Source organism: Streptomyces sp. NPDC002701 (assembly GCF_042889045.1).
Taxonomy (GTDB): domain Bacteria; phylum Actinomycetota; class Actinomycetes; order Streptomycetales; family Streptomycetaceae; genus Streptomyces.
Map to the genome: position 1 here is coordinate 1 of NZ_JBIAQL010000006.1, position 57,671 is coordinate 57,671.

Here is a 57,671-nt window from a genome sequence, read left to right on the forward strand (position 1 = left end):
TGCGGAGGCGACGGTGGTGCCACTGCGCGTGGACACCGCCGCTCTGCGCACCCGTACCGACGAAGTCCCCGCGCTGCTGCGCGCCCTGGCACCCGTTCGGCGTACCGCCGCGGTTGCGGGACCGGCCGCCGGGGCGGAGCAGCAGGAGTCCCCGGCGCGTCGGCTGGCCGCTCTTCCGGCGGCTGAACGGCATCGCACGGTGCTGCAGTTGGTGCGTTCGCAGGTGGCGTCGGTCCTTGGACACGGTTCGGCGGAGGCGATCGGTGCGGACCGTGCCTTCCAGGAGCTGGGGTTCGACTCGCTGGCCGCCACCGAACTGCGGAACCAGCTCAACACCCTGACCGGGCTGCGCCTGCCCGCCACGCTGGTCTTCGACCACCCCAACGCCCTCGCCGTCACCGAGATCATCGAGGAGGAGCTGACCGCTGCCTACCCGGCGGCCGGGACGGACGGCACCGGGGCCGACGGTGAGGACGGCATCCGCCGCGCCCTCTCGACGATCCCGACCCGGCGCCTGCGGGACGCCGGCCTGATGGAAGCCCTGCTGGAACTCGCCGGCGAGACCGGTGGCATGGCGGGCACCGACCGGGACGCCCTGCTGGCGATGCTGGACAGCGACAGCGACAGCGACAGCGACAGCGAAAGCGGCCACGGCAGCGACAGCGACAGTGACGGCGAGGACGGTCACGGCGACGCCGCGCACGACAACGTGCACGACGCCGCAACCGCGCAAGCCGGCGAGCACGCACCCGGTGCCGACACCGTCGCCGTCACCGGTGACGACGCCCTGCGCGACGCCCGGGCCGAGACCGCCCGCCTGCGCCGCGACAACCGCAGGCTCACCGCGGCCCGGCACGAGCCGATCGCCATCGTCGGCATGGCCTGCCGCTACCCGGGCGGGGTCGCCTCGCCCGAGGACCTGTGGCGGCTGGTCACCACCGGCGAGGACGCGATCCTCCCCTTCCCGGAGGACCGCGGATGGGACCTGTCGATCCTCCGCGACCCCGAGGGCAAGCACCCCGACGGTCTGTACGCCAGGGAGGGCGGCTTCCTCGAAGGAGCGGCCGACTTCGACCCCGGCTTCTTCGGTATCTCGCCCCGCGAGGCCCTCGGTATGGACCCGCAGCAGCGCCTGGCCCTCGAGATGTCATGGGAGGCGCTGGAGCGGGCCGGGATCGACCCGACCTCGCTCAAGGGCAGCAGGACCGGCGTCTTCGCCGGGGTGATGTACCACGACTACCCGGGCAGCGACGGCAACGGCAGCGTCGTCACCGGGCGGGTCGCCTACAAGCTCGGCCTGGAGGGCCCGGCGGTCTCCGTCGACACCGCCTGCTCCTCCTCCCTCGTCGCGCTGCACCTCGCGGTGCAGGCACTGCGGCAGGGCGAGTGCTCGCTCGCCGTGACCGGCGGCGTCACCGTGCTGTCGACGCCCGCCGTGTTCGCCGAGTTCGGCCGACAGGGCGGACTGGCCCCCGACGGCCGCTGCAAGTCGTTCGCCGCCGCGGCCGACGGCACCGGCTTCTCCGAGGGCGCGGGCTTCCTCGTCGTCGAGCGGCTGTCCGACGCCGTGCGCAACGGGCACGAGGTGCTGGCCGTGGTCCGCGGTTCCGCCGTCAACCAGGACGGCGCGAGCAACGGCCTCACCGCGCCCAACGGGCCCTCCCAGCGCCGGGTCATCCGGCAGGCCCTCGCCAACGCCCGGCTCGCCGCCGACCAGGTCGACGCGGTCGAGGCGCACGGCACCGGCACCACGCTGGGCGACCCGATCGAGGCGCAGGCGCTCCTCGCCACGTACGGACAGGACCGTGACCCCGGCCGGCCGCTGCTGCTCGGCTCGGTCAAGTCGAACATCGGTCACACCCAGGCCGCGGCCGGTGTCGCCGGAGTCATCAAGATGGTGATGGCCCTGCGCAACGGGCTGCTGCCCGCCACGCTCAACGTCGACGCGCCCAGCGACCAGGTCGACTGGACCACCGGCTCGGTGGAACTGCTCACCGAGGCCCGGGAGTGGACCGGCGCCGACCGGCCCCGGCGCGCGGGCATCTCCTCCTTCGGGATCAGCGGCACCAACGCGCACGTCATCGTCGAGCAGGCGCCCGCCACGGCCCTGCGCCGAGCCCCGGCCGCGCTGCCCGCCGCCCCGGCCTCCGCCTCTACCCCCGCCCCGGCCTCCGCCCCTGTCGTCCCGTGGCTGCTGTCCGCCCGTGACCAGGACGCCCTGCGCGCCCAGGCCGAGCGGCTGCTCCGGCACCTGACGGCGGAACACCCGGCAGGGGCCGGGACGTCGCTCCCGGCCGGGGCGCCGCGTCCGTTGGACGTCGCGTACTCCCTGGCGACCGCCCGCACCGCCTTCGAACACCGGGTGGCCGTCACCGGAGCGGACCGGGACGGCCTGCTGGCCGCGCTCGGTGCCGTCGCGCGCGGCGAGGAGCCCGCGACGACGGCCGGCGAAGGACTGCTCGCCGTGCTCTTCCCGGGGCAGGGATCCCAGCGGCTCGGCATGGGCCGTGACCTGTACGAGCGGTTCCCGGTCTTCGCCGAGGCGCTCGACGCGGTCTGCGCCGCACTGGACGAACACCTGGAACGGCCGTTGCGCGAGGTGATGTGGGGCGACGACGAAGCCGCGCTCGACGCCACCGCGTACGCCCAGGCCGCCCTGTTCGCCCTCGGAGTGGCGCTCCACCGGCTGACCGCGTCCTGGGGCATCACCCCCGACTTCGTGGCCGGCCACTCCATCGGCGAGGTCGTCGCGGCGCACGTGGCCGGGGTGTTCTCGCTGGCGGACGCCTGCGCCCTGGTCGCCGCGCGCGGCCGGCTCATGCAGGCCCTGCCGGAGGGCGGTGCCATGGCCGCCGTACAGGCCACCGAGGAGGAGGTGCTGGCGCACCTCACCGACGGGGTGACCGTCGCGGCCGTCAACGGACCCACCTCCGTGGTGGTGTCCGGCACGGCGGAGGACGTCGAGCGGGTCACCGCCGCCCTGCGTGAACGGGGCCGGCGGACGACCGCGCTGCGGGTGTCGCACGCCTTCCACTCACCGCTGATGGAACCCATGCTGGACGAGTTCCGGGCGGTCGTCGCCGGACTCTCCCCGCAGACACCGGCCGTCCCGGTGGTCTCCAACCTGACCGGGACGGTCGCAGGCACCGATGAGCTGTGCTCCGCCGAGTACTGGGTACGCCATGTCCGCGAGGCGGTCCGCTTCGCCGACGGTGTCCGGACCCTGCACGAGGCGGGCGTCACCCGCTTCCTGGAACTCGGCCCCGACGGTGTCGCCTCGGCGATGGCCCGCGAGTCCGTCCCCGAGGCGGCCGTCACGGTCGCCGCCCAGCGCCGTACCGCACCCGCTGAGTCCGCCCTGGTGGACGCTCTGGCCCGGCTCCACGGGCACGGCGCGCGGATCGACTGGACCGCGTTCTTCGCCGGTCTCGGTGCCCGGCGGGTCGACCTGCCCACGTACGCGTTCCAGCGCCGCCGCTTCTGGCCCACGGAGATGCCGACGATGGGTGCCGGGGCGGAGGCCGCCGGTCTCGCGTCCGTCGACCACCCGCTGCTCGGCGCCGCGGTGGAACTCGCCGGCACCGACGGGCATCTGTTCACCGGACGGCTGTCCCAGGGCACGCACCGTTGGATCGCCGACCACCAGGTCATGGGCGCCGTCCTGGTGCCCGGTACCGCCCTGCTGGAACTCGCGCTCCACGCCGGTACCGTCCTCGGCTGCGACCGGGTGGAGGAACTGACGCTGGCCGCGCCGCTCGTGCTGCCGGAGCGGGGCACGGTCCAGGTGCAGGTCGGCGTCGGCGCTCCCGACGCATCGGGCCGCCGCACCGTCGGCATCCACTCCCGCCCCGCCGACGACCCCGGCGCGCCCTGGACCTCGCACGCCGACGGCACCCTGGTGTCCGGTCCTGCGGAAAGCCCCGCCACGGACTTCGACGCCACCGGCTTCGACGCCACCGGCTTCGACGCCACGGTGTGGCCGCCGGAGAAGGCCGAACCGCTCGACGTCACCGGGCTGTACGAGCGTTTCGAGGACGCCGGATTCGTCTACGGCCCGGTGTTCCAGGGGCTGCGGGCCGCCTGGAGCAGGGACGGCGAGGTGTTCGCCGAGGCCGCCCTGCCCGAAGGCACCGGCGCTGACGCGTTCACCCTGCACCCGGCCCTGTTCGACGCGGGACTGCACGCCACCGCGCTGGCCGGCGCCGCCGGGGAGCGGGCCGCCGGGGAGGACGCGGGCCCCGGCGGCGTCCCGTTCTCGTGGAACGGGGTGTCCGTGCACGCCGTGGGCGCCTCCGCCGTCCGGCTGCGGTTGTCCCGCGCCGACGACGGCACCCTCGCGATCGCCGTCGCCGACACCACCGGCGCCCCGGTGGCCGCGGTCGGCTCCCTGGTGACCCGCCCGATCGCCGCCGGACAACTCGGCGGCGCGGGCGGCGCGGGACGCGACTCCCTGTTCACCCTGGACTGGGTGTCCATGGGCGACGACTCCGGCCGGACCGAAGGGGCGACCGGCCCCGTGGCCGTGGTCGGCCCCGACGCCGCTCTCCTCGGAGACATCGACGTCGAGCGGGTGACCGCTCTCTCCGGCCTCGGCGACCGCGCCGATGACGCGACCGGAGACGCGACCGGTGACGGCGTGCCGTCCGTGGTCCTGCTGCCGGTCGGCACCACCCCGGTGGCGGAGCCCGGTACGGAGGACCGGCCGGGCGCGCCCGCCGACGCGGCGGACGCCGCCCGCACGGCGACCGCCCGGGTCCTGGAGACGATCCACGCATGGCTGGCGGACGAACGGTTCACCGCCTCCCGCCTGATGGTCGTCACCCGTGGTGCGACCGACGGCGCCGACCCGGCCGCGGCCGCGGTCTGGGGGCTCGTACGCGCCGCCCAGGCGGAGCACCCCGGCCGGTTCGCCCTCCTCGACCTGGAGTCCGATGCCGCCGCGGCCGGAGCCCTCGACGAGCCGGCCGTCCTGCGGGCCGCGGCGACCGCCGACGAGCCGCAGCTCGCGCTGCGCGACGGCCGGCTGCTGGTGCCGCGGCTGATGCGGGTGTCCGCGTCCGCCGCGGACGAACCGGCCGGCTGGGACCCGGCGGGCACCGTCCTGGTCACCGGCGGCACCGGCGGCCTCGGCGCCGCCGTCGCCCGCCACCTCGTCACCAAGCACGGCGTCCGCGACCTGCTCCTGGTCAGCCGGCGCGGTCCGGCCGCCGAGGGCGCCGGGGAACTCGCCGCCGCCCTGGAAGAGGCAGGCGCCCGGGTCACCGTCGCGGCCTGCGACGTCGGCGACCGGACGGCCATCGACGCCCTGCTGGCGGACATCCCCGCCGACCGTCCGCTGCGCGCGGTGATCCACGCGGCGGGCGTCCTGGACGACGGGGTCGTCGACTCCCTCACCCCGGAGCGGCTGGCCGCGGTGCTGCGGCCCAAGGCGGACGCCGCCTGGCACCTGCACGAGGCGACCGCGGACCTCGGACTCGACGCCTTCGTCCTGTTCTCCTCGGTGGCCGGCACGCTCGGCAGCGCCGGACAGGCCAACTACGCGGCGGGGAACGCCTTCCTCGACGCGCTGGCCCGGCACCGCCGCGACCGCGGACTGCCCGCGGTGTCGATGGGCTGGGGCCCCTGGACCCGGGGGAGCGGCATGACCGGCGAGCTGACCGAGGCGGACATCACGCGGATGACCCGCGCGGGCATGCCGCCGATGACACCCGAGCAGGGCCTGGCCCTGTTCGACACGGTCTTCGGTTCCACCGCCCGGGCGGAATCGGCCCCGGCCGTCCTCCCGGTACGGCTGGACCTGGGCGCCCTGCGCTCCCTGGGCGAGGTGCCGCCGCTGTTCCGGTCGCTGATCCGGGTCCCGGCACGCCGCACCGCCACCGCCGGTGGTGCCGCGGCGGCGGCCGACCTCACACGCCGGCTCACCGGGCTCACCCCGGCCGAGGGGCAGGAGGTCCTGCTGGAACTGGTACGGGGTCAGATCGCGACCGTGCTGGGCCACGCGGGGCTGGCCGACGTCGAACCGACCCGCGCCTTCCAGGACCTGGGCTTCGACTCGCTGACCTCGGTGGAACTGCGCAACCGGCTCGGTGCCCTCACCGGCGTCCGGCTGCCGGCCACCCTGCTGTTCGACTACCCGACGCCCAGCGAACTCGTCGCCCACCTGTACGGCAAGGTCGCCCCGGCCCCGGCCGACGGACCGGAGGCGGTCCTGGCGGAACTGGACAGGCTGGAGCGCAGCCTCACCGGCATCGAGGCCGGCTCCGACGGCTTCGGCGCGCTCTTCGACCAGGTGGCCGGCCGGCTGGAGGTGCTCCGCAGCAAGTGGCAGTCGCTGCGGACCGAGGCGGGTACCGGGGCCGGGCAGAAGACGGAGGAGGAGTCCTTCGACTTCGGCTCCGCCTCCGACGAGGACATGTTCGACATGCTCGACAACGAACTCGGCCTCTCCTGACCACACGGACGACCACACGGAGCGACGCTCCACCCGGCCGACCCACACAGCGGGCCCGGTGCCACCGGCACCGGGCCCGCCCGTTTGCGCGCCCCCGGCGACCGCTGCCGGGGGCGGTCCGCCGCAGGACCCGCACGCATGTCCCGGTGGGCGGTGGGTGTGCCCCCGGGGCGCCGGTGCACCGTGCCCATTCAGCCGCACCCCACGCCCGGAACGGGCACGGCCACGGCGCAGGCAAAGCCCGCACACAGGAGCCCCGTCAGGGGCGCGGGGAACTGCGCGCCCAGCCACATCCGACGGACAGGGGCCCACAACCCACAGCCACACCCCGTAGCCCGCGGCCCGCAGCCCGGCGCTCAGGTACGGCAAAGGCCCGCGGACGCGAAGGGTGGGCGTCCGCGGGCCTTGCATCACCCGCGCGTGGGGGGAGTCCGCGCGGGTGTCAGAGGGGTCGGCGGAAGCCGCGCAGGGCGACGACCATGCCGACCACGGCGATCACCGCGCTGATCGCCACGGACGGGATCGCGTGGTTCAGGCCGGGCACATCCAGCGCGAGCGCCCGACTCGCATCGATGGCGTACGTCAACGGATTGACGCTCGCCACCGCCGCCAGCCAGCCGGGCAGGTCGGCGACAGGAACGTACGCGCTGGAGGCGAACATCAGCGGGAAGATCACGATGAGGGCGAGATTCTGCAGCGGCTCGGCCCGCCGCAGCCAGGCACCCGCCGCGATGAACGCCCACCCCAGCGAGAAGCTGATGAAGACCGTCAGCCCGGCGGAGAGCGCCAGTTCGGCCGCGCCGCCGTTGGGGGAGTACCCGAGGACGGTGATGGCCAGCACCATGATGATCAGCACCTGCACGGTGGCGCGCACCAGGCCGACCAGGCTGCGCGCCGCCAGCAGCGCCCCCGGATGCACCGGCAGGGACCGCAGCCGGGCGACCATGCCGTTCTTCTGGTCCTCCACGAGTCCCACCCCGGACTGCATGGCCGACTGGGCGGCGTTGTCCACCAGGATGGCCGGCAGCACGTAGTCGAGGTAGGTGACGCCCTCCGGGAAGTGCGGCGGCATGCCCATCTTGCTGAACACCTGCGTCAGGACGAACAGGATGACCACCGGCTGGATCAGGCCGAAGAGCACGATGCCCGGGTCGGTCACCATGGCCCGCAGCGACCGCCCGGTGAGGATGCGTATCTGGGCGGGGAACGAACTCCCTCCGAAGACGGGCGCCTCACCGGCCGCGGCCCGGAGCACGGCCGGCCGGGGGGCCGGGGTCAGCTGAGTGGTCAAGGGGTCCTCCACGGAAGACGCCGGGCGGCGGTCCCGCCCGACGGATGGTCGCGATGCTGGTCCAGCCCCGGGCACCGCCCCGGTCGGCCGGGGTCGCCGGGCGCCGGGTGTCTCACGCCGGGGCGCGGGCCGCGGACTGGTCGGCCAGCGCCAAGTACACGTCGTCGAGGGTGGGTTCGCCGAAGGTCAGCTCGGTGGCCTCGACACCCACCTGGTCCAGGGTCCGGACGACCTCCGCGATCTCCCGGGTGGCGTCGATCGGGACGACGACGGTCCGCGGGTCCTCCTCACCGTTCACGGGAGCGAAGCCCGCGCCTCGCAGGGCCGCACCCGCCGTGCTCCGGTCCTCGCCGGTGTCCAGCGTCAGGGTGACCGTTCGGCGGCCGACGGTCGCCTTCAGTTCCGCGGCCGTCCCCGCGGCGACGACCCGGCCCGCGGACAGCACCGCGATCGAGTCCGCGAGACGGTCGGCCTCCTCCAGGTACTGCGTGGTGAGCAGCACCGTGGTGCCCTGCTCGACCAGTCCCTCGACGATCTCCCACAGGTTGAGCCGGCTCGACGGGTCGAGCCCGGTGGTCGGCTCGTCCAGGAAGAGCACCTCGGGCGCGCCGACCAGCGACACGGCGAGATCCAGCCGGCGCCGCAGACCGCCGGAGTAGCCGCTCGCGCGCCGCTCGGCGACGTCGGTCAGCCGGAACAGCTCCAGCAGCTCGTCGGCGCGGGTCCGGGCAGCCCGGCGTCCGGCGCCCAGCAGCCGGGCGATCAGGACGATGTTGTCCCGCCCGCTGAGCTGCCCGTCCACGGAGGCGAACTGCCCGGTGAGCCCGATGCGTCTGCGGATCTCGACGGGCTCGCGGGCCACGTCGTACCCGGCGACCCCGGCCCGCCCCGAGGTGAGCGGCAGCGCCGTGGTGAGGATGTTGACCAGGGTGGTCTTCCCGGCTCCGTTGTGGCCGAGGAGTCCCAGGACGGTGCCCCTGGGCACACCGACGCTCACCGAGTCCAGGGCGCGCACGGCACCGAACGACTTGGTGACGTCGTCGGCCTCGATCATCAGGTCGCCGGAAGGGGCGGCCGGGCCCGGCTGGGCGACGGGGGGCGTGAGGGGCCCGCTCATGAGATGTGCTCCCGCTCGTGAGTCTGTGCGTCTGCGGAGGATGGACGACCGGCCGCCGGCCGGCCGGGTGGGGATCCGTTGCCCGGGGCGGACGACGGCGGACCGGACAACGGGCCCTGCCCGGCACCGGTTCGTACGTCACCGGTGTTCGACGGCCCGAACGCCGCGCCGGACCGGGCACGCCCGCTGCCGGATCGGGCAGGCGGTACGGCGGATCGGGCAACGGGCGCACCGGGCGACCGGGCCGACACGTGCCCGAGAGGGCTGTGGCGCTGTGCGCCGCCGGGCTCATCGACACCCTCCGTGCCCGCGCCCGCGCGGACGCCGGCTTTCGCGAAGGCCGCGGATTCACCCCGGGCACGGTGTCCGCCGGAAACGGTCACCGGACGCCACCGGCGGCGTCGGAGCCGTCCGCCCCACCGGAAGCACCGGCAGGATCAGGAGCACCGGCAGGACCAGCGGCACCGAACGCACCGTCCATGAGACGGAACAACTCCTCGTCGGAGGCGGAATCCAGGTCCAGCGGACCCATGCCGGTGCCGGTGTCGGAGCCCGTGCCCGCGCCGTGCTCCGAGGCGCCGTTGCGGGACGGGGCCCAGCGGCCGGTCAGGGCCCGCAGCCGGGCCCCCGTGTCCGAGTCGAGCGGCGCGCCCGAGACGAGCAGTGCCTCCAGCTCGTCCACCACGGACGCGGCGTCCCTCCGGCGCGGGGGGCCGGAGCGCCGGAGCGTGTCGCAGACCAGGCGGGCCACAGCAGCCGGAGAGGGATGGTCGAAGACCAGGGTCGGAGGCAGCCGTACGCCGGTGGCGGCGGTCAGCCGGTTGCGCAGTTCCACGGCGGTCACGGAGGTGACGCCGAGTTCGCCGAAGGCCGCGTCGGTGCCGTTGTCCGCGAGGAGTTCCCCGCCCACCACGGCCGTCAGCTCGGCCCGCACCAGCTCGGTGACCAGGGCCTCGGCCTCGGCCTCGGACAGCCCGCTCAGCCGCCGGGCCAGCTCCGGTCCGGCCGCGGTGCCCGCCGGGTCCGTCACCGACGGCAGCCCCACGGCGACCGCGGCGGAGGGCATCGACGCCAGCCAGTACGCCTCGTGCTGGAACGCGTAGGTGGGCAGGGCCACCGTGCGTGCCTGCGGCAGGACCGCCCGCCAGTCCACCGGTACACCGAGCGCGTGCAGGCGTACGGCCGCGGTGAGCGCGGCCCGCACCTCGTTCTCCCCGTCGCCGCCGCCGCCGTCGCCGCCGTCGCCGCTGCTCCCGCCGCTCTCGCCGCCGCGCAGCACCGGCTCCACGGCGGGCCCGGAGCCCGCCTCCCGCTCGCCCAGGCACTCCTCGACCATCGGCGTGAGCACGGCCTGCGGGCCCAGCTCGACGTAGACGGCGGTCCGTTCGTCGGCCAGCCGGCCGACCGCGTCGGCGAACCGCACCGCGTCGCGGACGTGGCGTACCCAGTGCTCCGGGTCGCGGGCCTCCGCCACGGTGAGCGGCCGGCCGGTGACGCAGGAGATCAGCGGCAGTTGTGGGGCGTCGAAGGACAACCGGGCGACCGTCTCGCGGAACCCGGCGAGCATCGGCTCCATGAGCGGTGAGTGGAAGGCGTGACTCACCACCAGCCGGCGGGTCTTGTGCCCGGCGGCGGACAGCTCGACGGTCAGCTCCGACAGCGGCCCCTCGGCGCCCGACAGCACCACGGAACGCGGTCCGTTGACGGCGGCGACGGAGACCCCGTCGACGAGCAGCGGCAGGACCTCGTCCTCCGAGCAGCGCACCGCGACCATGGCGCCGCCCGGCGGCAGCGCCTGCATCAGCCGCCCGCGCGCCGCGACCAGGGTGCAGGCGTCGGGCAGCGACAGCACGCCCGCCACGTGCGCGGCGGCGATCTCGCCCACCGAGTGCCCGACCAGCCGTGCGGGGACGATGCCCCAGGACTCCAGCAGCCGGAACAGGGCCACCTCGAACGCGAACAGCGCGGGCTGGGCGTACCCGGTGCCGTCGAGCAGCTCCGCCTCCGCGCTGTCCGGGGCGGCCCACATGACCTCGGTCAGTGGCCGTTCGAGCAGCGGGTCGAGGACCGAGCACACCTCGCGCAGGGCGGTGTCGAAGACGGGGAAGGCGGCGGCGAGTCCGCGGCCCATGCCGAGGCGCTGGCTGCCCTGGCCGGTGAGGACGAACGCCGGTTCCGGGGTGCCGCCGAGGGGCCCGCGGCCGGCGCTGCCCGGAGCCTCCCCGCGGGCGAACGCCTCGGCGGCTCCGCGCAGGCCGTCCCGGTCGTCGCCGGTCAGCACGGCCGTACGCGGGTGCAGTGTGCGAGTGGTGAGCAGGGAGTACGCGATGTCCCGGGCGGGGACTTCCGGATGCGCCGCGGCGTACGCGGCCAGCCGCCGGGCCTGTCCGCGCAGCGCGTCCCCGTCCTTCGCCGACACCAGCCAGGGCACGGCGGCCGGGAGGGCGGAGGCATCCGCCTCGGTCCCGGCCTCCGCCCCGGCCCCGGCCTCCGCTTCGGCCCTGGCCTCCGTGTCCGTCCTGGCCTCCGTCTCCGCGTCCGTCCCGGCGCCCGGCTGTGCCGCGGTGTCCGGGCCCGGCAGCGGGGCCTCCTCCAGTACCAGGTGGGCGTTGGTGCCGCTGATGCCGAAGGACGAGATCCCCGCGCGGCGCGGCCGCCCGTCCTCGCGGGGCCAGGCACGGGGCTCCGACAGCAGTCGTACGGTGCCTGCGGACCAGTCCACCCGCGAGGTCGGGGTGTCCGCGTGCAGGGTGCGCGGGAGGAGGCCGTGCTGCAGGGCCAGCACCATCTTGATCACGGCGGCGGCGCCCGCGGCGGCCTGGGTGTGTCCCAGGTTCGACTTGACGGAGCCCAGCCACAGCGGCCGGCTCTCCGGCCGGTCCCGCCCGTAGGTGGCCAGCAGCGCCTCGGCCTCGATGGGGTCGCCCAGGGCGGTACCGGTGCCGTGCGCCTCGACCGCGTCCACCTCGTCGGCCCGTACCCCGGCGTCGGCCAGGGCCTGGCGGACGACGCGGCGCTGGGCGGGCCCGTTGGGCGCGGTGAGGCCGTTGCTCGCGCCGTCCTGGTTGACGGCGGAGCCGCGGATCACGGCGAGGACGGGGTGGCCGTTGCGCCGCGCGTCCGACAGCCGTTCGAGCAGCAGCAGTCCCGCGCCCTCGGACCAGGCGGCACCGTCGGCGCCCTCGCCGAAGGACTTGCAGCGGCCGTCGGGCGACAGGCCCCGCAGCCGGGAGAAACCGGTGAACGCGGCCGGGGTGGACATCACGGCGACCCCGCCGGCCAGCGCCAGGTCGGACTCCCCGGAACGCAGCGACCGGCACGCCAGGTGCAGGGCGACCAGCGAGGAGGAGCAGGCCGTGTCCACGGTGAGCGCCGGACCGTTCAGGCCGAGCGTGTAGGCGATACGGCCGGAGAGCGCGCCGCCCGCGGTCCCCACCGGCAGCAGGCTCTCCAGTTCGCCGGCCGGGTCGGCCGCACCGGACGCGTAGTCGTGGTACATCGCGCCGGTGAACACGCCGGTACGGCTGCCGTGCAGCGTCGCCGCGTCGATCCGGGCGCGCTCGACGGCCTCCCAGGCGGTCTCCAGGAGGAGCCGCTGCTGCGGGTCGGTGGCGAGGGCCTCCCGGGCCGACATCCCGAAGAACCCGGCGTCGAAGTGGGCCGCGTCGCGCAGGAAGCCGCCCTCGCGGGCCACGGAGGTGCCGGGGGCGTCGGGATCGTCGTCGCCGAAGAGGGCGTCCAGGTCCCAGCCCCGGTCGTCGGGGAAGGCGGACACGGCGTCGGTGCCCTCGCGCAGCAGGTCCCACAGGGCCTCGGGGGAGGTGGCTCCGCCGGGCAGCCGGCAGGCCATGGAGACGACGGCGACGGGTTCGCCGTCACCGGCCGCCGCACCGGACGGACCCGCCCCCGAGGACTCCTCCAGGGCCTCCTCGCAGGGCTGGTTCAGTCCGGCCAGCTCGCGGGCCAGAGCGGCCGGGGTGGGGAAGTCGAAGGCGAGGCCCGCGGGCAGCGGCAGGCCGGTGACCTCGGCGAGCGCGTTGCGCAGCCGCACCGAGGCGACCGAGTCCAGACCGTGGGCACGGAACGTGGTGTCCGGACCGATCGGCACCGGAGCCGCGTCGCGGTCACGAACAGTACCGGCGTCCGTGCCGATGCCGATGCCGACGGCGGCGTCAGCGCCGACATCCGTGCCGACGCCGACGCCAGCGCCGACATCCGAGTCGGAGGCCGTGCCGGTGTCCTTGCCGGGAGTGTCGGCCAGCACCTCGGCGACCGCGGCGGTCACCAGGTCCAGTGCGGCCCGCAGGGTGGGGCGTACCGCGTCGGACGGTACGGGCACGGGGTGCGCGGCGGCCTCGGTCAGGAGTCGCTCCAGGGCCAGCCGGTTGATCTTCCCGGCGGGGGTGCGGGGCAGCTCGGGCAGGACCACCAGCTCCAGCGGGATCTTGTACTCCGCGGTGCCGAGACCGCGCAGGAACGCGGTGGCCTCGTCGAGGCCGACCGTGCCCCGCGGACGGCCCTGTCCGCCGTCACCGGCGTCCGGGGCACCCTCGTTCGCCGGGCCCTCGGTGACCACCAGCACCGGGTACTCGCCGAGCCGCGGGTCCGGCTTGGCGACGACGGCGAGCGGGCCGATGCCGGGCAGGTCCGCCAGGAGCGCCTGGACCTCCACCGCGTTGAACTTGCGGCCGCCCACGTTGATCAGTTCGGCGGACCGGCCGTGGAAGAGGATCAGCCCGTCCTCGTCGATCGCGGCGAGGTCACCGGTGTGCAGCCAGCCGTCCTCCGCCACCACCCGCCCGGTCAGCTCCGGCTCGCCGAGATAGCCGCGGAACATGCTGGGACTGCGGTAGTACAGCTCGCCGGGTTCACCGGGCGCGCACGGACGCCCGTCCTCGCCCAGGACGCGCATCGCGGCGTCCCGTGTGGGCCGTCCGACACTGCGGGAGGCCACCTCCGGCGGGTCCCCGGCCAGGCTACTGGTGCCGCAGCCGACCTCCGACATGCCCCATACCACCACCAGCGTGGTCTCCAGGGCCTCCCGTACGTCACGTACCAGCGCCGGCGGCAGAGCGGCCCCGGCCGTGAGGATGCGCTCCGGGCGGAAGCCCGCGCCGTCGGCGGCATCACGTACCCGGGAGACCATGTCGTGCAGCTGCGCGGGCACCGCGATCACCACGGACGGGCGCTCCCGCCGGGACAGCTCCAGGAACCGGTCGACGTCCCAGGCGTCCAGCAGCACCTGGCGGCCGGAGCGGAACAGCGCCGCGTACGAGGACTGCAGGCCGAAGCAGTGGGTGAGCGGGCACGCGGTCAGCACCGTACCGGCGAACGCGTCGGCCGAATCCTCGGTCGCCGCACGGGAGTTGGTGAGCAGGCCGTCGTGGGAGTGCAGACAGATCTTGGGCCGTGCGGAGGTGGTTCCGGAGGACGGCAGCAGCAGGAACGGCCACTCGGGGCGCACCCGCACGGCGTGAGGCCGCCGCCCCGCCGACCGATCGAGGAGACCGGTGACGGTCTGGGCGCCGGGGGCGGCGGTGTCACCGGTGACCAGCACCGCGCGCAGTGCGGGCAGCGCCTCCCGCAGTGCCGTGACGGCCAGCGGGCCGTCGCCGTCCTGGGTACGCGGCGGCAGGGCGACGGCGACCGGGCCGACCCGTTCCAGCAGGGCCCGTACGTCGGAGGCGGCGTTGCCCTGGTGCACGGGCATCGTGACCGCCCCGACCGCGGCGGCCGCCAGGTGCAGCGTCAGGAACTCCCAGCTGTTCGGCAGGTGCAGCGCGACCACGTCACCGGGGCCGACCCCGGCCTCCTGGAGGCCGTACGCCAGCGCGTCCACCTCCGCCCGCCAGGCGTGCCAGGTCCGGGCGCGGTCCCCGTCCAGCAGGGCGGTCGCGTCGCCGCCGCGGCGCACGGCCGCGTCGAACACCTCCGGCAGGGTCAGCCCGTCCAGGGCCCGGCCGGTGGCGGCGGGCGGATCGGTCACGTAGTCGTTTGCGTGGACGGGCACCATCACTCCAGGGATGTCGAGCGTCGCCGTCGTACGGGGATCCGCTCCAGGCTGTTGCCGCGCGGTCCGGGTTTTCCCTAGAGATCGCGGCGTGGCGGCCCGGTGCGTTCGAGGAGGCGGGGGAGCCGCCGCGCCGGGGCCGGCGGGCGGCTCCCGGCGCGGTCAGGTGGGGAGGGTGAGCTTCTCCTGCCGGGCTCCGCCGGTCCCCGGGACCGAGGAGGCCCCGGCTCCGGGCCGGTCGAGGTCCTCGCCGGGTGCCTCGCGGCCCGGGAACCGGGCACCGAGCAGACGCAGCAGCGGGGTGGCCTTGACGGCCGTCTCCTCGAACTCGTCCACCGGGTCGGACAGTGCGATGACGGCGCCGCCGACGCCGTAGCGCAGCCGGTTTCCGCTGAGGACCACGGTGCGGATGACGATGGACAGGTCCACCGCGCCGGTCAGCGAGAAGTAGCCGATGGCGCCGGAGTACACGCCGCGCGGCCCGCCCTCCAGACGGTCGATGATCTGCATGGTGCGGATCTTCGGGGCGCCGGTCATCGACCCGCCCGGGAAGGCGGCCCGTACCGCCGCCACGGGACTGCTGTCCGGACGCAGCCGGGCCCGGACGGTACTGACCAGCTGGTGCACCGTCGCATAGGTCTCCACCTGGAACACCGGGTCGGCGACGACCGAGCCGACCGCCGCGCACCGGCCCAGGTCGTGCCGGACCAGGTCGACGATCATCAGGTTCTCGGCGCGGTCCTTCTCGCAGCCCGCCAGGTCCTCGACCAGCCGGGCGTCCTCCTCGGAGGTGGCGCCGCGCGGCCGGGTGCCCTTGATCGGCTTGGACTCCATGCCGCCGTGCCGGTCGATGCGGAGGAACCGCTCGGGGGAGCTGCTGAGTACCGCCAGCGTCCCGAAGTGCAGGAACGCGGCGAAGGGGGCCGCGCTGACGCGACGCAGGGCGCGGTACGCCTGCCACGGGTCGAGGTCGGTGTCGGCCTCGGCCATGTTGGTCAGGCAGACCTCGTACGTCTCGCCGGCGGCGATCTCCTGCTGGCAGACGTCGATGAGTTTGAGGTAGGCGTCCCGGTCGTGCCGCAGCTCCACGGGTCCTGTGGTGCACTCCGGGGCCTCGGCGCACGGCTCGGGCGGCCGTCCGGCGATGCCGTGCAGGGCCGCTGCGGCGTCCGCGAGCCAGGCGCGCGCGGCCTCCTCGGCGCCGTCCTCGGCCAGCGCCAGCAGGTGGCCGGTGCCGGTGCGGTGGTCGAGCACCAGGGCCCGGTCGGCGAAGACGAGGACCGCGTCGGGGTCGGGGGAACGGTGTGCGGCGTCGCCCTCGCACTCGGCCTTGAGCTCGTAGCCGAGGCAGCCGACCCAGCCGAGGGCGAAGTCGAAGGGCAGCTCGGGCACCTCGGTGCGCAGCCCCGCCAGGTCGTTCTCCAGCCAGGTCAGGAAAGGGCTGTCGACAGTACGGCGCTCACCACCGGCGGTGACGGTCACGGTGCCGGTGTGCACGTCGGCCTCGGCGATCCGGGCCAGCGGGCCGGAGGCGTCCCCCATCACCGACAGCTGCCCCAGGCGCCCTCCGGGGCGGCTGCTGTCGAGCCAGAAGGGATGGTCCCCGGTCCGGAAGAGGGTGTCGAAGGCGACCTCGGCGTCCCAGCGGACGGGCACCGCCACCGCAACCACCCGCAACCGCCGCACATCTCCGTCCCCGTCCGCGACCGGGTCGGCGCCTGCGGCGGGCCCGCCGGAAGCGGCAGAGGAGGGCCCGCCGGAAGCGACCGGCACGACGTTTGCGGTGGGCCTGCCGGTGGTGGTCGGGTCGGCGTCTGTGGTGGGCCTGCCGGTGGTGGTCGGGTCGGCGTCTGTGGCGGGCCCGCCGGAAGTAGCGGGGTTGGTGTCTGTGGCGGGTCCGCCGGAAGCGACCGGTACGACGTCTGTGGTGGGTCCGCCGGTAGTGGTCGGGTCGGTGTCTGTGGCGGGTCCCCCGGCAGCGACCGGTACGACGTCTGCGGTGGGTCCGCCGGAAGCGACAGGGGCGGTGCCTGCGGAGGGTCGGCCGGAAGTGGTCGGGGCGGCGCCCGCGGTGGGGCTGTCCGAGGTGGCGGGGTCGGCCGTCGTGGCGGGGGCGTCCGACGCACCCCGCCCGGTGATCGGGGCGGAGGCGCCGGACGCGGCAGACGCGGACACCACCGCGGTGCTGCCGGACGAGGCGGGCACGCCGAGGGCGGCCGAGATCCGGGCCCCGGCCGGGACGCCGGGCCCGGCCGATACGTCGGCGCCGACCGGTACGCCAACGCCGCCCGGTACGTCGGCGTCGGCCAAGACGCCGGCGCGGCCGCGCGGCGGGCGGCCGTACCGTTCCGTGAGCCGGCCGAAGTTCGCCAGCAGCCGGTGCCCCTCCTGCGTACCGATCGACTCCGGATGGAACTGCACGCCCCACAGCGGCAGCGTGCGGTGGCGCAGCGCCATCAGCACCCCGTCCGGCGACCACGCGGTGGCCTCCAGCTCCGGCGGGAGGTCGGTCACCGCCAGGGAGTGGTAGCGCACGACCTCCAACGGGACCGGCAGCCCCTCGAAGAGCCCCGTGCCGTCGTGCCGCACCGCGGACGTCCGGCCGTGGCGCGGCTCGGGCGCGCGGCCCACCCGCGCGCCGTGCGCGAGCGCCATGCCCTGGTGGCCCAGGCAGACGCCGAGCACCGGCAGCCGCCCCTCCTCGGCTATGCCGGCGCACAGGCCGAAGTCGGCGGGCCGGTGCGGGGTGCCCGGCCCGGGGGACAGCACCACGTTGTCGAACGCGTCGAGCAGCCCGGGCCGCCAGGCCGGGTCGTCGTTGCGGATGACCTCCGGTTCCCGTCCGTTGACCCGGGACAGGTAGTGGAAGAGGTTGTAGGTGAAGGAGTCGTAGTTGTCGACGAGAAGTGTGCGCATGGTGTCCTTGTCCAGGAGGCGCGTGAGCGGAAAGTGGCGTGGAAGGCGGCGGACGGGATCGCCGTCCGGCCGTGTGCGGGCTCTCCGGTGATGCGTCGGCCACGGCTGCGGCGGCCGTGCCGGGGCACGGCGCCGACGGGCGTGCGCCGGTCACGGCTCCTGCGCCTGCCCGGATGGCGGTCCCGCCACCGCCCGGGCCGGACGCTCAGGAGGCCGTGGCGTGCCGCGCCGGGTCGAGGGCGCGTCCGATCTCGGTCTGGACCGCCGAGAGGTGCTGCGTGAGGAAGAAGTGGCCGCCGCCGAACACCCGCAGCCGGAACGGCCCCGTGGTGTGGTCCTGCCAGCGCTCGGCCTCCTCGACCGTGGTCAGCGGGTCGTCCTCGCCGGTGAGGACGGTGAGACCGCAGCGCACCCGACGGTCGGCGGGGCAGGAGTACGTCTCGATGGCGCGGTAGTCCCCGCGCAGCGCGGGCAGCGCCATGCGCAGGATCTCCTCGTCGCCGAGGACCCCGGCGGCGGTGCCGTTCAGCCGCTTCATCTCGGCGACGATCCCGTCGTCGTCCCGCTTGTGGACCTCTTCGGCGCGGGTGGTCGAGGGCGCCCGGCGGCCGGACGCGAGGACGGTGTGCGGGCCGGTGCCCCTCTGTTCCAGCCGCCACGCCGTCTCGAAGGCCAGCGCGGCGCCCATGCTGTGCCCGAAGAACACCGTGGGCCGCTCGTCCAGGGCGAGCAGCTGCTCGGTGATCAGGTCGGCCAGGGTGCCGAGATCGCTGACGCAGGGTTCCTTGCGGCGGTCCTGGCGGCCGGGGTACTGCAGCGAGATGACCTCGGCGGCCGGCGCGAACCGCGCCGAGACGGGGTGGTAGAAGCTGGCGGAGCCACCTGCGTGCGGGAAGCAGACCAGCCGGACGGCGTCGGTGCCGGCCGGGTGGTAGCGCCGCAGCCAGCGGGCCTGGGTGTCGTCGGCGGTGGTCACGGTGTGTCCCTTCCATGGTGCTTGTCCGGTGGTGCTTGCTCTTGCGGTGCGAACTCTGTGCGTGGACCCGGCGGACGCGGCGGACCGCCCGGTGGTCGTGGCGGGCGGCCCCTCCGTCGCCGCCCGCCAGGGGTGGGCCCGGGAGCCCGACAGGTCGGGGAGGGCCCCCGGGCCCGGCCGGGGGCCCGCCGGACTCGTCGACACGCGTCGCGTCTCAGTCCTCGTGGACGGCGACCGAACCCGACGGACACAGGTCGCCCGCCGCGCGGACACCGTCCAGGTCCTGTTCGCCGGGCTCCTTCCGCAGCAGGACGACGACCCCGTCGTCGTCCTGGTCGAAGACGTCGGGCGCGTTCAGCACGCACTGCCCGGCTCCGACGCACCGCTCGCTGTCGACGGTGACACGCATGATCGTTGGCTCCTCGGTGGTGGGGGATCGGCGGTGGGGGACCGGCCCCGCCCGGGTGCCGCCGGGCGGGGCCCCCGGGTGCCGTCGGGACCGTCCGACGGCACCCGGTGCCGGCGGCTACCAGCGCACCGGCAGCTCGTGCAGTCCGAAGAGGATCCCGTCGTACTTGAAGGCCAGTTCGTCCATCGGGACGGCCAGCTCCAGCGTGGGGATGCGCTCGAACAGCTTGCGGTAGGCGATCTCCATCTCGACCCGGACGAGGTTCTGGCCCAGGCACTGGTGGACGCCGTAGCCGAACGCCACGTGCCGCCGCTCGGCACGCTCCGGGTCGAAGGCGTGCGGGCAGCCGAAGACCTCGGTGTCGTGGTTGGCGGCGGCGATCAGCGGGACGATGCCCTCGCCCTTGCGGATCAGCCGGCCCGCGATCTCCACGTCGTCCACGGCGACCCGCAGCGCCACCATGTCGGCCACCGAGTGCAGCCGCAGCAGTTCCTCGACGACCTTGTCGTTGCCGACCCACTGCGGGTTGGAGAGCAGGGTGACCACGCCGAGCCCGATGTTGTTCGCGGTGGTCTCGTGTCCCGCGATCAGCAGGAGCAGCAGGACGCCCGAGAGCTCCTCGTGGCTCAGCTGGCCCGTCGAGAGCAGCCGGCTGATCAGGTCGTCCCCGCGCCACTTGTCCTTGATGACGATCAACCGGTTGATGTAGCGCAGCAGTTCGCGGGTGGCGGTGGCACGCTGCTCGTCGGTGGAGGTGCGGATGGCGACCAGGGTGCGGGTGCGGGACTCGAAGAAGTCCCGGTCGGCCGACGGCACGCCGAGCAGCGAGGAGATCACCAGGGACGGCACGGGCAGCGCGAAGTCGTTGACGAGGTCCGCGGTGTTGCCGCCGGCCAGCATCGCGTCGATGCGTTCGTCCACGGTCCGTTCGACGGCGGGGCGCAGTTCGCGGATGCGGCGCACCGTGAACTCGGGGATCAGGACCTTGCGGAACCGGTCGTGCTCGGGGGAGTCGAGTCCCACGAACCAGCCGGGGATCTGGTCCTGCTTGGGCACGCCCATCGTCTCTCCGACGTTGGGGAAGCCCTCGTTGTCGGGGTTGGCGCTGATCTTGGGGTGGGTGAGCACCGCGCGCACGTCCTCGTGCCGGGTGACCAGCCAGACCGGCACGCCGTTCGGCAGGTGGGTCCGCACCAGGCCGGGCTGCTGCCGGTGGCTCGCGTACTGGGACAGCGGCAGCGGCTCCTCCGGCGTGCGAAAGGGGAAGTCGACCACCGTGGGGCCGGTGCTGGTCGTCATGTCCGCTCCTCGTTTCTCTTCCTGCGGTCGCGGTGCCGTGCCCGGTCGGGACGGCGGTGCGCGGGGCGGCGGCCCGCGGTGCGGGCCGGCCGGTCAGCCCGCGCCGTAGAACTCCCGGACGGCGCCGGTGATGTACTCCTGGTCGGCGGCGGTCAGCCCGGTGTGGGTGGGCAGGTAGAGCCCGTCCTCGCTGAACCGGTGGGCGTTGAGCGTCGGCCACACCGGGTCGAGGTAGCCGGGTTGGCGGCTCATCGGCTTGAAGAACAGCCGCGTCTCCACGCCCCGCGCGTCGAGGTGGGCGCGCAGCTGCTCACGGCGTTCGGCGCGCAGGTCGTACATCCACAGCACGTCGCGCGCCGGCATCGGCGTGATGCCGGGGACGTCCTTGAGGGCGGCGTCGTAGCGGGCCTCGATCTCCCGGCGCGCGGCGAGGATGTCGTCGAGCCGCTCCACCTGGGCCAGCGCCACGGCGCCCTGCATGGCGGTCATGCGGTGGTTGTAGGCCAGCTTCTTGTGCAGGAAGCTGTGGTCGCGGGTGAAGGCCATCGCCCGCAGGTGTGCCATCTGCTCGGCGAGCCGGGGGTCGTCGGTGAGGCAGACGCCGCCCTCACCCGCCGTGATGATCTTGTTGGCGAAGAGCGAGAAGCAGGCGATGTCCCCGACCGGACGGACGCCGTGCGCCTCCGCGGAGTCCTCCACCACCCGCAGGTTGTACTGGTGGGCGATGTCCATGACCGTGTCCATGTCGCAGCGCCGCCCGTAGACGTGCACGGGCATGATCGCCCGGGTGCGCGGGGTGATCTTCTCCTCGATGCGGGTGACGTCGATGTCCAGGTCGTCGGCGCAGTCGACGAAGACGGGGGTGGCGCCGGTGTAGGTGACGGCCCACGCGGAGGCGATCATGGTGAACTCCGGCACGATCACCTCGTCGCCGGGGCCGATGCCCAGGGCCCGCAGCGCGAGCGTGAGGGCGGCGGTGCCGGAGGAACAGGCGACGCCGTGCGCCACGCCGTTCCACTCGGCGAAGGCATCCTCGAAGCGCCGCACGTACGGTCCCTGGGAGGAGATCCAGCCGCCCGACACGGCGTCGGTGACGTACTCCAGTTCCCGGCCTGCCAGGAAGGGCCGGGAGACGGGGTGGGTGAAGGCCATGGGGTCCTCGCTGCTGTCGCGGTCGCTGGGCGGTGGCTCGATGGGGTACGGCCGGGGTGCCGGGTGAGTCATGCCGTGGGGAGCAGGCCGAGCACGAGGTCGGCGGCGGCCTGCCGCCCGCCGGCCGCCTGCTGCAGGGCGCCCAGCCGCTCGGCCCGCTCGCGGAAGGACGGGTCGGCGGTGACGCGGGTCAGCTTGTCCACCACGTCGTCCGGGTCGACGGTGTGCGGCCGGTCCAGGGTCAGGCTGATGCCGAGGTCGCGGCCGCGGACCGCCTGGTCGAAGCAGTCCACCCACAGGGGCCGCACCACCTGCGGCTTCCCGAAGTAGACGCCCTCGTGGTACGCGTTGCCGCCGCCGTGCGAGAAGAACGCCGACACGTTCGGGTGGGCCAGCACGTCCAGCTGCGAGGGCACCCAGCTCTCCACCCGCAGGGTCGCCGGCAGCGACTCGGCGGGCGGCAGCAGGTGCTGCTGCTCCCGGGGCAGCTTCCACAGGAACTGGTGTGTGCCCGACATCCGCCGGGCCACCTCCACCAGCGCCCCGGCCTCCTCGCGGGTGAGGCGGGTGATGGTGCCGAAGCCCATGTAGACCACCGAGGACTGCTTGTCGAGCCACCCGGACACCTCGGTGTCCTCGGGCGCCTCGGGCAGCGGCGGCAGCACGGCTCCCACCAGGCGCAGCTTCTCCGGTACGTCGAAGGGGTAGTCCAGTTCCGCGATGGAGGAGCACACCACCGCGGCGGCCTCGTCCACCCGCGTCATCGCGTTGGGCGGGGTGATGCCCAGCTCCTTGCGGATCGCGGCGTCCTCCCGCAGCACCTTGCCCATCTCCGGGTGCAGGAACATGGCCAGGGTCCGCCACTTGAACAGCGTGTTGGCCAGCTTCTGGCGGCCCGACATCGCCAGCGGCAGTCCCGAGTTGGGGACCGGGAAGTTCTTGGGGGTGTACGACGCGCCGAAGGGGTTGTGCGAGGTCAGCACGTTGCTGGCGACGAACGGCACATTGAGCACGTACGGGATGCCGCGGGCCAGCGCCAGGTCGACGGCGAAGCCGGCCACGCAGTCCACGACCATGAGCGCCGGGCGGACCTCGTCGACGACCCGTTCCAGTTCACGGAACTTGCGGGCCTGGAGAGCCGGCTTGTACGACTGCCGCACCACCGCGCGGTGGGCCTTGAACCGGGAGGACTGGGTGACCTCGCGGTACACCTCGTCGTCCCAGGTCACCGCGGACAGCTCGGGGACCACCTCGCCCAGCGAGGCGAACGACACCGAGGAGGCGGCGGAGAGTGCCTCCACGTCCTGCCGCCGGTGCTCGTCGGTGGCGAACCACAGTCCGGGCACGCCGCGCCGGGCCAGCTCCCCGGCCAGCACCAGCAACGGGTTGAGCAGCCCGCTCTCGGGGAGGCTGACGAAGAGGATCGGCCGAGCGGCGGAGTCCATGAGGGCCCTTTCACGAAGTGACTGCCGTGGGTCGCCGCGGCCCGCCGGTCAGGCGTGGAGGGGCGCGAGGACGCGATGCCGTGCGGCCTGCCGGCCCGATCGGGCGTGTGGGATGCCGACCGCACCACAACTTGATCTCACGGCCGCTACCGGGGAAATCCTTAGAGTTCTCGCCACGGAGGGCCACAGGGCCTTTCCGTGGCGTAAATGTGGCGTGGACGGGGTCATGGCGGGCAGACGGCGAGTCGCCGTCGGTGACCGGCTCCGGATGCCGCGCACGCGCCGGGCCGCCGGGGCCGCCGCGCCGTCCGTCCCGTACGACGTGAGGGGAAACAAGTGACCAACCGGGCCCGCGCCGCCAATCCCGCACTGCCGCTGGTCGGGCGGACCCGGCACCTGGAAGCCCTCGCCGGGTATGCCGAGGCGGCCCGCGCGGGCCGGCCCCGGCTGGTGCTCCTGGACGGTCCGGCGGGGGTCGGCAAGACCGCCCTGCTGCGTGCCGCCCTCGCCGACGACGGCCCCTTCGCGGACATGACCGTCCTGCACGGCACCTGCCGCGCCGTCGAGGCGACCACGGGTTACAGCGGGGCGCGCGCACTCTTCGGGCGGCTCGGCCTGACCGGCCGCAAGGGGCGCACCTCCGCCCTCCTGGACGGTGGCGCCCGGCGTGCGCTGCCCGCCCTCGCCGCCGGACCCGACGACCTGGACGACGCCGCGGGCGGCACCTTCGCGGTGCTCCAGGGCCTGTACTGGCTCACCGCCAACCTCATGGCCGACGGCCCCCTGGTGCTCGTCCTCGACGACGCCCACTGGTGCGACGAGCGCTCCCTGCGCTGGCTGGACTTCCTGCTGCGCCGGGCCGACGGCCTGCCGCTGCTGGTGGTGGTCGCCCACCGCACCGAGGCGGGCCACGCCGCCCCCGCCGCGCTGGCCGACCTGGTCGCCCACCATCTCCCGGCGCCGCTGCGGCTCGGCCCGCTGGAGACGCCGGAGGTGGCCGAACTGACCGGTCTGGTCTTCCCCGCGCAGCGACCGCAGCCGTCGTTCGTCGACCGCCTGGCGTCCGTCACCGGCGGGAACCCCCTGGAGGTCGTACGGCTGCTGCGTGACCTGCGCTCCGCCGGCCTCGGACCCGACGACGCGGGGGCCCGGCAGATCGCCAAGGTCGGCGGGAGGGTCGTCGCCGCCTCCGTGCAGACGGTGCTGGAGCACCAGCCGGCCTGGGTACGCGAGGTGGCCTGCACCCTGGCCGTGCTCGGTGACGAGGACAGCGACTACCTCGCGGCCCTGGCGGGGGTGTCGGCCGTGCACGTCGACGAGGCGGTGGAGATCCTGCGGCAGGCCGGCCTGGTCCGGGCCGGCCGCCGTGAACTCGTCCACGACCTGGTGGGCACCGCGGTCCTCGGCGCCCTCGGCACCACCGGGGTGGCGAGCCTGCGGCTGCGTGCCGCCCGGCTGCTCAGCGACATCGGACGCTCTCCCGAGGAGATCGCCGCCCAGTTGCTCCTGGTGCCCGGTGCCCAGGACGCCTGGACCCTCCCCGTGCTGCGGGCCGCCGCCGCCCAGGCCGAGCACCGGGGCGCCCCCGAGGCCGCCGCACGCTACCTGGACCGGGTGCGCGAGGCCGAGCCGGACGACCCCGAGGTCCTGACCCGGCTGGGCAGGGCCCTGGCGGAGAGCGACCCCGAGCGCTCGGTGGGACTGCTGCGCGAGGCGCACGCCGTGACCACCGACGTGCGCGCCCGCACCTCCACGGCGGTCCAGTTCGCCCTCACCTGTCTGAGCGTCCAGCAGTCACCGGAGGGCACCCGGGTGCTCACCGAGGCATTGGACGCCCTCGACGCGGAGCTGGGACCCGACCCCGAACCCGCCGACGGCGAACTGCGCACGCTCGCCGAGTCGGCCCTGCTGATCGTCGGCGCCGACGAGAAGTCCACCCTGCCCGAGGTCCTGCGCCGCACCGCCCGCCTCACCCCGCCGCCCGGCGACACCCCCGCCCAGCGGCAGCAGCTCGCCATGCTGAGCGTGCTCTCCGCGGTGGGCGGCGCCTCCGCCGAGGAGGTCGCGCGCCAGGCCCGCCGGGCGCTGCGCGCACCGGGCGTCCCACTGGGCGTGTGGTCCCTGCTGCCCGCTTCGCTCGCCCTCCAGGTGGCCGAGGAGAACGACGCCGCCGACGACGCCCTGGAGACGGTGCTGCGCGGCAGCCGGGACAGCGCCGCCGTGTGGACGTACGTCCTCGCGCTCTCCACGCGGGCGCTGTTCCGCCTGGAGAACGGCGCGGTCGCGGACTCCATGGCGGACGCGCAGACGTCGCTGGAGATCCTCGGCACGGAGCGCTGGGGTGACAACCCCGTCATGGCGCACACGGCGTACGCGTCGGCCCTCGTCGAGCGCGGCGAGGTGGAACGCGCCGAGGAGGCCCTCGACGCCATCAAGCGCCCCCACCTGGACCGCTTCGTCTGGGAGTACCACTGGTACCTGATGGCGAGGGGCCGGGTCCAGCTGGCCCGCGGCGACGTCCACGGGGCGCTGGAGGTGTTCCGGACCTGTGGCGACTCGCTGGAGGAGGCCGGGATCACCAACCCGGTCCTCACCCCCTGGTGGCTGGAGAGCGCCTGTCTGCTGGGTGGCCTCGGCCGTACCGCCGAGGCACTGGAGGTCGCCGAGCTGGGCACCCGGCGGGCCGAGCGCTGGGGCACCCGGCGCGCCCTCGGATACGCCGCCCTGGCCAGGGGCGGTGCCACCTCGGGGGCGGCCGCGGTGGACCCGCTGCGCGAGGCGGTCGCGCTGCTGGGGGCCTCGCCGGCCCGCGGTCACCAGGCACGTGCCACGCTGCTGCTGGGGCGGGCGCTGCTGGCGGACGGGCGCGTGCGGGAGGCGCGGGAGCACCTGCGCGAGTCGGTGGGGCTGGCCAGACGGTGCGGTTGCGTGGCCCTCGCCAGGGAGGCGAGGGAGGCGCTGATCGCGGCCGGCGGGCGCATGGGGGAGATCACCTCGTCCGCGCTGGACATGCTGACGGGAACGGAACGCACCGTAGCCGGTCTGGTCGCCGCGGGAGGCAGCAACAGGGAGGTCGCGGAGTCCCTCTTCGTCACGATGCGCACCGTCGAGCTCCACCTCACCAGTGTCTACCGCAAGCTGGGCGTGGCCCGGCGGGCCGACCTGGCGGAAGCCCTGCGCGGAGGCGGTTCGCCGGCCTCGTCGCGGACGGCGGGGCGATGACGGTGGATGAAAGAGTTCCGTGACGCAAGAACAAGGAACTCCACGGTGTCACCAGTCCCACGGCATAAATATATGATCACCCGCATGCCGTCTCCCGACCCACTGCTCTGGGAGCGCGACCGTGAACAGGCCGTTCTCTCAGCCGTGATCGGAGAGCTCCGGTCCGCCCGCCCCGCCATGGTCACCGTGACGGGGGAACCCGGCCTCGGACAGAACGACCTGCTGTGCTGGGCCGCCGGGCACGCACGGAACGCGGGACTGCACGTGCTGACCGCCCGCGCCAGTCCCGCCGAGCACGAACTGCGGTACGGCGTCGTCGCCCAGCTCCTTGCGGAAGAGGGCCCGACCACCGTGTCCCGCCTCTTCCTGACCCAGGACCGGCCCGGCGGTCTGCCCGGCCTCAACGCCCTGCTCGCCGCGGCCCGGGACCGGCCCACCCTCCTCGTGGTGCACGACGTCCAGTGGCTCGACCCGGCCTCCCTGCGCTGGCTGGAGGCCCTTGCCCGGCGGCTGCCCCAGGTTCCGCTGGTGCTGCTCACCAGCAGCACGGGTACCGCCATCGACCGGCCCGAGTGGAACGTCGGCACCCCGCTCACCGGGCTGGCCAGCACCATCGAACTCGCGCTGCCACCCCTCACCGCGAGTGGCACGGCCGCCGCCGTGCTCGCGGTGTGCGGCACCCCCGGCGACCCCGCCTTCACCGAGGCCGTCGCCGGTGCCACCCGCGGCATACCGGCGGTCGTCCACGACGTCCTGGACCGCTTCACCCGCACGGGCCGCCGCCCCGACGCCGAGCACGTCGACCACCTGCGCGCCCTCACCGCCGAAGTGGTCGGCGACCACGCCGCCCGGGCCCTGAGCGAGCTGCGCGATCCGGCCGCCGTCGACGTCCTGCGCGCCCTCGCCGTCTGCGGCGACCTGCTCGACTTCCCCCTGGTCTGCATGCTCGCCGGCCCGCACTCCGTGCCCGAGGCCCGACTCCGCGCCGCCCTCGGCGCCAGCGGACTCACCGCCAACCGCGACGGCTCGCCCCGCGTAACCGACGCCGTGGTGCGCGCCCGCATCCTGGAGGAGATGCCCGCCGGTGACCGGGCCGATCTGTACGCGCGCGCCGCCCGGCTCGCCCAGCGGGTGGCCGCCGCCGACCAGGGCATCGCCGAACTGCTGCTGGCCGCCCGCCCCGTCGGTGCGCCGTGGGCCGTCGACACCCTGCGCCGGGGCTTCACCGCCGCACTGCGCAACGGCCGCCGGGACCGGGCCACCGCCTACCTGGCCCGGGCCCTCGACGAACCCCTGGACGCCGAGAACCGGGTCCGAGTCGAACTCCAGCTCGCCTCGGTCCAGATGGTCATCGCCCCCGCGGCCGCCGAGCGTCGCCTGCACGGTCTCATCCGCTCCTCCGGCGACTGCGCGGGTTTGCGCTCCCACGCCGTGGACCTGTGCCTGCTCGGCGGCGACACCCGCGCCGCCCGCCTCGCCGGGACAGGAGACCCGGGACCGGACGGCGGGCGAGGACGGCGGGCGGTGCCGGGAGCCGTCCGGGCCGCGGGCACCGGGGAGAACGCCGGCCCCCCCGACACCCGTCCCGGCGCGGAGCTCCCGTGCCCCACCTCGCTCGCCCCCGGCGACCCCGCGCCCGGAGCGGCACAGGGAAGCGGCACCTCGCAGGCACCCGGCCCCCGCGACGGTGTGCCCGCCGAGGGTGCCACGGCCACTCCCGGCACACCGCTCGCGGAGGCGGCACCCCCTCCGGAACCCGGGGACGCGTCCGGAACGGACCCCGCTGTCGCCGAGCGCCACGAACTGACCACCCTCGCACGGGTCGCCCGATTCCTGCGCCACGAGGACTCCGAGCTGGACGTCCTTCCCGTCCCCGACCTGCCCGAGCACTCGTGCAGCCCCGCTGTCGCCGGCGTCCGGGCCTGGGAGCATGCCGTCGCCGGCGTCCACCTCGACGCGTCCCGCCGACTGGCCAGGGCCGCCTTCGCCCCTGATCCGACCGGTCGCCCGCCGCTCGTGGTGCCCCGCCTGTTCGCCTGCCGCGCGCTCTTCCTCAGCGACGACGGCGACGAGGCCGAGGGGTACCTCGGCGCCCTGCTCACCGAGGCCCACCGGCAGCGCGCCGCCATCTCCGTCGCCCACGTCCTGTCGGTCCGCGCCGACCTGCACATCCGGCACGGCCGCCCCGACGCCGCCGCCCGGGACCTCGCCGCGGCCGAGGCGGAACTGCCGCCCGCCAGACTCCACCCCCTGTTCGTCCCGTACTGGACCTCCCTCAACCTGGTCACCGAGCTGCAGAACGGCCGGCTCGACCGGGCCCGCGAGGCCGCCGCCCGTCCCGTGCCGCCCCTCGCCGAGGAGTGCGCCACCACCTCCTACCTGCTGTTCGCCAGAGGCTTGCTGGCCCGCGTCGAGCAGGATCCGCACCGGGCACGGGAGTACTTCCGCGCCAGTGGCCGCTGGCTGCTGCGGTACGGCTGCGTCAACCCGGCCGTCCTGCCCTGGCGCTCCCTGGCCGCCGAAGCCGCCCACGCCCTCGGCGACGGCGAGGACTCCCTGCGCCTGGCGCGTGAGGAGGTGCACCACGCCCGCCGCTGGGGCGCCCCCGGCGCCCTGGGCCGCGCCGAGCTCAGCCTCGCCGTGGTGAGCGGCGAGAACCGTACCGAGTACCTCCGCGCCGCCGTCGCCACACTGGGGGAGTCCCCCGCCCGCACCGCGTACACGCGTGCCGTGCTCGCCCTGGCCTCCGCGGAACGCGAGGACGCCGCACACCAATCCGCCGTTGCCCGCACCTCCAGAAACACGGCCCTGCCCGCCGGTGACATCGACCCCGGCGTGCTCATGGACATCCCCGGCCAGGACCGGCACGCGCACCACGGCGCACCGCCCGCGCGGGGCGGACCCCCGCCGCCGGGCACACCGTCGCGCACCGAGGCCGCCGAACCGGCCCCGCGGCACGGTCTGAGCGCCGTCGAGAGCGAGACCGCGGCCCTCGCCGCGCAAGGACTGGGCAACCGGGAGATCGCCGCCGCCCTCTCGGTGACCACCCGCACCGTGGAACTGCGCCTCAGCGGCGTCTACCGCAAACTCCGCATCCGCGGACGCGACGAACTGCGCGCACTGACACAAGGATCGGAGGGCAGCTGACCGCATGCTGCTGGAGCGCAACACCGAGACCGCCCTGGTCGATGCCGCGCTCGGCGCCGCGGCCGAAGGACGGTCCTCCCTCGTGGTGGTCACCGGCCCGCTCGGCATCGGACGCTCGGCACTGCTGCAGCGGCTGTCCGCACTCGCCGACGGCCACGACGACATCCGTGTGCTGCGCGCCAACGCCGCGCCCATGGAACAGGACTTCGCCTTCGGTGTCGTACGCCAGCTCTTCGAGACCCTGCTGAGCGACTCGCCCGACGACGTCCGGGACCGCTGGATGGACGCCCACGCCTCCTTCGCCCGGCACGTCCTCGCCGACGACGCCACCTCACCCGGCGCGGACCAGGCCATCGCCGCCACCGAAGCCGTACTGCACGGACTCTTCTCCCTGCTCGCCAACGTCAGCGCCGACAGCAGACTGCTGATCCTCATCGACGATCTCCAGTGGTCCGACGTGCCGTCGCTGCGCTGGCTCACCTTCCTGGCCAAGCGGCTGCACGGACTGCGGGCCGTCGTGGTCTGCGCCCTGCGCGACGGCGACCCCCGTACCCACCACACACTGATCCGCGAGGTGCGGGAGGCCGCCACCCAGACCCTGCGGCCCGCCAGCCTCAGTCTGGAGGCCGTCCGCGTCCTGGTCCGTGAACGCTTCGGCGAGCCGGGCGACGAGGAGTTCGTCCAGGCATGCCACGAGGCATCCGCCGGCAACCCCCTGTTCCTGATGTCGACCCTCGTCGGCACGGATGTCCGCGGCCACCGTCCACGTGCCGAACACGCCGGCACCACCCGCGGAGCGAGCCCCTCCCAGCTGCGTGAGCGGCTGGCCAGCATCCTGCGCGCCCAGCCCGAGCCGGTACGCGATCTCGCCGCCGCCATCGCGACCCTGGGCGAACAGGGTGACGCCCAGACCCTGGCCCGCTTGGCCGGACTCGACTCCGTCGGCTACTCGGGGGCCCTGCGCGCCCTCGACGCCCTCGGACTGCTCACGGACGCACACGAACCGCGCTTCATCCACCGCGCCGTCCGCGACGCCGTCGAGTCCACCCTCACCATGGTCCAGCGGGAACGGATGCACGACGAGGCCGCCGCACTCCTGTACGCATCCGGCAGTCCCGCCGAGCACGTCGCCGCCCAGCTCCTGGCGGTCGTCACCCGGCACCAGCCCTGGGCCGTCGACGTCCTGCGCTCCGCCGCCGACACCGCACTGCGCCGCGGCGCGCCCGACGCCGCCGCCCGCTATCTGCGGCGTGCCCTCCTGGACAGCCCCGTCGAGGGCATCGGGCGCGCCCGCCTCCTGGTGGAACTCGGCACCGCGGAACGCGGCTTCGACCCCCTGGCCTGCGAACGGCACATCGCCCAGGCCATGACCCTCCTGCCCGAACCACGGGACCGGGCCGTGGCCGCGCTGCGCATCTCACCCACCCCGCTGGGCCCCGCCCCGCTCGCCGTCGTCGACCTGCTGCGCCAGGCGGCCGAGGGACTCGGCCCGGTGTCCCTGCTCACCGGCTCCGACCGCGACCTGGCGCTGCGCCTGGAGGCCAGACTGCGGCACTGCGGCCACGAGGATCCCGCCGAACTGGCCGCCGCGGCCGAGCGGCTGAAGGAACTGGGTCCCGAACCTCCCCTGGACACCGGCGCCGAGCGGGAACTGACGATCGCGCTGCTCGGCGCCGTCACCCTCGGCTGCCGGCTGCCCGCCGCCGAGGTGGCCCGGCTCGCGGAACGTGTCCTGGACCGCGAACCCGCCACCTCCGCCCGCATCCACTCCACCTTCCCGCTGGTGATGATCGCGATGATCGCCGCCGACTCGGTGGAAGCCCTCGACTCCTGGCTCGCCGTGGAACACCGCGCCCGCATCGGTCACACCACCCCGGCCAACGCGCTGGTCCACATCGAGCAGGCCCTCGTCCACCTGGGCCGCGGCCGGCTCGCCCAGGCCCGCGAACAGTCCGAGACGGCGCTGGCCATGACCGAGTCCGAGCACCACACCCTGGGCACGGTCGCGACCATGACGCACGCCATCGTCGCTCTGGAGTCCCGCGACCCGTCCCTCGCCGAACGCGTGCTGCACCGGGCCGGCCGCGTCCGGCCACAGGGACTCACCCTCACCGGCATGCTCCGCCTGCTGGAGGCATGCGGGGAGATCGCCGCGGGCGATCACACGGGGGCGCTCGACTCCCTCCAGTCCTGCGGCCGCCAGACGGAGGCCGCAGGCTGGTACAACCCGGTGCTCTTCCCCTGGCGCCCGTGGGCCGTCGGCGTCCACCGCCGCCTGGGCGACACCCGCGCCGCCCGGGTCCTCGCCGAGGAGGAGTACGACCGCGCGCGGCAGTGGGGCGCACCGGTCGGTGTCGGCCGGGCCCTGCGGCTGCTCGGACGGCTGGAGGACGGCGGCCGGGGCACCGCGATGCTGCGCGAGGCGGTCGCCGTGCTGCGTGGCTCCGCCAACCAGCTGGAACTCGCGCGGGCCCTGCTGTCGCTCGCCGAACGGCTGGGCGGCGGACCGGAGCCGGAAGCACTCGCCAGGGAGGCCGCCACCCTGGCGACCGCCTGCGGCGCACCCGGGCTCGCGGAGCGTGCGGCCCGCGGCAGCGGCGAACGGCCGGCGTACACGGTGTCGCCGGAGACCCTGCTCACCCCGACCGAACGCCGGGTGGCGGGTCTCGCGTGCCAGGGGCTGACCAACCAGGAGATCGCCGGTGAGCTGGGAGTCAGCTCCCGTGCCATTGAAAAACACCTGACGCATGCCTACCGGAAACTGGGCATTCCCGGACGCCGGGAACTCATCGCCCTGGTTTCCCGCGCGAAAAGATCGAATGTCGCCGAGTAGCCCATAAGAAGAACGCCCGGGTGGTCCCCCGCATATTCGGGGGAGTGCCCGGGCGTTTCCGTTTGGGTCGGCGGGATGTGACCGTCGTCTCCGGTCGGCCCGTTCCGGCACGGCCACGGCGAAAAGGTGAGCGCCTGTCACCATTGTGCGGGAAACGCGACAACCCTGCGTACGGACATGGACCCCCTACGTGAAACGGGCCGCGGATCTGGGGGGATATGCGGGTGTTTCTCATGGTGGGACGAGCACCGAAGGGTTCGGTGCCCCGCACCGAACCCCCGCCACCGAAACATTTCGGTGCGGGACCGTACCGACCGAAGGGGTCACCACAGTGTTGGCAGGTCAAACCTCTGTTTCGTTGACCCGCCGTCATCGGCGTTCGTAATATCGGCCACATCTTCTTTCCGTCGTGTCCTTTTCTGCGATGCCGGAGACTTCGGGTCTGATTTCCCGGGATTAACCGCTCCTCTCCCGGTGATGAACCAATAGAAGAAGGGTTTTGAGATCCTTGATGGCCACCCCCCACACCGCGCTCATGGACGGCACGTCCGCCGTCCCCCCGGTGGACTCCTCCGAGGTCGGCGGTCCCATGGACCGGTTCGACCGCGCCGACGCCTATGTCGCCTGTCTGGATCCCTCGCTCACCATCCAGCAGGTCAACCAGGAATTCGACCGCCGTTTCGGCGGAGCGGCGTCCGGGCTCTGTGGCAAGCATTTCTGCGATCTGATCCACCCCAGCGTCCAGCAGCCCCTCATGCAGCAGTTCTCCCGGATGCTGGAGGGCAAGCGGCACCGGTTCGTCACGGAGGTCATCGCGGGCGGCAGGGAGAACACCACCTCCATGCTCCCGTTGAGTGCCATGGCGGTCCGCGGCGGCCACACCCCGGACGTGGCGGCCATCCTCGTCGTGATGTCCGCCGGGGACGAGCGGACCGAGGACACCGAGGTGATGGCACCGCGCAAGAAACTCCTCAGCGAGATCGACGCCCGCATCCTGGAGGGCATCGCGGCCGGAGTCTCCACGATCCCGCTCGCCTCCCGGCTCTACCTCAGCCGTCAGGGCGTCGAGTACCACGTCACCGGACTGCTGCGCGCGCTCAAGGTCCCCAACCGCGCCGCCCTCGTCTCCCGCGCCTACTCCATGGGCGTCCTCAAGGTCGGCACCTGGCCGCCGAAGGTCGTCGAGGACTTCATCAAGTGAGCCGGGAGGACGCCTTCACCGAGCTCGACGGCGAGCCCGTGGACCCCGGCGCGCTGACCGCTCTGGGGCTGACCAACTACGGGCACTTCACCACGCTGTCGGTGGAGGACGGCCACGTGCGGGGCCTCGACCTCCACATGGAGCGCCTGATCCGCGACTGCCGGCTCCTCTTCGACACGGCACTCGACCCGGAGCGGGCGCGGACCCTGGCCCGCCGGGCCGCGCCGGAGCGGGGCCGCCGGATCGTCCGCGTCACCGTGTTCGACCCCGCGCTGGACCTCGCCACCATCGCCGCGGACGCCCACCCGCGGATCCTGGTCACCGCGCGGCCCGCCCCGGACGCGGACCCCGGCCCGCTGCGGGTACGGACCGTGGTCCACCGGCGCGACCTGCCCGAGGTCAAGTCGGTCGGCCTGTGCCCCACCCTCCGGCTGCGGCGCCGGGCCCAGCGGGACGGCTACGACGACGTGCTGTTCACCGGGCCCGAGGGCGAGATCCTGGAAGGCGGCACCTGGAACATCGGCCTGGTGCGCGGCGGCCGGGTCGTCTGGCCCGGGGGAGACATCCTGGCCGGCACGACACGGCAGCTCCTGCGCCGTGCCGCGGGCGATCCCACGGACCTGGTCGACCTCACCGGACTCGACGACTGCGAGGCCGCGTTCGCCACCAACGCCGCCACGGGCGTCCGCCCCGTCACCCGCATCGACGACCGGACGTTCCCCGCCTCCCACCCGGCGGTGACACGCCTCGCCGAGCTCCACCGGAAACTCCCCGCCTCCCGACTCTGACCGGCGGCCCCCACCGCTACTGGGGACAACCCCCGGCACACAGGACGCCGACCGCGCCGTCCCGGAGGCCGGTCTCCGCGCAGGCGGCGGCGCCCTCCTTGAGGGTGACCGCTCACGCGGCGCGGGCTTCTTCATTACAGTGGCAGCGCAAGTTACCGGTGATCCATGGACCAGTGAGGTACGCGCGAACCATGTCGGCTGAAACGTTTGAGTTCCAGGTAGAGGCCCGTCAGCTGCTGCAGTTGATGATCCATTCCATCTACTCGAACAAGGACGTCTTCCTGCGCGAGCTCGTCTCCAACGCCTCCGACGCGCTCGACAAGTTGCGTCTGGCCGCGTTGCGGGACGACTCGCTCGACGCGGACGTCTCCGACCTGCACATCGAGCTCGAGACCGACCCGGACGCCCGTACCCTCACGGTGCGGGACAACGGCATCGGGATGTCGTACGACGAGGTCGGGAAGCTCATCGGCACGATCGCCAACTCGGGCACGGCCGAGTTCCTGCGAGAGCTGCGGAAGGCGAAGGACGACGCCGGGGCCGAGGGGCTGATCGGCCAGTTCGGCGTTGGCTTCTACTCCGGCTTCATGGTGGCGGACGAGGTGACCCTGCTGACGCGGCGCGCGGGTGAGCCCAAGGGCACCCGCTGGACGTCCCGCGGCGAGGGCACCTACACCCTGGAGGAGGCCGACGCGCCGCAGGGCACCTCGGTCACGCTGCATCTCAAGCCGGCCGATCCCGAGAACCAGCTGTACGACTACACCTCCGAGTGGAAGCTCAAGGAGGTGGTCAAGCGCTACTCCGACTTCATCACCTGGCCCGTCCGGCTGGTCGGGAAGCGGGACGGCGAGGGCGAGGAGGGCGCGGGGCCGGCCGAACCCGAGACGCTGAACTCGATGAAGGCCCTGTGGGCACGCTCCCGCGACGAGGTGTCCGAGGACGAGTACCACGAGCTCTACAAGCACATCAGCCACGACTGGCGCGACCCTCTGGAGACCGTGCCGCTGCAGGCCGAGGGGACGTTCGAGTACCAGGCCCTGCTGTTCATCCCGTCGCACGCCCCGCAGGACCTGTTCACGCAGGACTTCAAGCGCGGAGTGCAGCTGTATGTGAAGCGCGTGTTCATCATGGACGACTGCGAGGCGCTGCTGCCGCCGTACCTCCGCTTCGTCAAGGGCGTGGTCGACGCCCAGGACCTCTCGCTGAACGTCTCCCGCGAGATCCTCCAGCAGGACCGGCACATCCGGATGATGCAGCGACGGCTGACGAAGAAGGTCCTGTCGTCGGTCAAGAGCATGATGGCGGGCGACACCGAGCGGTACACCACGTTCTGGCGGGAGTTCGGCGCGGTACTGAAGGAAGGTCTGCTCACCGACACCGACAACCGTGACGCCCTTCTCGCGGTGTCGTCGTTCGCGACCACCCGGGGCGAGGAGCCGACGACACTCGCCCAGTACGTGGAGCGCATGGCGGAGGGTCAGGAGGCCGTCTACTACATCACCGGCGAGTCCCGGCAGAGCATCGACAACTCCCCGCACATGGAAGCCTTCCGGGAGCGGAACATCGAGGTGCTGCTGCTGACGGACCCCGTCGACGAGGTGTGGGTCGACGCGGTGGGCGAGTTCCAGGGCAAGCGGCTGCAGTCGATCGCCAAGGGGGAGATCGACCTGGCCGCCCAGGGGGACGAGAAGTCCGAGACCGAACGGGAGCAGCAGGCCGAGGAGTTCGCCGGTCTGCTCGGCTGGGTGAAGGAACAGCTGGACGAGGACGTCAAGGAGGTACGGCTGTCGACGCGGCTGACGGTGTCGCCGGCCTGTGTCGTCGCGGACGCCCACGACATGACCCCGGCGCTGGAGAACATGTACCGGGCCATGGGGCAGGAGGTGCCGCGTACCAAGCGCATCCTCGAACTGAACCCCGGGCACGGGCTGGTGAAGGGCCTGAACCAGGCGTACCGGGAGCGCGCGGACCACTCGGGCCTCACCGAGACCGCCGAACTGCTCTACACCCTGGCCGTCCTGGCCGAGGGAGGCCGTCCGACGGACCCGGCACACTTCGTCAAGGTGGTGGCGGACCGCCTGGAACGCACCCTGTGAGCTGACCCGGACCCGCACGGCAGAGGTCCCGGCGGCGGGAGGAACTCCTCCGCCACCGGGACCCCTGTTCGGTGGGTCACCGGTCAGGGCTTCTCCTCGCCGTGGAGGGCGCTCACCTCCTCGGCGGTGAGTGCCCGGTCCACGGCACGGACCTCGTCGACCGCGCCGTTCCAGAAGTCGACCTGCGAGCCGTCCCAGTGGGCACGGCCGACGGTCAGCGGGCCGGTGCTCGGATAGGCGGCGCCGCCGGTGGCCGTCGCCGCGAGCTTCCCGTCGAGGTACAGCCTTATCTCGTTGGTGCCGGCGTCCCGCACCCCGACCAGGTGGTACCAGCGGCCGGTCTCCGCGGTGACCGCCACCTGGGCGCGGCGTTCACCGGGGGTGCTGAAGGCGAAGTTGCCGTGCCCGTACTGCAGGTAGAACGGGTTGGCCGTGGTGCGGGTGTCCTGGCTGACGGCCGTGCCGTAGTTGCCGGGGATCCCGTCGAGCCGGACCCAGGCCGACACCGAGTAGCTGCCACTGGTGTCGAGCACCGGTCCCGCGGTCTCCGCGTACTGCTTCTGGCCGTCGAACTTCAGGGCGCTGCCGCTGACGCCTTCGGTCCAGGAAGCGCCCTCGCGCAGGGTGAGCGGCGCCTTGTTGGGACCGGAGTCCTCGCCGGTGGTACCGGTGCCCTCGTCGAGGGTCCAGTGCCCGCCGCCCTTCAGCTCCTTCCTGCCCGCCGCGGCGCCGGCCGCGATCACCTTGAGGTTGACCTTCCGTACCTCGGCGGCGTCCATCTTGATGTCCCGGCGGTCGTACGTGTAGAGGCCGTTGAGCTCGTTCTCCAGGTCGGTTATCTGGGTGTAGACCGAGCCGGACAGTTCCGCGCCGGCCTGTGCGAGGTAGAACTTCTCGGTGTTCTCCACGTACTTGCGGGTCAGCTCCGCCTTGGTGGTGACACCGCTGTAGATCACCGTCGGGGCGCCCGGCCACATGTGGCCCGGGGTGCGCAGGGTGAAGCCGCCGTGCTCGCCGTCCATGGCGGCCCGCCTGTCGTCGGGGAACGGCGGGTCGTCGTTGTTGTAGTCGTGGTGGTCGATGATGTCGCCCTTGCCCGAGTCACCCTTGGAGTTGCAGCAGTTGACACCGCTGTGGGCGTTGACGACACGGGACGGGTCGGCGGCCTTCACGGCCTCGGTGATACGGCCGGTCTCCTCGCGGTTCCACTCGCCCCAGCCCTCGTTGAAGACGATCCAGCCGATGACGGAGGGGGAGTTGTGGTGCTGGCGCATCATCTCCCGGCCCTGGTCGACGAACGCCTTCTGGCCGGTCTCGTTGGTGATGTTCCCGGAGACGAAGTCCTGCCAGACGAGCAGACCGAGCTTGTCGGCGTGGTAGAACCACCGCGCCGGCTCCACCTTGATGTGCTTGCGCACCGCGTTGAAGCCGAGCTTCTTGTGCGCCTCCAGGTCGAAGGCGAGGGCGTCGTCGCTGGGCGCGGTGTAGAGACCGTCGGGCCAGAAGCCCTGGTCGAGGGTGGCGAGGGAGAAGACCGGCTTGCCGTTGAGGGCCAGCTTGTTGAAGCCGCCCACCTTCTTGACCTCGATCTTGCGCATACCGAAGTAGCTGCGGACCTTGTCGCTCGACCTGCCGTCGGTCAGCGTCACGTCGAGGTCGTACAGGTACGGGTCGTCGGGGCTCCACAGGTGCTGCTTCGCCACCGGCACGGTGAGCTTCCTGCCCGCCGCCCCGCTGACCTTGCCGACGACCTTGCCGCGGGCGTCACGGGCGACGGCCTCGACGCGGGCGGAGGAGGAGGCACCTTCGGCGTCGACCGTCACCGCGAGGGTGCTCGTGTCGATGTCGGGCGTGGTGACGATGTTCTCGATCGAGGCGGGAGCCACCGGCTCCATCCACACCGTCTGCCAGATACCGGAGGTCTGCGTGTAGAAGATGCCGCCCGGGTTCGTGGACTGCTTGCCCATGGGCTGGTCCGCGCCACCGGTGTCGGTGACGGCGACCACGATCTCCTGCTTGCCGGTGCCCTTCAGCGCGTCGGTGATGTCGGCGCTGAAGGCGTTGTAACCGCCGGTGTGGTCGGCCACCTTCGTGCCGTTGACATAGACGCGCGACTGGTAGTCGACGGCGCCGAAGTTGAGCTTGAGCCGGTTCGAGCGGCTGTCCTTGCCGACCTTCCAGTTCTTGGGCACGTCGATGGTCCGGCGGTAGAACATGTGGTCCTCGTGCCGTTCGAGCCCGGAGAGCTGCGACTCGACCGGGAACGGCACGATGATCTTCTCGTCGAGGTTCTTGCCGAAGACCGGCTGCTCACCCGCCTTGGCGGCGCTGAACTGCCAGGGCCCGTTGAGGTTCTCCCACTTGGACCGCTTCTGCTGCGGACGCGGGTACTCGGGCAGCGGGTGCTTCTTGTCGACCTTGTCGCCCCACTTGGTGGTGAGACGGTGGGTGGAGGCGTTCTCCGCGTAGCGGATGACCTTCGGTACGGCCTTGCCGCCGGCCGTCAGACCGCCCGCGCCGTCGTAGGAGACCCGGACCAGCTGGTTCTTCTGGATCGGCTCCGACAGGTTGACGTAGAGGGAGGAGGAGTCCCCGGGGACGGACGTGACCGACCTGATCGGCATGGCGGTCGTGTCGGCCTCGACCTTCAGGTGGTCCTTGACCGCCTGGATGCTGCCCACCCTGCCCTCGAAGCGGGCGCGCAGCCGCGTCCCGTTCTCGGCGACGGTGAGCTCCACCGGGAAGACCTCGAAGTCGGCCGGCGGGGTGAACGCGGACATCGGCACGATCTGCTTGGCCAGCGTCGGCGTCGACCAGCGCAGGAACATGTTGGCGCCGCCGGTGTCCTGGAACAGCTCCAGGCGGAAGGTGTGCTTCTCGCCCGCGGTCAGCCGGACGGCCTGACTGGTCTGCTCCCGGTCCCAGTCGCCCTCCCAGTGGTCGATGACGGGTTCGTCGTCGATGAAGAGCCGGAAGCCGTTGTCGCCGATGGCGTAGAAGGTGTAGTCACCCGTGGCCGGCGCCTCGATCTGGCCGGTCCAGCGTGCGGTCGTGTGCTCCGTCCGGCCCGTCAACTCCTTGAAGGTGTCGGTCAGACCGGAGAAGTTGATCTGCGGGTCGAGCGTCGTACCGCCGAGTTCGGCGAAGTCCCGGGCACCGGGGGCGGACATGCTGAAGTACTCGCCCTTGAGGCCGTGCGTCACGACGGCGGCCTGTCCGTCGGCGGCGGACGCCGAGGTACCGCTCGTCAACTCGGAGGCCGCCGCGGCGGGCAGCATTCCACTCGGGGGCAGCACCAGGGCCGCCGTGGCGAACAACGCCAGCAGCCTGGCTCTGCTGCTGGCTCTGGGGCGGGTGACGTGTCGTGTCATCGGACCTTTCCTCGTACAGAGGCCGTGACCGCGTTCGACTGCCGGGGCAGGACTACGGGCTCCGGTGAGGAAGCACGCAGGACAGAAGCTGCACACAGGCTGAGGACGTTCGGTGGGCGGCCTTTTCAACGTTGGAAACCCTCTGCCTGCGGTATGACAGCACGCTCACAGGAGCCTGTCCAGACCTCGCGCACCACTCTGTTGCCCGGCGTCACGACGAGGGCGTGCCGCGGCGCCGCGAGGTGTACGGCTGAGAAAAGGGGGGTAACGGAACGGGCGCCGCGCCCACCGACGTGACCGGCGGCGCCTTCGCCTTTCACCGGTTCCTCAGGCGCCGGCGCGAGGACTCCGTCGGCGGGATGCTCCGGGCCAGGACTCCCACGCTTACCTGAAGATTGCCTCCGTCCGCCTGGTCATCCCGGTGTCTGGTGTCGGCGCCGGGAGCGGGACGGACCGCGTGACTACACTGCGTGCTGTCTCCGTGACTCCAGGTCAGGTCACGTCCGGCAGGTGTGCGCGCAGCCTTCGTGAGGATGCGCCACGGCGTGGCAGTGCCTCCACGGCGCGCGTGTGTGTGGCGCGCGGGACGACCCACTGTGTGTTTCGTGACGAACCATGAGGATGTGACGTGTCGAGGCAGCCTCACCAGGCCGAATCGGATTCCCTTCTCGCAGGGACCAGGCCGGCTCCCCGGGTGCCGCCGGTCGTGGACGCCGCCGGTGTCCCGGACGGTCAGGACAGCGTCCGGGCGGCGACCCGTGCCGCCGCCCGCGCCACCGACCTCCTGCTGTCCCTCCAGCACCGGGACGGCTGGTGGAAGGGCGACTTCGAGACGAACGTCACGATGGAGACCGAGGACCTGCTGCTGCGTGAGTTCCTCGACATCCGCACCTCCGAACAGACCCTCGCCACGGCCGCCTGGATCCGCTCCAAGCAGCGCTCCGACGGAACCTGGAGCACCCACCCGGGCGGACCGGCGGACCTGTCCACCACCATCGAGGGCTACATCGGGCTGCGCCTTGCCGGTGACGACGTACGGGCGCCCCACATGGCACACGCCGCCGCGTGGATCCGTACCCAGGGCGGCATCGCCCGGTCCCGCGTGTTCACCCGCATCTGGCTCGCCCTGTTCGGCTGGTGGAGATGGGAGGACCTGCCCGAACTCCCACCGGAACTGATCTACATGCCCAGGTGGGCACCGTTGAACCTCTACACCTTCAGCTGCTGGGCCCGTCAGACGATCGTCCCCCTGACGATCGTCTGCGCCCATCGCCCCACCGCCCCGGCCCCGTTCCCCCTCGACGAGCTGCACACCGACCCCGCGCGCCCCAACCCCGCCGTCCGCAGGAGCCCGGTGACATCCTGGGAGGGCGTCTTCCAGCGGCTGGACGGCGCGCTGCACCGATGGCGCGCCGTCGCCCCGTCCGTACTGCGGCGCGCGGCGATCCGTACGGCCGCCACCTGGATCATCCGGCGCCAGGAGGCCGACGGCTGCTTCAACGGCATCCAGCCGCCCCTGGTCTACTCGATCATCGCGCTGCGGCTGTGCGGCTTCAGCCTGAACCACCCCGTGCTGCGCGCGGCCCTGAAGGCCGCCGACGCGTTCATCGTGCGCACCCCGGACGGCCGGCGCTGGGTGGAGTCCTGCCAGTCCCCGGTGTGGGACACCTGCCTCGCCGTCACGGCACTCGCCGACAGTGGCCTCGCCCTCGACCACCCGGCGTTGCTCAAGGCCGCCGACTGGCTGCTGGAACGGGAGGTGACCACGCGCGGTGACTGGTCCGTCCGGCGCCCCCACCTCGCGCCGGGCGGCTGGGCGTTCGGCTTCCACAACCGTAACTACCCCGACACCGACGACACCGCCGAAGTGGTCCTGGCCCTCGCCCGGCTCCGGCATCCCGACCACGCCCGCCTGACCGGCGCGGTCGACCGGGCGGTGGCCTGGAGCATCGGTATGCAGTCGCGGGGTGGCGGCTGGGGCGCCTACGACGCCGACAACAGCAGCTCGCTCTCCACCAGGCTGCCGTTCTGCGACTTCGGCGAGGTCACCGATCCGCCGTCGGCCGATGTGACCGCCCATGTGGTGGAGATGCTCGCCGCCGTCGGCCTGGCCGGCCACCCCGCCGCCCGCAGGGGCATCGACTGGCTCCTCGCGGAACAGGAGCAGGACGGCTCCTGGTACGGCCGCTGGGGAGTCAACCACGTCTACGGCACCGGCACCGTCGTACCGGCGCTCATCGGCGCGGGCATCCCGGCCGACCACCCGGCCGTCCGGCGGGCGGTCCGCTGGCTGACGGACCATCAGAACCCGGACGGCGGCTGGGGGGAGAAGTGGGAGTCCTACACCGACCCGGCCTGGCGGGGCCGAGGCCCCTCGACGGCCTCCCAGACGGCCTGGGCCCTGCTGGGTCTGCTCGCCGCGGGGGAACACGACAGCGACGCCGTCGCCGACGGGGTGCGCCGGCTGGCCGCCACCCAGCGCGAGGACGGAACCTGGGACGAGCCCGAGTACACCGGCACCGGTTTCCCCGGCGCCCTGCCGCTGAACTACCACCTGTACCGGCTGGTGTACCCCCTCAGCGCCCTGGGCCGCTACCTGAAGGCCACGAACCCGGGCTGATCCACGAGAAACGCCCTGGCCGCCGGCTCGCGGCCAGCCCGACGTCCCACGGCGTCCGAACCATCCGCACCCTCCGCCAGCCCCCGCAGACAGGACCCCCATGCCCCCCTTGCACAACGCCACCCTGCAGCAGGGCCCTGCGTCCGGCGGCACCGCGCCGGTGGACCGCGGGGGAGTCCCGGTGGTCTCGGGCGCACTGCCGGGACTCGGGCATCTGCCCGCCTTCATGAGCGACGCGACCGGCGTCCTGCGCCGCGGCTACGCCGAACACGGCCGCCTCTTCGGACTGCGGCTGGCCGGTGTGCCCGCCGTGGTCATGCTGGCTCCCGAACACCGCAAGGAGATCGTCGCCCGCCCTGAGGAGACGCTGTCGATCGCCGCGTCCTACCCCTTCCTGAAGACGATGTTCGGCAACGACTTCTACTTCATGGCCGAGACCCCCGAATACCGGCGCCAACGGGCCCTGTACGTACCGGTCTTCCGCGGCGCCGCCCTCCACGACTACCTCACGGTCATGGAGGACCACACCCGACAGCTGGTCCACCGCATGGGCGAGGCCGGTGAGCTGGACATCGTGAGCACCTGCGCCGAGCTCAACCTGCGGATCATCGCGGACACCTTCTTCGGAGCCGACCTCGGCCACCACCTCGCCGACACCCTCGCGACCTTCGAGGACTTCTCCGCCAACGTCAGCTTCCTGCTGCCGCCCTGGATGCGCCCCACCCGGGCACTGCGCAGCCGCACCGCCCGCCGGCACCTGCACACCGTGGTCCGGCACTGCCTCGCCGAGCGGCGCGCACACCCCCGCCCCGGGGCGGACTTCCTCCAGTCCCTGTGCGAGAGCCGCTACCCCGACGGCAGGCCGGTGCCGGACAGTTCCACCGTCCACCAGGCCCTGGGACTGGTCTGGGCCGCCCGCGAGACCACCTCGGGACAACTCGCCTGGGCCCTGGCCGACCTGCTGACCCACCCCGAGCACCATCCCGCCCTCCTCGCCGAACAGCGGCACCTCGGCACGGGCGGCGCGCTCACCACGGAGAGCCTGCACCGGCTCACCCACCTGGACCACGTGCTCTACGAATCCGAGCGGCTGCACCCCCTGGCCATCCTCATCGCCCGCAGGGCCCTGAGCGACCTGCGCATCGGCACCTGTGCCGTCCCGCGCGGCACGATGGTCCTCACCTCCCCCTACCTCGTCCACCGGCTGCCGGAGGAGTTCCCCGACCCCGAGGCGTTCCGCCCCGAGCGCTATGCCGAGGACCCCCAGGCCGTCCAGCGACTCCTCGGCTTCGGCGCGGGAGTCCACCGCTGCCTGGGCCAACGCTTCGCCCGCCTGGAGACCAAGGTCCTCGTCACCCTCCTGCTGCGCCACTTCCACCTGGAACTCCTCGACACCCCGACCCCGGTCACCGGCCTGGCCCCCCGCGGACTGAGCGGCCCGTGCCGCCTGCGCTACCGGCGCCGCGCCGACAGCGCCTAGGGAGTCCGGCGCCGCGGAGAAGGACGGCGGGGCACCCGCCCCGACACGGAGGGCCCGGACATGACCCCCACCACCACAGCCGCCACCGGCACCTACCTGCCGTCGCTCACCGGCCTGCGCGCCGTCGCCGCACTGGGCATCTTCTGTTTCCACGCGGCACTGCTGGGCTGCGCGGACCGCTCACCCCCCGGTCCGCTGGTGGCGATGGGCCCGCCCTGCGTGTCGTTCTTCTTCGTCCTGAGCGGCTACCTCCTGGCCCGCTCCGCCCGCCCGGCCTCGAACCGCGGGCGGTCTTCTGGCGCCGCCGCCTGACCCGGCTCTACCCGGTCCACCTGGTGCTGACGGTGCTCGTCGTCGCCGGACTCGCGTTCGCCGTTCCGGCCGCCGCGGGCACGGCCCTCGTCTCCGCGCTGCCCAGCGTGTTCCTGGTACAGGCATGGCTGCCGGACTTCCGGTACGTCCTCGGCGGCAACGGCTCGTCCTGGCCGCTGGCGTGCGAAGTGTTCTTCTACGCCCTCTTCCCGGTGCTGTGGGCCGCGGTCGACAAGGTCCCCCGGTCCCTGCTGCTGCCCGCCGCCGGGTGCGCCGCCGCGGCGACCTGGGCGGTGGCCGCGCTCGCCCACGCCGTGGTCCCCGGCGGGGCACCCCTGCCGCAGGCGCCCTTCACCGTGTCGCAGGCCCAGCTGTGGGCCGTCTACTCGTTCCCGCCGGCCCGGCTGCCGGAGTTCGTCCTGGGCATGCTGCTGACCCGGCTGCCCCGCACCGGCCGCGCCTCCCGGATCGGGGTCGGTACGGCCACCGCCGTGCTCGGCGTCACCGTGGTGGCAGGGTGGTACCTCCTCCCCCAGGTGTTCTGCCTGGCGGCGACCACCGTGGTACCCGTCGCGCTGCTCATCCACGCGGCCACCGCCGCGGACCTCAAGGGCAGGCCCTCGTACCCGAGGGCGTCACCGATGCTCTTCCTGGGCAGGATCTCGCACCCCTTCTGCCAAGGGCACTCCCTGCTCGTCGCGGCCCTGTACCTCACCTTCGGAACGGCCCTCCCCGTACTGACCGCGGCCGCGGCCCTGCCCCTGGCGGTGGCCTTCGCCTGGCTGCTGCACCGTTATGTCGAACAGCCCTGCGCCAGACGCCTGTCCCCGGCCCGGCGGGGCGCGGCCCGGCCGGCCCTGGACCGCTCGGAGTCCGGCAAGTGACCGGGTGCCGAGGTCGGCGGGACCTCGCCGCGGAGCAGCCGCCCGGCACCTGACGCGGCACGGCGTACGGTCTCACCCCGCGCTGTCCGGCCGCCCGCCGGGCTGCACGTGTTCGAGCTGCCGCTCCAGCTCCTTGCGGATGGCGGCGCCGAGTTGCCCCGTCCGGGCGAAGGCGACCACATGTTCCGCGACCTGCCGCAGCTTGATGTTGGTCCGCTGAGAGACCGCCCGAAGGACTTCCCAGCCCTGCACGGGTGTCAGCCGTCCCAGGACGATCACGACGCCTATCGCCTGGTCGACCACGGCATGTGCGTGCACCGCCTCCTGCAGCTGCGCGTTCTCACCCTGCAGCCTCTCCAACCGCTCCACCGCGCGTTCCTCCACCGCATCCTGACCACCGGGCGCCCGCGGCGCCCTTCTCCCAGAGCTACTGCCCGGCAAAAGGTGAAGGAGCCCTGTCCGGTTTCGACCACCGATGAGATCATCGCCACTGGGCTCAGGACTGCAGGGCGGTGGCCGCCTCCTCCGGGGTGGCGTAGAAGGCGAACACCTGGTCGAGCCCGATGAGTTCGAAGATACGCATCTGGTCCGGGCTGACGCCGGTGAGGCTGAGCTGTGTGCCGGCGGCGAGCGAGCGGTTGTAGGCGGTGATGAGCACCGAGATGCCGGTCGAGTCGCAGTAGGTGAGCCCCGACAGATCGATGATCACGCTCTGCTCGCTGAACGGAGCCTCGTTGACGGCCTCCGTCAGCAGGTTGGAGGTGTGGTGGTCCAGCTCGCCCGCCACCACCAGGAGAAAGGCTTTCGCGGTGACGTGGCGTGGCGTGACGGTCAGTAGACGTGCGGGCTCGGTCACCTGTTCTCCTGAAAAGAGGTTCCGGGGTGTGCGGGTACGGAGAGCGCCATGAGGGCGGTGTCGTCGTTGACGCCGTCGCCGAGTTCGTCGAGGAGCGCCTCGACGCTGTTCAGCAGAGCGTGCTGGGGATCGTCCGTGGCGCGGTCGGTGCCGCCGGCGAGATACCGGGCGAGGCCGTCCTCGCCGAGCAGCGCGCCGTCGGGAGTGCGGGCTTCGGTGAGGCCGTCCGTGTAGAGCAGAAGACTCTCACCCGGGGACAGTCTGATGCTGGTCTGGACGAACCGGGGGCTGGGCAGCATGCCGACGAGCTGTCCGCCCATGGTGGAGACCGGCCGGACGGTGCCGTCGGCGCGCAGGGCGAGCGCCGGCGGGTGGCCGCCACCGGCCAGCGCGACGGTGAAGGAACCGTCGGACAGGGGCTGGAGCACCCCGAAGACCGCCGTGCAGTAGCGGGGATCGCTGCCCTGGTACTCGCCCTTCAGCACGAGGTCGAGATTGGCCAGCGCGGCGCACGGATCGGGGTCGTAGATGGCGGCCGCGCGCAGGGTGTACCGGGTCAGCGAGGTCAGTGCGGCGGCGTCCGCGCCCTTGCCGCAGACGTCGCCGATGAAGAAGGCCCACCGGCCGTCGTCGAGGGGGAACAGGTCGTAGAAGTCGCCTCCCACCTCGTGCGGGGAGGCCGTGTGATAGGCGGCCGCCGCCTTCAGGCCGGGCACCTTGGGGAGGGTCGGGGGCAGCAGGGTGCGCTGCAGGGCGCGGGCGAGGCGCTCGGCCTCGGTCCGCCGCTCGCGCTCGGCGGCGATCGTGCGCGCGGCGGACAGCCGCGACTCGAGTTCGTCCATGACGAGAGCGGCCAGGTCCTGCAAGGAGGCGAGCTGGGCGCGGGTCGCCCGGCGCGGCCGGGTGTCGAGGACGTCGACCGTGCCCAGGCGTCTGCCGTCCGGGGTCGTCAGGGGAGCGGCGGCGTAGAAGCGGACGCCGGGGTCGCCCACGACGAGCGGATGGTCCTGGGCGCGGGGATCGGTACGCGCGTCGGTGACCACGTACGGCCCGTCCTGCAGGACGGCGGACGCGCGCAGCCCCGGGGCGCGGTCCGTCCGCGTCGTCCCGGCCGGCCCGTGGGCCGCCAGGAAGCGGACCTGGTCGGCGTCGACGATCGCCACCGTGGCCATGGGCGCGTCGAAGATCCGGGCGGCCAGTGCGGCGATCCGGTCGTACGTCCCGTCCGACGGGGTCTCCAGGGCGCGGTACCGCAGCACCGCGGCCAGCCGGGCCCCCTCGTCGGCCGGCGGCGCCGGGAAAGTCGTCGACGGCGTCGTCGTCATCTCTGTCCGTTACCCCCGCTGCTCGGCCCGCTGCCCGCCCGAGCGATGGAGTCCCGGTCGATTGGCCTATCCTACGAAGTCGTTTCTGTCGACTGCCAGGCCCCCGGGTGATCACCGCACGTCGTGGACGTCGTGCAGTGTTCCCGCAGGTCCGGCCCGCGGTGCGGTCGGCGGACAGGTGCGACGGAAGGGGTGTCCAGTGACGCGTTCGGAAGGCGCCGACCACGAGCGCGCCGTGGGCGCCGGGGCCGGCGTGTTCGCCGCCGACGCGGAGATCGGGCAGGACCTCGCGCGGGTGGACTGGTCGGCGACCCCGCTGGGTCCGCCGGACCAGTGGCCGCAGAGCCTGCAGACGGCGGTGAGCATCCTGCTGTCGTCCCGGTTCTCCATGTGGATGGCGTGGGGCGAGGAGCTGACGTTCTTCTGCAACGCGGCCTACCGGCGCGACACCCTCGGCCAGAAGTACCCCTGGGCCCTTGGCCGGCCGGCGAGCGAGGTCTGGACGGAGATCTGGGGCGACATCGGCCCCCGGATCGACACCGTGATGACCACGGGGGAGGCGACCTGGGACGAGGCCCTGCTGCTGTTCGTGGAGCGGTCCGGCTACACGGAGGAGAGCTACCACACCTTCTCCTACAGCCCGCTGCGCGACGACGACGGCACGGTGGTCGGCATGCTGTGCGTGGTGAGCGAGGAGACCGAGCGGGTCATCGGCGAACGCCGGATGACGACGCTGCGCGACCTCGGCTCGGACCCCAGTGTGGTGCGCACCGAGCAGGAGATCCTGGCCTTCGCCGACCAGCAGCTGAGCCGCAACCCGCAGGACCTGCCGTTCACGCTGACGTACCTCTTCCGGCCCGACGGTTCCGCGCAGCTGACGGGCGGCAACGGAATGCCCGCCGGGCACCCGGCCGCCCCCGCCGTCCTGCCGCCCGACGGCGGTGTCTGGCCCGTGGCCGAGGTGGCCGACGGGGAATCCGTGCTGATGCCGCTGGCCGACGCACCGTTCACGCGGCTGCCGGCCGGCAACTGGACGAAGCCGCCCACACAGGCCCTGGTGACGCCGCTGCTGCAGCAGGGCGGCACCCCGTACGGGTTCCTCGTGGCCGGCCTCAACCCCTTCCGGGCGCTGGACGACGGCTACCGCGGCTTCGTGGAGCTGCTCGCCGGACACCTGTCGGCGGGGATCGCGAGTGCCCGCAGCTACGAGGCACAGCAGCGCAGGGCGGAGGAGCTGGCCGAGCTGGACCGGGCCAAGACGGCCTTCTTCTCCAACATCAGCCATGAGTTCCGTACCCCGCTGACCCTGATCATGGGGCCGCTGGAGGAACTGCGTGCCCGGTTCACGGACGGCGACCGCCGGGTCCGGGAGGACCTGGACGTCGTCCACCGCAACGGCCTCAGACTCGGCAAGCTGGTCAACACCCTGCTGGACTTCTCCCGCATCGAAGCGGGGCGGATGCAGGCCACCTACGAGCCGGTGGACCTGCCGGCCCTGACCGGCGAACTGGCCAGCGTCTTCCGCTCCGCGGTGGAGAAGGCCGGTCTCGTCTACGAGGTCGACTGCCCTCCGCTCGACGAGCCGGTCTTCCTGGACCGCGGCATGTGGGAGAAGGTGGTCCTCAACCTGCTGAGCAACGCGCTGAAGTTCACCTTCGACGGCTCCGTCCGGGTCACCGTGCGGGCCGAGGACGCGCAGGCGGTGGTGACGATCGCCGACACCGGCATCGGGGTCGCGGCCGACGAGGTGCCCCGCCTCTTCGAGCGGTTCCACCGCATCGAGAACGCCCGCTCCCGCTCCAACGAGGGCAGCGGCATCGGGCTGGCCCTGGTGCAGGAACTGATCGGCCTGCACGGCGGCACCATCACCGCCGACAGCACCGAGGGCGAGGGGACACGCTTCACCATCCGCCTGCCCTTCGGCACGGCCCACCTGCCCGCCGCGTCCGTGGCACCGGCCGGCGACACCCGCGCCCTGCCCTCGGCCGACCCCTACCTCCAGGAAGCGCTGCGCTGGCTTCCCGACGACGACGAGCGGCCGGCCGTGCCGCACGCCGATGCCGGCACGTCCCCGGACCGTCCCTCCGGGCCGGGCGCGACCGCACGCGTGCTGGTGGCGGACGACAACGCCGACATGCGCGACTACCTGACGCGCATCCTGACCGGCGCCGGATACCGGGTCGACACCGTCGACGACGGCGCCCAGGCCCTGGCGGCCGTCCGCGCCCAGGCTCCCGACCTCGTGGTCAGCGATGTCATGATGCCGGAACTCGACGGCCTGTCCCTGGTGGCGGAGCTGCGCGAGGACCCGCGTACCGCCGCCGTACCCGTGCTGCTGCTGTCCGCCCGGGCCGGGCAGGAGGCATCGATCGAGGGCCTGCAGGCCGGCGCCGACGACTACCTGGTCAAGCCGTTCGCCGCCGCCGAACTGCTCGCCAGGGTCCGGGCCAACATGGAGCTGGCGCGGCTGCGCAACCACCAGGCGCGCTGGCGGGCCGCGCTGGTGGACTCCCTGCAGGAGGCGTTCTTCGTGTGCGACGAGGACGGCGCGGTCATCGAGATCAACACCGCCTTCACCGACATCCTCGGCTACGGGCCGGAAGGACTGCCGTACCAGCCGATCCACCCCTGGTGGCCGGACGCCGGCACCGATGCCGGCGCCCACGACCAGGTCGCCGCCGCCTTCTCCCAGCTGGTGGGCAACTCCAAGGGCTCCTACACCATCCCGGTCAGCCACCGGGACGGACACCGGGTGTGGGTGACGGCCATGTTCAGTGAGGCCCAGGACCCCGACACCGGGAGCCAGGTGATCGTCGGCACCTTCCGCGATGTCACCGCCGAGCACTACGCCATCCAGCGGGAGAGCGCCCAGGCCGCGCTCAACATGCGGGTGAGCCGGGCGACCAGCCTGCCCGAGGCGCTGGCGGGCGCGCTGGCCGAGCTGAAGGACCTGTGGAGTGCCCGGCGCGTACTGGCCGTGGTGCGCCCTCAGGGCCAGGAACCGGCGGTGCTCTCCACCCACCAGGACCTGACCTGGCAGACGCTGTCCGCCCAGCGACGGGACACCTTCGCCGACTGGCTGGAGCAGCCGCCTCTCACGGCGGTCTCGGACGCCGACGGGGCGGGCATCACGGTGAACCACCCCGAGGGCCCCATGGTGCTGCACATCAGCCTCAGCGAGAACCGCCACTTCACCGACGAGGACCAGCTCCTGCTGTCCCTGATCGCCGGACAGCTCGCCCAGGCGCTGGCCCGCGCCCACCAGATCGACCAGCAGCGCGAGACCGCCATCGCCCTGCAGCGAGCCATCCTCGGCCCTTCCCACCTGCCGGCGGGCTTCGCCGTCCGCTACGAGCCCGCCACCCGTCCGCTGGAAGTCGGCGGCGACTGGTACGACACCGTCACCCTGCCCGACGGACGCATCGGCATCGTCGTCGGCGACTGCGTCGGACACGGCCTCCAAGCGGCCACCGTGATGGGACAACTGCGCAGCGCCTGCCGTGCCCTGCTCCTGCAGGACGCCAGCCCCGCCAAGACGCTCATGGCCCTGGACCACTTCGCCGCGGGCGTCGCCGGCGCCCTGTGCACCACCGTCTTCTGCGGCGTCCTGGACCCCGGGACCGGCGAACTGACGTACTCCAGCGCTGGCCACCCGCCGGGCATCCTCACGCATCCGAACGGCACCACCGCCCTGCTCGAAGGGGGGCGTTCCATCCCGCTGGCCGTCCGCCCGGGCCGGCACCGGCCCGAAGCCAGCTGCACCGTCCCGGCTCGCGCCACCCTCCTGCTCTACACCGACGGCCTCGTCGAGCGCCGGAGCCGTCCGCTGACCGCCGGCATCGACCAGGCCAGCGAAGCCGTCCAGGACGGCCGGGACGCCGCCGTGGACGATCTCGCCACCGAGGTCCTGGCCCGGCTCGCCCCCGTGAACGGCTACGACGACGACGTCGCCCTGCTGCTGTACCGCCACCCGGCTCCGCTGGAGATGAGTTTCCCCGCCGAGTCCTCTCAGCTGGCGCCGGTCCGCAAGGCGCTGCGCAGCTGGCTCGGGCAGTGCGAACTGCCGCCGCACATGGTGCAGAGCGTGCTGGTGGCCGCCGGTGAGGCATGTGCCAACGCGGTGGAGCACGGCCACCGCGACACCCCGGGCGAGACCGTACGCCTGCGCGCGGAGGCCCACGTCGACGTCCTGCACCTGACCATCGCCGACAGCGGCCGCTGGAAGCAGCCCCAGCCGCACCTGAACACCCATCGTGGCCGCGGAGTCGGCCTGATGAACGCACTGATGCAGCAGGTCACCATCACCGCCGACCCGGCCGGCACCACCGTCGACATGCACACGAGGATCGCCCGATGACCACTCCGCTCACCCTGATCCCCGGTCACCAACCGGACGGCAGCCCGCTGTTGACGGTCGTCGGCGAGATCGACATGACCAACACCGGTGCCCTGGCCGACGCCCTCGACAAGGCCGAGGGGTTCCTCGTCGTCGACCTGACCGCCGTGGAGTACCTCGACAGCGCCGGGCTGAGCGTCCTGTTCGCGCATGCCGACCGCATCCGGCTCATCGCCACGCCCCTGCTGGGACCGGTCCTGAACATCTCGGGCCTCACCGAGCTGACCAGCGTCCAGGGCCTGACCCCCGACGGGCCGCCCGACGACCGGTGACCGCTCGCCCGCGCGTCCCGCCCGGCCGGCGCCCGCCGAGGATCAGCCGCCGGCCTTCGGGTAGTGCTTGCGCAGGTCGGAGGTCGTCATCCGGTCGAGCACCCGGTCGGGGAGGAAACGGGAGGCACGGATGAGGAAGGTGGCCGTCGCGCCGACGGTGTAGCGCGTGCGGGGCCTGCGGGCGGTGGCGGCCTCGGCGATCGTACGGGCCGCGGTGTCGGGGGTGACGCCGGCCTTGGTGAACGCCGCGACGTGGGAGGGCAGCGCCCGCACCAGGGTGCCGTAGCGCGTGCGCTGCTCCGGGGTCATCCGGGCAGCGAGGCGGCTCAGGTCCGCGGTGCCGCGGCCGGCCATGTCGGTCTGCACGCCGCCCGGTTCGACGACCACCACCTGCACGCCGTGCGGGGCCAGTTCGTTGCGCAGCGCGTCGCTCACCGCCTCCATGGCGAACTTGCCGGCGGCGTACGGGCCGTAGCCCGCCATGGCGATCCTGCCGTTCAGCGAGGTGATGTTGACGACGCGGCCCCCACTGCGCACCAGCGCGGGGAGCAGGGCCTGGGTGATCGCGACGTGTCCGAGGACGTTCACCTCGAACAGGCGCCGCCATTCGTCGAGGGGCACCACCTCGACCGGCCCGGCGCCGGGGATGCCGGCGTTGTTGACCAGCGTTCGCAGGGCCCGCTTCCGGGGGTCGCCGTCGACGCGTGCCACCAGCGCCGCGATGTGTTCCTGACGGGTGATGTCCAGGATCACCGGCTCGATGCCGGCGGCGCGCAGCGCCTCGCCGTCGCTGTCGCGTCGCACGCCGGCGAGAACGTGAAACCCGCGGCGGGCCATGGCCCGCGCGGTGGCCGCGCCCATCCCCGTCGACGCGCCGGTCACGATCACGAGTTCCTGGGCTGCTGATGACTTACTGGGCACGGCGTGCTCCTCGGAAACGCGGTACGGGCCGAACAGGGGCGGGGCGAGCCGCCCTGCCCCCCTGATGACCACTGTCGGCCGGTGCGAGGCCGGCAGCCAGTGCACCCCGCGACGGCAGGAACGGGAGTACCACCCTCGCCTTCACCGGAGCTTCATGGAGTGAAGGCGGGATCCGGGTGACAAGCAGCCGTCACAAGTATCTGACGCCCCGTTCGGCGCTGCCCGCCAGGAAGCCGGAGAGGCGGGCGCCGTAGCGGATCCAGCGGCGGCGCAGGGCCGGGGAACGGGCGAGGTCGGGGGCGTGCAGCAGCAGCCAGGACCAGTTGGCGAGGACCGTCCGGTGGTCGCGGCGCTCGAAGCCGGCGTGGCGGTAGGCGGCGTACAGCTGGGCACCGGACCTGCCGTAGTTCCACTTCTGCCGGGCCAGGGACGTGAGTTCGGCGCGCAGCCGGTAGTGCATGCGGGCGTCGTGCGCGTAGCCGACCCTGTAGCCGCACAGGTGGGCCCGCCAGGAGAGGTCCATGTCCTCGCCGCCGCCCCGGTAGTTCTCGTCCCAGCCGCCGATCGTCGTCAACACGTCCTTCCAGGCGGCGCAGTTGGCGCCTCGCGCGAACGGCAGGAAGTCCGTCTGGCCGGTCATCGGCGCCGGCTGCTCGTCGGCGTACACCGGGCTGAGCACACTGCTGTCCAGGCTGCCGCCGATGAGGTCGGCGTCCGGGGCCGCGTCGGCCAGCGCGGCCAGCCAGCCGGGGTCGGCGACGTCGTCCGCGTCGCAGAAGGCGACGAAGTCACCGCGGGCGGCGGCGATCCCGCGGTTGCGCGCGTAGCTCTCGCCGGGGCGCTCGTGGGCGTCGACGATCCGCAGGGCGGGCAGGTCGGGGCGGGCCTTCTCGGCCACCTCGCGCGTCGCGTCGGTCGAGCCGTTGTCGACGACGAGGACCTCCCAGGGACCAATGCGGGTCTGCGAGGACAGCGCGCGCAACTGTGCCGGGAGGGTGAGCGCGCCGTTGCGGACGGGGATCACGACGGAGACGAGGTCCGGGGCGCGTCCGCGTCCGGCCGCCTCCTCCGGGGGCTCGTCGACGCGGGGGGTGAGGTGCGCGTCCCGTACGAGGCCCGAGCCGGCGGCGCGGGCGGCGGAGGCGGTGGTGGCGCTGTCGTCGGTCCGGCGCCGCACCAGCAGCCGCGGCACCATGACCCGGGCGGCCGTACGCCCGCTGGTGCCCAGCAGGTCGCGTCGTACGGCGTACGCGGCGCCGTCGAGACCGGGCGTCAGGGCGATGCCCTCGACCAGCGCGTCAGCCCGCACCCTGAGCGTGCCGCACTGGACGAGGCCGGCACCGTCGCGGGCCGCCCGGGCCAGGCGGCGCAGCCAGTCGGGGAGGGCCTCGTCACGGCCGTGCAGGAAGGCGACGTAGGGTGCCCGGGTGGCACGCGCGGCCCCGGCGCAGGCCCCGGCGGCGGTCCCGGGCGTGCAGGGTACGAAGTGCGGGCGGAGGTCCGGCGGCCCGTCCGCCGGGGCCGCCGCCGATCTGGTCGCCGGAGTGGTCGTCGAGGTGGTCGTGGGCGTGACCACCGTGATCGACGCCGGTGGCAGGGACTGGCGCAGCAGGCTGTGCACCGCGGGTTCCCACGCGCCCTCGGGCGCGGCGACGACCACGCCGATCGGGGGCAGGGGCGCTTCCATGCTCGTCACCCTCACCCGCCCACCGCGACCGGCTCCAGCGTGAAGTCGATGTCGTTGGGCGGCGCGAGCAGCAGGGGCAGCAGCTCCTCGCGGGTCGCCGCCTCACGACGGCGGCGCTCCTGTTCACTCATCGCCCGCGTGTAGGACAGGCGTTCGGCGGACCCGAAGCCCGTTCCGGGCGCCTGGGTCAGCGACTGGGGCCAGATCCGGTAGCGGTACAGGACGTGACGCACACTGCGCAGCCGGTACAGCCGGGCCGCCCGGAGATGGAAGTCGGTGTCCGCGCCCAGCCGGACCGTGCCGTCGAAGCCGCCGAGCCGTTCCAGGACCTCGCGGCGTACGACGGACGACGGGTGCAGCAGCACCGTCGAACGGCCGAGGCGCATCCACAGGTTGCCGTTGCGGGGCATCCGGCGCCGCCCCGTGCTCCGCCCCGCGGCGTCGATGTACTCGTAGGCGCAGCCCACGAGATCCGCCCTGCCCCGTTCCAGCAGGGGGAGCTGCCGACGCAGCCGGCCCGGCAGGCTGATGTCGTCGGCGTCCTGGAAGGCGATGTACGGGGTGTCCGCGCGTTGCAGGACCTTGTTCTTGATGCGCAGATGGCCGACGTTCTCCGAGGTGCGCAGGACGGTCAGCCGCGGGTCGTCGGCGTACGGGCGCAGCGCGGCCGTCCACGCCTCGTCGGGGGAGCAGTCGTCGACCACGACCAGCCGCAGGTCGGTCCGGTCCTGGGCGAGGACCGAGGCCGCCGCCGCGCCCAGATAACCGGCGCAGTCGTAGTGCGGCAGGACGACGGTGACCGCCGCCTCCTTGAGTGCCGAGGTCCGCACGGCGTCTCCCCTCCGGGGCCGCCGCAGCGGGCGGCCGCCTGTGTCGGCGTGCGGGCGGCCGCCGTGTGCCGGGCGGCCGTCCCGTGTCAGCTTGCGGTGCGTGCCGTCGCGGGGGGTCCCCCGGCGGCCGGGCTCATGAAGTCGCCGTCGTCACCCCACGGCACGTGCCGCAGCGGCCGGCCGGCCGCGCCGCGTACGGCGAGCCCGGCGGCGACGGAGCAGAACCAGGCCAGGTGGACGGCCTTGACGGTCCAGCGCTTCAGTCCCCGTACCGGGCCGCCGCTGCCGTCCCAGGCCGCGAGCGGCCACAGGCCGTGGAACAGGGTGCCGGTGAGGTACGTCCGCGCGGTCGCCCACGGGTAGTCGGCCGTGCAGGTCACATGGCTGTAGAGGGAGCGGCGCAGCCGGCGCAGGGTGTCGCGGGTCCGGGCGACCCGGTAGAAGGTGCCCCGGGCGTCCGGCAGCACTTCGAGGTCGTGCAGCGGGTCGGCGGCGCCGGGGTCGAGGAGCTCGAAGAGGACATGGCCGTCGTCGGCGAGCCGCCGGGCCGGGATGCCGCCGGCGACGACCTCGGCCGCCACGAGCATGCAGGCCGCCGCGGGGTAGGCGGCGGGCGGCACGGTGACGCCGGAGACACGGTCCATCGTGCGTGCCGCGGCCGTGGCGCGGGGCAGGGCGACGAGGTGGGCGCCGACCGCTCCGGCGCAGCCGCGTTCGTGGAAGCGCTCGACGAGCCGGACGAGACAGCCGGGGCCGAACTCGACGTCGTCGTCGGTCCACAGCCAGCCGGTGTGGCCGAGCCGCCGGGACAGCGCGAGCGCGGTGTTGACCGTCCGGAGTTTCCCGCGGCCCGGCAGCGCGAACCCGACGACGGGCAGGGCGCGGTCCCTGGTCAGCGCGCGCAACCGGTCGACGGCCTCCTCCAGTTCGCCGTGGCCGTACTGCATGCCCAGCCAGATCGTCAGGGGCAGGCCGGGACGGGCCTTCCGTACGTCGGTGAGCGCGTCGAGGAGCTGGCGCAGGGCCGTCTCCTGGGCCGCCAGGGGGCAGCGCGCCACATAGGTGGGCAGCAGCACCCCGAGTCCGCCGGCGGGCAGTCCGGCCGTCAGGTCCGCCGGATCCCGCCGGACCTCTCCCGACCCGACCAGGGTCACCGGGGTCCGCGGCGGGGGCAGGGGGTCGAAGCCGCGGGCCACGGCGCGCTGCCACCACGTACGCCCGCTTCCGGTTCCCCCGCGCATCCGCGTCCCTTCGCCGGCCGACCCGTGCACCACCCGTTCCGGCCCTCCGCCGAGCAGCCGCGGGGCGAAGGGGAATTCACCGTCTACATGCGCGCCGCACAATGTGCGGAGTGTGCTGATTTCGACGGGGCGAACTCTAACGGGGGCCTCGAAGTGATCACAAGACGGTTGTCCAGTTCCGGGGCGGTGGCCGAAATGCCGGGGTTCCGGTTGCGTCGGTCCGGTGAATCCGCCGGGCGGACGTGGGGGAATCGCGCGATGGCCTGGCCGAATTCTGTTGCCCTCGCGCCGAGTTCTTTCGGGACCCGTCCGGGAAACGGCCGAAAGTATTCGGCCGACTTATTTCGGCACGTCGCGTGTACGGGCGGTACGCGCGGCCGGTTCGCCCGGCTGTGGCAGGCTGACGGCACGGTTTTCCGCGCCATTCGTCGCGGCGGCGGAAGGAAGGTGTCACACATGAGGTATTCCGCACGTGCGGAGCGGCAGTCGGACGGGGTGTACGGGCCGCCGTCCGGGCGGGAGGTCCTGCTGCACGCACACGGGATCGTGAAGAGCTACGGTCGCCGCCGCGTCCTGGACGGTGTCGATCTCGTCGTGCGCGCCGGTGAGGTCGCCGCGATCGTGGGCAGCAACGGAGCGGGCAAGTCCAGCATGCTCAAGATCTGCGCCGGGCTGCTCGCGCCGGACGCGGGCCGCGTGACCATCTCCGGATGCCTCGGCTACTGCCCGCAGAACGCGGGCGTGATGGGCTTCCTGACGCCGCGCGAGCATTTCACGCTGTTCGGCACGGGCCGGGGGATGGGCGGCCGGGACGCCGACCGCCGGGGGCGCCGGCTCGCCGCGGAACTCGACTGGCCGGTCGCCCGCGGCACCCTGGCCAAGGATCTGTCGGGCGGTACCCGGCAGAAGCTGAACGTCGTCCTGTCCGCCCTCGGCGATCCGGACGTCCTGCTGCTCGACGAGCCCTACCAGGGCTTCGACCGGGGTTCCTACGTCGACTTCTGGCGGAACGTCTGGAGCTGGCGCGACCAGGGCAAGGCGATCGTGGTCGTCACGCACATGCTCAACGAACTCGACCAGGTCGACCACGTGCTGGACCTCAGCCCCAGGAAGCCGGAGGCGA

31 protein-coding genes (1 of these 31 running past the window's edge) are annotated in these 57,671 nt (G+C 73.3%); 14 read left to right on the forward strand and 17 right to left on the reverse strand.

All coding sequences use genetic code 11. From position 1 onward, the window contains the following. Window positions 1-76 precede the first annotated feature (76 nt). Entirely contained in the window at window positions 77-6,451 is a 6,375-nt protein-coding gene (locus ACFYXC_RS18795) for an SDR family NAD(P)-dependent oxidoreductase (protein WP_389553468.1), read from the forward strand. Between the two features lie 442 nt (window positions 6,452-6,893). Here the strand turns inward: ACFYXC_RS18795 and ACFYXC_RS18800 are convergent, their stop codons facing one another. The 9 genes from ACFYXC_RS18800 to ACFYXC_RS18840 all read right to left on the reverse strand — a co-directional run bounded on the left by ACFYXC_RS18800 (window position 6,894) and on the right by ACFYXC_RS18840 (window position 23,066). Next, a complete protein-coding gene (locus ACFYXC_RS18800) occupies window positions 6,894-7,742 on the reverse strand; it encodes an ABC transporter permease (protein ID WP_389552887.1) in 849 nt (282 codons plus the stop codon). A 112-nt stretch (window positions 7,743-7,854) separates the two neighbouring features. Next, the gene (locus tag ACFYXC_RS18805; protein ID WP_389552890.1) at window positions 7,855-8,859 is read right to left on the reverse strand and encodes an ATP-binding cassette domain-containing protein; all 1,005 of its coding nucleotides are present in this window, start codon (window positions 8,857-8,859) and stop codon (window positions 7,855-7,857) included. Window positions 8,860-9,238: 379 nt separating this feature from the next. Further along, window positions 9,239-14,872 (reverse strand): beta-ketoacyl synthase N-terminal-like domain-containing protein, encoded by a 5,634-nt coding sequence (locus ACFYXC_RS18810; RefSeq protein ID WP_389552893.1) that lies wholly within the window; start codon window positions 14,870-14,872, stop codon window positions 9,239-9,241. 159 nt (window positions 14,873-15,031) lie between these two features. Beyond that, window positions 15,032-17,785, reverse strand: coding sequence for an aminodeoxychorismate synthase component I (gene pabB, locus ACFYXC_RS18815; RefSeq protein WP_389552896.1), 2,754 nt, complete (start codon window positions 17,783-17,785; stop codon window positions 15,032-15,034). A 205-nt stretch (window positions 17,786-17,990) separates the two neighbouring features. Next, window positions 17,991-18,761, reverse strand: a complete 771-nt coding sequence (locus tag ACFYXC_RS18820) for a thioesterase II family protein (protein ID WP_389552898.1) — start codon at window positions 18,759-18,761, stop codon at window positions 17,991-17,993. A gap of 214 nt (window positions 18,762-18,975) precedes the next feature. Continuing rightward, the gene (locus ACFYXC_RS18825) at window positions 18,976-19,170 is read right to left on the reverse strand and encodes a ferredoxin (protein WP_388909182.1); all 195 of its coding nucleotides are present in this window, start codon (window positions 19,168-19,170) and stop codon (window positions 18,976-18,978) included. A 117-nt stretch (window positions 19,171-19,287) separates the two neighbouring features. Then, entirely contained in the window at window positions 19,288-20,469 is a 1,182-nt protein-coding gene (locus ACFYXC_RS18830) for a cytochrome P450 (protein WP_389552902.1), read from the reverse strand. 93 nt (window positions 20,470-20,562) lie between these two features. Beyond that, window positions 20,563-21,621 carry a DegT/DnrJ/EryC1/StrS family aminotransferase gene (locus ACFYXC_RS18835; RefSeq protein WP_389553470.1) on the reverse strand — a complete coding sequence of 353 codons (1,059 nt, stop codon included), beginning with the start codon at window positions 21,619-21,621 and terminating at the stop codon, window positions 20,563-20,565. Window positions 21,622-21,689: 68 nt separating this feature from the next. Further along, on the reverse strand, window positions 21,690-23,066 hold the full coding sequence (locus tag ACFYXC_RS18840) for a glycosyltransferase (protein WP_388909187.1): 1,377 nt from the start codon (window positions 23,064-23,066) through the stop codon (window positions 21,690-21,692). Window positions 23,067-23,402: 336 nt separating this feature from the next. On the opposite strand from ACFYXC_RS18840, the gene ACFYXC_RS18845 reads away from it, so the two are divergent. From ACFYXC_RS18845 to htpG, 6 genes are all read left to right on the forward strand, one after another. After that, a complete protein-coding gene (locus ACFYXC_RS18845) occupies window positions 23,403-26,288 on the forward strand; it encodes an ATP-binding protein (protein ID WP_389552906.1) in 2,886 nt (961 codons plus the stop codon). A gap of 84 nt (window positions 26,289-26,372) precedes the next feature. Further along, window positions 26,373-29,435, forward strand: coding sequence for an AAA family ATPase (locus ACFYXC_RS18850; protein WP_389552909.1), 3,063 nt, complete (start codon window positions 26,373-26,375; stop codon window positions 29,433-29,435). Window positions 29,436-29,439: 4 nt separating this feature from the next. Next, a complete protein-coding gene (locus ACFYXC_RS18855; protein ID WP_389552911.1) occupies window positions 29,440-32,268 on the forward strand; it encodes an ATP-binding protein in 2,829 nt (942 codons plus the stop codon). A 508-nt stretch (window positions 32,269-32,776) separates the two neighbouring features. Continuing rightward, entirely contained in the window at window positions 32,777-33,469 is a 693-nt protein-coding gene (locus tag ACFYXC_RS18860; RefSeq protein WP_389552913.1) for a PAS domain-containing protein, read from the forward strand. Continuing rightward, window positions 33,466-34,257 carry an aminotransferase class IV gene (locus tag ACFYXC_RS18865; protein WP_389552916.1) on the forward strand — a complete coding sequence of 264 codons (792 nt, stop codon included), beginning with the start codon at window positions 33,466-33,468 and terminating at the stop codon, window positions 34,255-34,257. The genes ACFYXC_RS18860 and ACFYXC_RS18865 overlap by 4 nt, the downstream gene beginning before the upstream one ends. 191 nt (window positions 34,258-34,448) lie before the next feature. Further along, the gene (gene htpG / locus ACFYXC_RS18870) at window positions 34,449-36,353 is read left to right on the forward strand and encodes a molecular chaperone HtpG (RefSeq protein ID WP_389552919.1); all 1,905 of its coding nucleotides are present in this window, start codon (window positions 34,449-34,451) and stop codon (window positions 36,351-36,353) included. 83 nt (window positions 36,354-36,436) lie between these two features. Here htpG and ACFYXC_RS18875 read toward each other — a convergent pair whose 3' ends face one another. Next, window positions 36,437-39,724, reverse strand: a complete 3,288-nt coding sequence (locus tag ACFYXC_RS18875) for a LamG-like jellyroll fold domain-containing protein (RefSeq protein WP_389552921.1) — start codon at window positions 39,722-39,724, stop codon at window positions 36,437-36,439. A gap of 694 nt (window positions 39,725-40,418) precedes the next feature. On the opposite strand from ACFYXC_RS18875, the gene shc reads away from it, so the two are divergent. The 4 genes from shc (at window position 40,419) to ACFYXC_RS18895 (ending at window position 45,020) form a co-directional block, all read left to right on the forward strand. Beyond that, window positions 40,419-42,344, forward strand: a complete 1,926-nt coding sequence (gene shc, locus ACFYXC_RS18880; protein WP_389553472.1) for a squalene--hopene cyclase — start codon at window positions 40,419-40,421, stop codon at window positions 42,342-42,344. A 100-nt stretch (window positions 42,345-42,444) separates the two neighbouring features. Next, entirely contained in the window at window positions 42,445-43,824 is a 1,380-nt protein-coding gene (locus tag ACFYXC_RS18885) for a cytochrome P450 (RefSeq protein ID WP_389552924.1), read from the forward strand. Window positions 43,825-43,884: 60 nt separating this feature from the next. Continuing rightward, entirely contained in the window at window positions 43,885-44,136 is a 252-nt protein-coding gene (locus tag ACFYXC_RS18890) for an acyltransferase family protein (RefSeq protein WP_389552927.1), read from the forward strand. A gap of 23 nt (window positions 44,137-44,159) precedes the next feature. Next, the gene (locus ACFYXC_RS18895) at window positions 44,160-45,020 is read left to right on the forward strand and encodes an acyltransferase family protein (protein ID WP_389552930.1); all 861 of its coding nucleotides are present in this window, start codon (window positions 44,160-44,162) and stop codon (window positions 45,018-45,020) included. 72 nt (window positions 45,021-45,092) lie between these two features. Here the strand turns inward: ACFYXC_RS18895 and ACFYXC_RS18900 are convergent, their stop codons facing one another. From ACFYXC_RS18900 to ACFYXC_RS18910, 3 genes are all read right to left on the reverse strand, one after another. After that, a complete protein-coding gene (locus tag ACFYXC_RS18900) occupies window positions 45,093-45,389 on the reverse strand; it encodes an ANTAR domain-containing protein (RefSeq protein WP_389552933.1) in 297 nt (98 codons plus the stop codon). 127 nt (window positions 45,390-45,516) lie between these two features. Next, window positions 45,517-45,876, reverse strand: a complete 360-nt coding sequence (locus tag ACFYXC_RS18905) for an STAS domain-containing protein (protein WP_389552936.1) — start codon at window positions 45,874-45,876, stop codon at window positions 45,517-45,519. Then, entirely contained in the window at window positions 45,873-47,201 is a 1,329-nt protein-coding gene (locus ACFYXC_RS18910; protein WP_389552938.1) for a PP2C family protein-serine/threonine phosphatase, read from the reverse strand. The genes ACFYXC_RS18905 and ACFYXC_RS18910 overlap by 4 nt, the downstream gene beginning before the upstream one ends. A 199-nt stretch (window positions 47,202-47,400) precedes the next feature. Here ACFYXC_RS18910 and ACFYXC_RS18915 point away from each other — a divergent pair, with 199 nt between their 5' ends. Next, the gene (locus tag ACFYXC_RS18915) at window positions 47,401-51,558 is read left to right on the forward strand and encodes a SpoIIE family protein phosphatase (protein WP_389552941.1); all 4,158 of its coding nucleotides are present in this window, start codon (window positions 47,401-47,403) and stop codon (window positions 51,556-51,558) included. Continuing rightward, on the forward strand, window positions 51,555-51,869 hold the full coding sequence (locus ACFYXC_RS18920) for an STAS domain-containing protein (RefSeq protein ID WP_388909218.1): 315 nt from the start codon (window positions 51,555-51,557) through the stop codon (window positions 51,867-51,869). The genes ACFYXC_RS18915 and ACFYXC_RS18920 overlap by 4 nt, the downstream gene beginning before the upstream one ends. Window positions 51,870-51,911: 42 nt before the next feature. On the opposite strand, the gene ACFYXC_RS18925 is transcribed toward ACFYXC_RS18920, so the two are convergent. The 4 genes from ACFYXC_RS18925 to ACFYXC_RS18940 all read right to left on the reverse strand — a co-directional run bounded on the left by ACFYXC_RS18925 (window position 51,912) and on the right by ACFYXC_RS18940 (window position 56,548). After that, window positions 51,912-52,790 (reverse strand): SDR family NAD(P)-dependent oxidoreductase, encoded by an 879-nt coding sequence (locus ACFYXC_RS18925; RefSeq protein ID WP_389552944.1) that lies wholly within the window; start codon window positions 52,788-52,790, stop codon window positions 51,912-51,914. Between the two features lie 190 nt (window positions 52,791-52,980). After that, entirely contained in the window at window positions 52,981-54,477 is a 1,497-nt protein-coding gene (locus tag ACFYXC_RS18930) for a glycosyltransferase (RefSeq protein ID WP_389552946.1), read from the reverse strand. Between the two features lie 11 nt (window positions 54,478-54,488). Beyond that, window positions 54,489-55,307 (reverse strand): glycosyltransferase family 2 protein, encoded by an 819-nt coding sequence (locus ACFYXC_RS18935; RefSeq protein WP_389552949.1) that lies wholly within the window; start codon window positions 55,305-55,307, stop codon window positions 54,489-54,491. Window positions 55,308-55,393: 86 nt separating this feature from the next. Beyond that, the gene (locus ACFYXC_RS18940) at window positions 55,394-56,548 is read right to left on the reverse strand and encodes a glycosyltransferase family 2 protein (protein WP_389552952.1); all 1,155 of its coding nucleotides are present in this window, start codon (window positions 56,546-56,548) and stop codon (window positions 55,394-55,396) included. 456 nt (window positions 56,549-57,004) lie between these two features. Here ACFYXC_RS18940 and ACFYXC_RS18945 point away from each other — a divergent pair, with 456 nt between their 5' ends. Continuing rightward, window positions 57,005-57,671: the 5' portion of an ATP-binding cassette domain-containing protein gene (locus ACFYXC_RS18945; RefSeq protein WP_389552955.1), read on the forward strand. The gene runs 8 nt beyond the window's last position; 667 of the gene's 675 nt are visible here — the first part of the coding sequence; it begins with the start codon at window positions 57,005-57,007; its stop codon lies off the right edge, out of view.

What these genes read in the sequence shown, in the direction of transcription:
- ACFYXC_RS18805 (WP_389552890.1), bottom strand. Translation starts at nt 8,859, where the DNA reads ATGAGCGGGCCCCTCACGCCCCCCGTCGCCCAGCCGGGCCCGGCCGCC.
- ACFYXC_RS18810 (WP_389552893.1), bottom strand. Translation starts at nt 14,872, where the DNA reads ATGGTGCCCGTCCACGCAAACGACTACGTGACCGATCCGCCCGCCGCC.
- pabB (WP_389552896.1), bottom strand. Translation starts at nt 17,785, where the DNA reads ATGCGCACACTTCTCGTCGACAACTACGACTCCTTCACCTACAACCTC.
- ACFYXC_RS18825 (WP_388909182.1), bottom strand. Translation starts at nt 19,170, where the DNA reads ATGCGTGTCACCGTCGACAGCGAGCGGTGCGTCGGAGCCGGGCAGTGC.
- ACFYXC_RS18830 (WP_389552902.1), bottom strand. Translation starts at nt 20,469, where the DNA reads ATGACGACCAGCACCGGCCCCACGGTGGTCGACTTCCCCTTTCGCACG.
- ACFYXC_RS18835 (WP_389553470.1), bottom strand. Translation starts at nt 21,621, where the DNA reads ATGGCCTTCACCCACCCCGTCTCCCGGCCCTTCCTGGCAGGCCGGGAA.
- ACFYXC_RS18840 (WP_388909187.1), bottom strand. Translation starts at nt 23,066, where the DNA reads ATGGACTCCGCCGCTCGGCCGATCCTCTTCGTCAGCCTCCCCGAGAGC.
- ACFYXC_RS18850 (WP_389552909.1), top strand. Translation starts at nt 26,373, where the DNA reads ATGCCGTCTCCCGACCCACTGCTCTGGGAGCGCGACCGTGAACAGGCC.
- ACFYXC_RS18855 (WP_389552911.1), top strand. Translation starts at nt 29,440, where the DNA reads ATGCTGCTGGAGCGCAACACCGAGACCGCCCTGGTCGATGCCGCGCTC.
- htpG (WP_389552919.1), top strand. Translation starts at nt 34,449, where the DNA reads ATGTCGGCTGAAACGTTTGAGTTCCAGGTAGAGGCCCGTCAGCTGCTG.
- ACFYXC_RS18875 (WP_389552921.1), bottom strand. Translation starts at nt 39,724, where the DNA reads ATGACACGACACGTCACCCGCCCCAGAGCCAGCAGCAGAGCCAGGCTG.
- ACFYXC_RS18885 (WP_389552924.1), top strand. Translation starts at nt 42,445, where the DNA reads ATGCCCCCCTTGCACAACGCCACCCTGCAGCAGGGCCCTGCGTCCGGC.
- ACFYXC_RS18890 (WP_389552927.1), top strand. Translation starts at nt 43,885, where the DNA reads ATGACCCCCACCACCACAGCCGCCACCGGCACCTACCTGCCGTCGCTC.
- ACFYXC_RS18910 (WP_389552938.1), bottom strand. Translation starts at nt 47,201, where the DNA reads ATGACGACGACGCCGTCGACGACTTTCCCGGCGCCGCCGGCCGACGAG.
- ACFYXC_RS18920 (WP_388909218.1), top strand. Translation starts at nt 51,555, where the DNA reads ATGACCACTCCGCTCACCCTGATCCCCGGTCACCAACCGGACGGCAGC.
- ACFYXC_RS18930 (WP_389552946.1), bottom strand. Translation starts at nt 54,477, where the DNA reads ATGGAAGCGCCCCTGCCCCCGATCGGCGTGGTCGTCGCCGCGCCCGAG.
- ACFYXC_RS18940 (WP_389552952.1), bottom strand. Translation starts at nt 56,548, where the DNA reads ATGCGCGGGGGAACCGGAAGCGGGCGTACGTGGTGGCAGCGCGCCGTG.